Annotated in this window: 58 protein-coding genes and 1 pseudogene (1 of these 59 running past the window's edge); 20 read left to right on the top strand and 39 right to left on the bottom strand. The window is 34.9% G+C overall.

Translation table 11 applies throughout. The annotated features are described in order from the left end of the window. Positions 1 to 1,766 carry the 5' portion of a M13 family metallopeptidase gene (locus HMPREF2660_RS07120; RefSeq protein ID WP_070486355.1) on the bottom strand. Its footprint begins 256 nt before the window's first position, so the window shows 1,766 of its 2,022 coding nt (coding positions 1–1,766); its start codon is at positions 1,764 to 1,766; its stop codon lies beyond the left edge, outside the window. A gap of 126 nt (positions 1,767 to 1,892) precedes the next feature. Between HMPREF2660_RS07120 and HMPREF2660_RS07115 the strand changes: the two genes are divergently transcribed. Continuing rightward, entirely contained in the window at positions 1,893 to 2,849 is a 957-nt protein-coding gene (locus HMPREF2660_RS07115) for an NAD-dependent epimerase/dehydratase family protein (RefSeq protein ID WP_041942175.1), read from the top strand. 70 nt (positions 2,850 to 2,919) lie between these two features. Beyond that, positions 2,920 to 4,278, top strand: coding sequence for an acyl-CoA dehydrogenase family protein (locus tag HMPREF2660_RS07110; protein WP_070486353.1), 1,359 nt, complete (start codon positions 2,920 to 2,922; stop codon positions 4,276 to 4,278). A gap of 86 nt (positions 4,279 to 4,364) precedes the next feature. Here the strand turns inward: HMPREF2660_RS07110 and HMPREF2660_RS07105 are convergent, their stop codons facing one another. Together HMPREF2660_RS07105 and HMPREF2660_RS07100 are read right to left on the bottom strand one after the other, a co-directional pair. Then, positions 4,365 to 5,294, bottom strand: a complete 930-nt coding sequence (locus HMPREF2660_RS07105; RefSeq protein WP_013599078.1) for a bifunctional metallophosphatase/5'-nucleotidase — start codon at positions 5,292 to 5,294, stop codon at positions 4,365 to 4,367. After that, complete coding sequence (locus tag HMPREF2660_RS07100; RefSeq protein WP_013599077.1) at positions 5,291 to 6,043, bottom strand: 5'-nucleotidase C-terminal domain-containing protein; 753 nt, start codon at positions 6,041 to 6,043, stop codon at positions 5,291 to 5,293. The genes HMPREF2660_RS07105 and HMPREF2660_RS07100 overlap by 4 nt, the downstream gene beginning before the upstream one ends. Positions 6,044 to 6,176: 133 nt before the next feature. On the opposite strand from HMPREF2660_RS07100, the gene dapA reads away from it, so the two are divergent. The 9 genes from dapA to HMPREF2660_RS07055 all read left to right on the top strand — a co-directional run bounded on the left by dapA (position 6,177) and on the right by HMPREF2660_RS07055 (position 14,668). After that, the gene (gene dapA / locus HMPREF2660_RS07095) at positions 6,177 to 7,058 is read left to right on the top strand and encodes a 4-hydroxy-tetrahydrodipicolinate synthase (protein ID WP_041942174.1); all 882 of its coding nucleotides are present in this window, start codon (positions 6,177 to 6,179) and stop codon (positions 7,056 to 7,058) included. A gap of 13 nt (positions 7,059 to 7,071) precedes the next feature. Continuing rightward, a complete protein-coding gene (locus HMPREF2660_RS07090; protein ID WP_013599075.1) occupies positions 7,072 to 7,578 on the top strand; it encodes a ferritin in 507 nt (168 codons plus the stop codon). A 70-nt stretch (positions 7,579 to 7,648) separates the two neighbouring features. Continuing rightward, positions 7,649 to 8,539 (top strand): outer membrane protein assembly factor BamD, encoded by an 891-nt coding sequence (locus HMPREF2660_RS07085; RefSeq protein ID WP_070486351.1) that lies wholly within the window; start codon positions 7,649 to 7,651, stop codon positions 8,537 to 8,539. An 11-nt stretch (positions 8,540 to 8,550) separates the two neighbouring features. Continuing rightward, a complete protein-coding gene (locus HMPREF2660_RS07080; protein ID WP_013599073.1) occupies positions 8,551 to 8,871 on the top strand; it encodes a DNA-directed RNA polymerase subunit omega in 321 nt (106 codons plus the stop codon). Then, positions 8,871 to 10,076 (top strand): bifunctional phosphopantothenoylcysteine decarboxylase/phosphopantothenate--cysteine ligase CoaBC, encoded by a 1,206-nt coding sequence (gene coaBC, locus HMPREF2660_RS07075; RefSeq protein WP_070486349.1) that lies wholly within the window; start codon positions 8,871 to 8,873, stop codon positions 10,074 to 10,076. The genes HMPREF2660_RS07080 and coaBC overlap by 1 nt, the downstream gene beginning before the upstream one ends. After that, positions 10,073 to 10,978, top strand: coding sequence for a type IX secretion system protein PorD (locus tag HMPREF2660_RS07070; RefSeq protein ID WP_013599071.1), 906 nt, complete (start codon positions 10,073 to 10,075; stop codon positions 10,976 to 10,978). The genes coaBC and HMPREF2660_RS07070 overlap by 4 nt, the downstream gene beginning before the upstream one ends. 1 nt (position 10,979) lies before the next feature. Beyond that, positions 10,980 to 12,632 (top strand): DNA repair protein RecN, encoded by a 1,653-nt coding sequence (gene recN, locus HMPREF2660_RS07065; protein WP_070486347.1) that lies wholly within the window; start codon positions 10,980 to 10,982, stop codon positions 12,630 to 12,632. A gap of 5 nt (positions 12,633 to 12,637) precedes the next feature. Further along, the gene (locus tag HMPREF2660_RS07060; RefSeq protein WP_070486345.1) at positions 12,638 to 14,296 is read left to right on the top strand and encodes an RluA family pseudouridine synthase; all 1,659 of its coding nucleotides are present in this window, start codon (positions 12,638 to 12,640) and stop codon (positions 14,294 to 14,296) included. 12 nt (positions 14,297 to 14,308) lie between these two features. Continuing rightward, entirely contained in the window at positions 14,309 to 14,668 is a 360-nt protein-coding gene (locus HMPREF2660_RS07055; protein WP_070486343.1) for a hypothetical protein, read from the top strand. On the opposite strand, the gene HMPREF2660_RS07050 is transcribed toward HMPREF2660_RS07055, so the two are convergent. After that, positions 14,665 to 15,453 carry an alpha/beta fold hydrolase gene (locus HMPREF2660_RS07050; protein WP_070486341.1) on the bottom strand — a complete coding sequence of 263 codons (789 nt, stop codon included), beginning with the start codon at positions 15,451 to 15,453 and terminating at the stop codon, positions 14,665 to 14,667. The genes HMPREF2660_RS07055 and HMPREF2660_RS07050 overlap by 4 nt on opposite strands. Positions 15,454 to 15,489: 36 nt before the next feature. Beyond that, positions 15,490 to 16,485, bottom strand: coding sequence for a porphobilinogen synthase (gene hemB, locus HMPREF2660_RS07045; RefSeq protein ID WP_070486339.1), 996 nt, complete (start codon positions 16,483 to 16,485; stop codon positions 15,490 to 15,492). A gap of 115 nt (positions 16,486 to 16,600) precedes the next feature. On the opposite strand from hemB, the gene trmD reads away from it, so the two are divergent. Beyond that, the gene (gene trmD / locus HMPREF2660_RS07040; RefSeq protein WP_013599065.1) at positions 16,601 to 17,278 is read left to right on the top strand and encodes a tRNA (guanosine(37)-N1)-methyltransferase TrmD; all 678 of its coding nucleotides are present in this window, start codon (positions 16,601 to 16,603) and stop codon (positions 17,276 to 17,278) included. Positions 17,279 to 17,338: 60 nt separating this feature from the next. Here the strand turns inward: trmD and HMPREF2660_RS07035 are convergent, their stop codons facing one another. Further along, positions 17,339 to 18,388 (bottom strand): 2Fe-2S iron-sulfur cluster-binding protein, encoded by a 1,050-nt coding sequence (locus HMPREF2660_RS07035; protein ID WP_070486337.1) that lies wholly within the window; start codon positions 18,386 to 18,388, stop codon positions 17,339 to 17,341. 81 nt (positions 18,389 to 18,469) lie between these two features. On the opposite strand from HMPREF2660_RS07035, the gene HMPREF2660_RS07030 reads away from it, so the two are divergent. Both HMPREF2660_RS07030 and HMPREF2660_RS07025 read left to right on the top strand, forming a co-directional pair. Continuing rightward, entirely contained in the window at positions 18,470 to 18,838 is a 369-nt protein-coding gene (locus tag HMPREF2660_RS07030; RefSeq protein WP_070486335.1) for a methylglyoxal synthase, read from the top strand. 69 nt (positions 18,839 to 18,907) lie between these two features. Next, positions 18,908 to 19,540 carry a nitroreductase family protein gene (locus HMPREF2660_RS07025; protein ID WP_013599062.1) on the top strand — a complete coding sequence of 211 codons (633 nt, stop codon included), beginning with the start codon at positions 18,908 to 18,910 and terminating at the stop codon, positions 19,538 to 19,540. On the opposite strand, the gene HMPREF2660_RS07020 is transcribed toward HMPREF2660_RS07025, so the two are convergent. The 5 genes from HMPREF2660_RS07020 to HMPREF2660_RS07000 form a co-directional block, all read right to left on the bottom strand. Then, complete coding sequence (locus tag HMPREF2660_RS07020; RefSeq protein ID WP_013599061.1) at positions 19,524 to 20,147, bottom strand: class I SAM-dependent methyltransferase; 624 nt, start codon at positions 20,145 to 20,147, stop codon at positions 19,524 to 19,526. The two genes, HMPREF2660_RS07025 and HMPREF2660_RS07020, sit on opposite strands and share 17 nt — an antisense overlap. A gap of 10 nt (positions 20,148 to 20,157) precedes the next feature. Beyond that, positions 20,158 to 20,661 (bottom strand): hypothetical protein, encoded by a 504-nt coding sequence (locus tag HMPREF2660_RS07015; protein ID WP_013599060.1) that lies wholly within the window; start codon positions 20,659 to 20,661, stop codon positions 20,158 to 20,160. 92 nt (positions 20,662 to 20,753) lie between these two features. Next, positions 20,754 to 21,692, bottom strand: coding sequence for a citrulline utilization hydrolase CtlX (gene ctlX, locus HMPREF2660_RS07010; RefSeq protein WP_070486334.1), 939 nt, complete (start codon positions 21,690 to 21,692; stop codon positions 20,754 to 20,756). After that, positions 21,682 to 22,605 carry a dimethylarginine dimethylaminohydrolase family protein gene (locus HMPREF2660_RS07005; protein WP_013599058.1) on the bottom strand — a complete coding sequence of 308 codons (924 nt, stop codon included), beginning with the start codon at positions 22,603 to 22,605 and terminating at the stop codon, positions 21,682 to 21,684. The genes ctlX and HMPREF2660_RS07005 overlap by 11 nt, the downstream gene beginning before the upstream one ends. Before the next feature lie 46 nt (positions 22,606 to 22,651). Further along, the gene (locus tag HMPREF2660_RS07000; protein WP_070486332.1) at positions 22,652 to 23,629 is read right to left on the bottom strand and encodes an amidohydrolase family protein; all 978 of its coding nucleotides are present in this window, start codon (positions 23,627 to 23,629) and stop codon (positions 22,652 to 22,654) included. Between the two features lie 284 nt (positions 23,630 to 23,913). Between HMPREF2660_RS07000 and HMPREF2660_RS06995 the strand changes: the two genes are divergently transcribed. Further along, positions 23,914 to 26,577, top strand: coding sequence for a copper-transporting P-type ATPase (locus HMPREF2660_RS06995; protein ID WP_013599056.1), 2,664 nt, complete (start codon positions 23,914 to 23,916; stop codon positions 26,575 to 26,577). A 68-nt stretch (positions 26,578 to 26,645) separates the two neighbouring features. Here HMPREF2660_RS06995 and HMPREF2660_RS06990 read toward each other — a convergent pair whose 3' ends face one another. The 3 genes from HMPREF2660_RS06990 to holA form a co-directional block, all read right to left on the bottom strand. Then, entirely contained in the window at positions 26,646 to 27,728 is a 1,083-nt protein-coding gene (locus tag HMPREF2660_RS06990; RefSeq protein ID WP_013599055.1) for a hypothetical protein, read from the bottom strand. 139 nt (positions 27,729 to 27,867) lie between these two features. Further along, on the bottom strand, positions 27,868 to 28,818 hold the full coding sequence (gene trxB, locus HMPREF2660_RS06985) for a thioredoxin-disulfide reductase (RefSeq protein ID WP_070486329.1): 951 nt from the start codon (positions 28,816 to 28,818) through the stop codon (positions 27,868 to 27,870). 56 nt (positions 28,819 to 28,874) lie between these two features. Then, on the bottom strand, positions 28,875 to 29,885 hold the full coding sequence (holA, locus tag HMPREF2660_RS06980; protein WP_013599053.1) for a DNA polymerase III subunit delta: 1,011 nt from the start codon (positions 29,883 to 29,885) through the stop codon (positions 28,875 to 28,877). On the opposite strand from holA, the gene HMPREF2660_RS06975 reads away from it, so the two are divergent. After that, positions 29,867 to 30,337 carry a type I restriction enzyme HsdR N-terminal domain-containing protein gene (locus HMPREF2660_RS06975; protein ID WP_052295779.1) on the top strand — a complete coding sequence of 157 codons (471 nt, stop codon included), beginning with the start codon at positions 29,867 to 29,869 and terminating at the stop codon, positions 30,335 to 30,337. The two genes, holA and HMPREF2660_RS06975, sit on opposite strands and share 19 nt — an antisense overlap. Here the strand turns inward: HMPREF2660_RS06975 and HMPREF2660_RS06970 are convergent. From HMPREF2660_RS06970 to HMPREF2660_RS06930, 9 genes are all read right to left on the bottom strand, one after another. After that, positions 30,328 to 31,029, bottom strand: coding sequence for a ZIP family metal transporter (locus HMPREF2660_RS06970; RefSeq protein WP_070486327.1), 702 nt, complete (start codon positions 31,027 to 31,029; stop codon positions 30,328 to 30,330). The two genes, HMPREF2660_RS06975 and HMPREF2660_RS06970, sit on opposite strands and share 10 nt — an antisense overlap. Further along, a complete protein-coding gene (locus HMPREF2660_RS06965) occupies positions 31,029 to 31,766 on the bottom strand; it encodes an SAM-dependent methyltransferase (RefSeq protein ID WP_013599050.1) in 738 nt (245 codons plus the stop codon). The genes HMPREF2660_RS06970 and HMPREF2660_RS06965 overlap by 1 nt, the downstream gene beginning before the upstream one ends. After that, the gene (locus HMPREF2660_RS06960) at positions 31,754 to 32,119 is read right to left on the bottom strand and encodes a Fur family transcriptional regulator (protein WP_013599049.1); all 366 of its coding nucleotides are present in this window, start codon (positions 32,117 to 32,119) and stop codon (positions 31,754 to 31,756) included. The genes HMPREF2660_RS06965 and HMPREF2660_RS06960 overlap by 13 nt, the downstream gene beginning before the upstream one ends. Positions 32,120 to 32,192: 73 nt before the next feature. Then, the gene (locus HMPREF2660_RS06955) at positions 32,193 to 33,440 is read right to left on the bottom strand and encodes a porin (RefSeq protein ID WP_070486325.1); all 1,248 of its coding nucleotides are present in this window, start codon (positions 33,438 to 33,440) and stop codon (positions 32,193 to 32,195) included. 86 nt (positions 33,441 to 33,526) lie between these two features. Then, positions 33,527 to 34,039 carry an IS1096 element passenger TnpR family protein gene (locus HMPREF2660_RS06950; RefSeq protein ID WP_013599047.1) on the bottom strand — a complete coding sequence of 171 codons (513 nt, stop codon included), beginning with the start codon at positions 34,037 to 34,039 and terminating at the stop codon, positions 33,527 to 33,529. 3 nt (positions 34,040 to 34,042) lie between these two features. Beyond that, a complete protein-coding gene (locus tag HMPREF2660_RS06945) occupies positions 34,043 to 35,464 on the bottom strand; it encodes a CCA tRNA nucleotidyltransferase (protein ID WP_013599046.1) in 1,422 nt (473 codons plus the stop codon). A 33-nt stretch (positions 35,465 to 35,497) separates the two neighbouring features. Next, complete coding sequence (locus HMPREF2660_RS06940; protein WP_070486323.1) at positions 35,498 to 36,052, bottom strand: L-threonylcarbamoyladenylate synthase; 555 nt, start codon at positions 36,050 to 36,052, stop codon at positions 35,498 to 35,500. Between the two features lie 73 nt (positions 36,053 to 36,125). Beyond that, a complete protein-coding gene (locus HMPREF2660_RS06935; protein ID WP_070486321.1) occupies positions 36,126 to 37,052 on the bottom strand; it encodes a glycosyltransferase family 2 protein in 927 nt (308 codons plus the stop codon). Continuing rightward, entirely contained in the window at positions 37,046 to 37,837 is a 792-nt protein-coding gene (locus HMPREF2660_RS06930; protein WP_070486319.1) for a glycosyltransferase family 2 protein, read from the bottom strand. Before HMPREF2660_RS06930 ends, HMPREF2660_RS06935 begins: the two co-directional genes overlap by 7 nt. Before the next feature lie 86 nt (positions 37,838 to 37,923). On the opposite strand from HMPREF2660_RS06930, the gene HMPREF2660_RS06925 reads away from it, so the two are divergent. Beyond that, complete coding sequence (locus HMPREF2660_RS06925; protein WP_070486317.1) at positions 37,924 to 38,703, top strand: Kdo domain containing protein; 780 nt, start codon at positions 37,924 to 37,926, stop codon at positions 38,701 to 38,703. 16 nt (positions 38,704 to 38,719) lie between these two features. Here the strand turns inward: HMPREF2660_RS06925 and HMPREF2660_RS06920 are convergent, their stop codons facing one another. The 3 genes from HMPREF2660_RS06920 to HMPREF2660_RS06910 are packed head-to-tail and all read right to left on the bottom strand — an operon-like array spanning position 38,720 to position 41,267. Further along, positions 38,720 to 39,631, bottom strand: coding sequence for a GYDIA family GHMP kinase (locus HMPREF2660_RS06920; protein WP_013599041.1), 912 nt, complete (start codon positions 39,629 to 39,631; stop codon positions 38,720 to 38,722). A gap of 1 nt (position 39,632) precedes the next feature. Beyond that, positions 39,633 to 40,508, bottom strand: coding sequence for an ACP S-malonyltransferase (gene fabD, locus HMPREF2660_RS06915; RefSeq protein WP_070486315.1), 876 nt, complete (start codon positions 40,506 to 40,508; stop codon positions 39,633 to 39,635). Further along, entirely contained in the window at positions 40,509 to 41,267 is a 759-nt protein-coding gene (locus tag HMPREF2660_RS06910; RefSeq protein WP_013599039.1) for a glycosyltransferase family 2 protein, read from the bottom strand. It abuts the gene before it with no gap. A gap of 81 nt (positions 41,268 to 41,348) precedes the next feature. On the opposite strand from HMPREF2660_RS06910, the gene HMPREF2660_RS06905 reads away from it, so the two are divergent. Beyond that, positions 41,349 to 42,173: a glycosyltransferase family 2 protein gene (locus HMPREF2660_RS06905; protein ID WP_013599038.1), complete on the top strand. Its 825-nt coding sequence runs from the start codon at positions 41,349 to 41,351 to the stop codon at positions 42,171 to 42,173. Between the two features lie 15 nt (positions 42,174 to 42,188). On the opposite strand, the gene HMPREF2660_RS06900 is transcribed toward HMPREF2660_RS06905, so the two are convergent. After that, positions 42,189 to 43,274, bottom strand: a complete 1,086-nt coding sequence (locus tag HMPREF2660_RS06900) for a glycosyltransferase family 9 protein (protein WP_168160798.1) — start codon at positions 43,272 to 43,274, stop codon at positions 42,189 to 42,191. A 95-nt stretch (positions 43,275 to 43,369) separates the two neighbouring features. On the opposite strand from HMPREF2660_RS06900, the gene dnaG reads away from it, so the two are divergent. Then, entirely contained in the window at positions 43,370 to 45,301 is a 1,932-nt protein-coding gene (dnaG, locus tag HMPREF2660_RS06895) for a DNA primase (RefSeq protein WP_013599036.1), read from the top strand. A 1-nt stretch (position 45,302) separates the two neighbouring features. On the opposite strand, the gene HMPREF2660_RS06890 is transcribed toward dnaG, so the two are convergent. The 11 genes from HMPREF2660_RS06890 to HMPREF2660_RS06845 form a co-directional block, all read right to left on the bottom strand. Next, the gene (locus HMPREF2660_RS06890; protein WP_070486313.1) at positions 45,303 to 45,857 is read right to left on the bottom strand and encodes a histidine phosphatase family protein; all 555 of its coding nucleotides are present in this window, start codon (positions 45,855 to 45,857) and stop codon (positions 45,303 to 45,305) included. Then, positions 45,839 to 46,618 carry an adenosylcobinamide-GDP ribazoletransferase gene (locus HMPREF2660_RS06885; protein ID WP_013599034.1) on the bottom strand — a complete coding sequence of 260 codons (780 nt, stop codon included), beginning with the start codon at positions 46,616 to 46,618 and terminating at the stop codon, positions 45,839 to 45,841. Before HMPREF2660_RS06885 ends, HMPREF2660_RS06890 begins: the two co-directional genes overlap by 19 nt. A 3-nt stretch (positions 46,619 to 46,621) precedes the next feature. Continuing rightward, on the bottom strand, positions 46,622 to 47,635 hold the full coding sequence (gene cobT / locus HMPREF2660_RS06880; protein WP_141743573.1) for a nicotinate-nucleotide--dimethylbenzimidazole phosphoribosyltransferase: 1,014 nt from the start codon (positions 47,633 to 47,635) through the stop codon (positions 46,622 to 46,624). A 2-nt stretch (positions 47,636 to 47,637) separates the two neighbouring features. Then, positions 47,638 to 48,177, bottom strand: a complete 540-nt coding sequence (locus HMPREF2660_RS06875; protein ID WP_070486588.1) for a helix-turn-helix domain-containing protein — start codon at positions 48,175 to 48,177, stop codon at positions 47,638 to 47,640. 492 nt (positions 48,178 to 48,669) lie between these two features. Next, positions 48,670 to 49,542, bottom strand: coding sequence for a nucleoside phosphorylase (locus HMPREF2660_RS06870; protein ID WP_070486309.1), 873 nt, complete (start codon positions 49,540 to 49,542; stop codon positions 48,670 to 48,672). A gap of 40 nt (positions 49,543 to 49,582) precedes the next feature. After that, positions 49,583 to 49,906 carry a translation initiation factor gene (locus tag HMPREF2660_RS06865; protein WP_013599030.1) on the bottom strand — a complete coding sequence of 108 codons (324 nt, stop codon included), beginning with the start codon at positions 49,904 to 49,906 and terminating at the stop codon, positions 49,583 to 49,585. A gap of 542 nt (positions 49,907 to 50,448) precedes the next feature. Then, the gene (locus tag HMPREF2660_RS11055; RefSeq protein ID WP_221403263.1) at positions 50,449 to 50,598 is read right to left on the bottom strand and encodes a hypothetical protein; all 150 of its coding nucleotides are present in this window, start codon (positions 50,596 to 50,598) and stop codon (positions 50,449 to 50,451) included. Positions 50,599 to 50,997: 399 nt separating this feature from the next. Then, positions 50,998 to 54,357, bottom strand: a complete 3,360-nt coding sequence (locus HMPREF2660_RS06860; RefSeq protein ID WP_070486307.1) for a helicase-related protein — start codon at positions 54,355 to 54,357, stop codon at positions 50,998 to 51,000. A 28-nt stretch (positions 54,358 to 54,385) separates the two neighbouring features. After that, positions 54,386 to 55,417 (bottom strand): nucleotidyl transferase AbiEii/AbiGii toxin family protein, encoded by a 1,032-nt coding sequence (locus HMPREF2660_RS06855; protein ID WP_070486305.1) that lies wholly within the window; start codon positions 55,415 to 55,417, stop codon positions 54,386 to 54,388. Next, complete coding sequence (locus tag HMPREF2660_RS06850) at positions 55,410 to 56,012, bottom strand: DUF6088 family protein (protein WP_070486303.1); 603 nt, start codon at positions 56,010 to 56,012, stop codon at positions 55,410 to 55,412. Before HMPREF2660_RS06850 ends, HMPREF2660_RS06855 begins: the two co-directional genes overlap by 8 nt. A 64-nt stretch (positions 56,013 to 56,076) precedes the next feature. Next, complete coding sequence (locus HMPREF2660_RS06845; protein ID WP_070486301.1) at positions 56,077 to 56,691, bottom strand: master DNA invertase Mpi family serine-type recombinase; 615 nt, start codon at positions 56,689 to 56,691, stop codon at positions 56,077 to 56,079. Positions 56,692 to 56,885: 194 nt separating this feature from the next. On the opposite strand from HMPREF2660_RS06845, the gene HMPREF2660_RS11050 reads away from it, so the two are divergent. Beyond that, positions 56,886 to 57,203, top strand: a complete 318-nt coding sequence (locus HMPREF2660_RS11050; RefSeq protein WP_255356427.1) for a hypothetical protein — start codon at positions 56,886 to 56,888, stop codon at positions 57,201 to 57,203. Here HMPREF2660_RS11050 and HMPREF2660_RS10980 read toward each other — a convergent pair. Continuing rightward, positions 57,186 to 57,671: pseudogene (locus tag HMPREF2660_RS10980) on the bottom strand (BREX-1 system adenine-specific DNA-methyltransferase PglX); the annotation flags it as partial. The gene HMPREF2660_RS11050 and the pseudogene HMPREF2660_RS10980 sit on opposite strands and share 18 nt — an antisense overlap.

Raw genomic sequence — 57,671 nt, 5'->3', positions numbered from 1 at the left:
AGATACAGCATGAGTGCATCATACGCTACCGAAGCACCTCCTAAGTCTCCTATATTTTCACCAGATGTAAATACTCCGTTTACAAAAACTCCTTTTACGGGCTCGTATTTATCATATTGCTTAGCCAATTTTTCGGTTGCTTTTGCAAATTTTGCCTCATCTTCTTCGGTCCACCAATTTACTAAGTTTCCATCACCATCAAATTTAGCTCCTGAATCATCAAAACCATGTGAAATTTCGTGACCGATAACGGCTCCAATTCCTCCAAAATTTACGGCAGGGTCTGCTTTATAATCATAGAAAGGTGGTTGTAAAATTGCAGCAGGGAAAACAATCTCATTGTTTACCGGATTGAAATAAGCATTCACAGTTTGGGGTGACATTCCCCAGCGAGATTTATCTACAGGTTTACCGAAGTCTTTTAAATTTTGCTTAAATGCCCATTCGCTAACAGCCATATTGGCTTGGATTAAACTTCCTCCATCTTCTAAAGAGGTAATATTGAGTTCTGAGTAATCTCTCCATTTGTCTGGATAGCCAATTTTTACCGTGAATTTATTTAATTTTTCTAAAGCTTTTTCTTTCGTTGTAGGCGACATCCAGTCTAAATTTTTGATGTGCATGTCGAATGATTTGAAAAGATAAGAAATCATCTCTTCTGCTTTCTCTTTTGCTTCTGGCGGGAAATTATCTTTTACATAAATTTGACCTAGTAATTCTCCAGTGGTACCATTTACATACGATAAGCCTCTTTTCTCTATGGCGCGTTGTTCTTTTTGACCAGAAAGAGTTTTACCATAGAAATTGAAATTAATTTCATCCAATTCGGTTGTGGTATACCCCGCAAAGGAATTCATCAAATGAAATTTTAGATAATCTTTGATAATCGGAAGATTTTCTTTGTTAAGGATTTTGTCTAAATTTTTATAATAATCCAATTCCCCAATCACAACTATTTCAGGATTAATCCCTAGTGATGTTACGTATTTTTCGAAATCGATATTTTTTGTGAGTTTTTTTATCTCACTCAATTTCACTGGATTGTATGATTTGTTGGGGTCACGATCTTCTTCTACAGTTTTTATATATTGAGAAATCATTTTCTCGAAAGTTACAATTTTTGACCCTGTATGATTATTGATTTTTTTACCAGTAAATGGCATTAATTGATCTATAAATTGTGCATATTTTTCGAGTGTTTCGGTATTTTTAGCATCTTCTTTTTGGTAATAGGTCTTACCTAAACCCAAGTTTACATCACCCATATAAACTGTATTTTGATGGCTGTTTTTTAGATCTGCGTACACATAAACTCCATAAAATGGATTTTCTCCTATCGGAGTGACTTCTAATAAATAATTCTGTAAATCATCTAGATTTTTTATATCGTCTATTTTTTTAAAATAATATTGCAATGGAGCTAAGCCAACTTTATTACGTACATTAAAATTGGTATATGCATTGTATAAATCAGCAATTTTTTGTTCACTACTGCCTTTGGCATGTTTAGATTTTAAAAGTTCGTGTAATAGATTCAGACTCACTTTGTCTGTATTTTCACGCAACTCATCAAAACTACCCCAACGACTCTTGTCGGCAGGGATTTGTGTTGTTTTCATCCAATTTCCATTCACATAATTATAGAAATCATCTTGCGGACGAACCGACTTATCCATATAATCTAAACGAATTGCTTGATGCGCTTCTTGCGCCATGCCAATTATAGAGGCGCAAGCAAAACTTGCCGCCATTAGTTGTTTCTTCATAATAAAAATTTTCGCTAATATAAGTTGTGTTTACTGGCTTATATGTTACAAACTTAGTGATTTTGACTAGAAAAATATTTATATAAAGTACTATATTTGGTGCGCAAACAAATTATTTTATTCATCATGCAAAATGACACAGTTCTCATTACCGGAGCTTTAGGGCAAATTGGTTCTGAATTAGCAGAAAAATTAATTTCTATCTATGGTAAAGAAAAGGTAATTGTTACCGACATTCAACCCAAACCTTCGATTGAGCAAGATTTTATATATGAAGAGTTGGATGTTCTAGATTCCGAACGCATCTACCAAATCGTAGAAAAGTACGAGGTGAAAATTGTTTACCATCTGGCCGCCTTGTTATCCGGAACTGCCGAAAAAAATCCTCTTTTTGCATGGAAACTGAATATGGATTCTTTGTTAACTTTTCTAGAATTGGCAAAAGAGAAAAAGATTAAGCAGCTATTTTGGCCTTCATCTATTGGGGTCTTTGGTCCGGATACTCCAAAAGATAATACGCCACAAAATACTGTTCATACGCCTTCTACCGTGTATGGCATTTCTAAATTATCGGGAGAGTATTGGTGTAATTATTACCACGATAAATTTGGTGTTGATGTAAGAAGTGTTCGTTTCCCGGGTCTTATCAGCTGGAAAACCTTGGCAGGTGGTGGTACAACCGATTATGCAGTGGATATTTTCTATAAAGCACTAGAAAATAATCATTATACATCTTTCTTGAATAAAGGAACTTATTTGCCTATGCTATACATGGATGACGCCATAGAAGCAATTATCCAATTGATGAATGCGCCTGCAGAGCATCTAAGTATTCGCACTTCTTATAATTTAGGTGGATTGAGTTTTGAGCCTGAAGAACTTGCCGCAGAAATTAGAAAACATTTGCCCGATTTCACGATCGATTACGAACCTGATTTTCGACAAGCGATTGCCGATTCGTGGCCTTCGAGTATTGATGATGAAGTTGCTAGAAAAGATTGGCAATATCAACCCAAATATGATCTTGATCGAATGACCGAAACGATGTTGCAACATCTAAGAATAAAATTAAATATTCGATAATAGATGAATTTCATCCTTTTAACTTTCGGAATGTTCTTTGCAGTTTTCTGTATATCAAAACACAAAAAATATGGCAAATTTCATTTCAAAGTTAAAAGGTCTTTATCAGTTAGCTTCTACAATTGATATTGAACAAGTTAATATAATCTCTCAACAAGTCGATCTTCCTAAAATGCTAAAAGCTTTGTCGAATCTCGACAAAAATAAAATGAAAGCTTTGGAAAAAATGATCGATCCTACTCGCAAGAAAAAAGAACTTCCTCCGATTGATGGCGATTTTTATGATGTGTACCACGAATTACCTCCAGAATTGCGTGTAATACAACAAAAAGTTCGAGAAGTAATGGAAACAAAAATTCAGCCTTTGGTCAATGATTATTGGTTGCGAGACGAATTCCCTTTCGAAATTATTCCTATTTTTCAAGAACTTAATATTTGTGGAGTTACCTACGAAGGCTATGGTTGTCCTAACCTTCCGTTTCTCATGGAGGGTGTAATCGCTCATGAAATGGCAAGAATAGACGCTTCTATTGCTACCTTTTTCGGTGTACAATCTGGTTTGGTTATGGGATCTATTTATCTTTGTGGATCGGATGAACAAAAAAATAAATGGTTACCAGAACTACAACAACTCAAAAAAATTGGAGCGTTTGGTCTTACTGAACCCGAAGTTGGCTCAGGAGCAGCAGGTGGCTTAACTACCACTTGTGAAAAAACTGAAAATGGCTGGCTTCTCAACGGTGAAAAAAAATGGATTGGGAATGCTCCTTTTGCAGACGTCTTCATTATTTGGGCGCGTGATATCGCCGACGATCAAGTAAAAGGATTTTTGGTAGAAAAAGATAATCCAGGTATTTCGGTAGAAAAAATTAAAGGTAAAATGGCACTTCGGATTGTACAAAACGGACAGATTACCTTGAATAACTGTTTAGTTCCAGACACCGATAAGTTAGAAAAAGCCAATACTTTTAAAGATACTGCAAATGTGTTGCGAATGACGCGTGCTGGCGTTGCTTGGATGGCTACAGGATGTGCTCGAGGCGCTTATGAAAACGCGTTGGATTATACTCGAAAAAGAGAACAGTTTGGTAAACCAATTGCTTCTTTTCAGTTGATTCAAGGGCATTTGGTCGAGATGTTATCGAATCTTACGGCAATGCAAACGATGGTTTATCGCTTATCTAAAATTCAAGATGAAGGAAAATTAAAAGACGAACATGCGTCTCTAGCAAAAGTTTTTTGTACACTTAGAACTCGAGATATCGTAGCTCATGCTCGCGAAGTGATGGGCGGAAACGGAATTTTACTCGATCACAATGTGGCTCGTTTTGTGGCCGATGCAGAGGCAATTTACTCGTACGAAGGGACCAAAGAGATTAACTCGTTGATTGTCGGACGTTCAATTACTGGATTCAGTGCTTTTGCGTAAGGTTTTGATATTCTATATATAAAAAAATAAAAGCAGTTATACTATTTAATGACTGCTTTTATTATTTTTTTATTAGGATGGAAATCTTATACGTATTGATTGATTTCGTAATGACCAATTGGATAAGTTGCGATTTGTTTTACTTTTCCTTTTTGAATGAAAAAATCTATCCTACCTAAAAACAATCCAGACCACCCAACTTGATTAACCAAAACATTTTTTCCTGCAGAATTTATAAAAACCTGAGGCTCTGGTAAGAATGTATGTGTATGCCCTCCGATTATCAGATCTATATCTTTGGTCGCTTTTGCTAAGACTACATCACTTACCTGATTGCTTTGATATTCGTACCCTAAATGAGAAAGACAAATTACCAAATCACATTTTTGTTCCTCGCGTAAAATCCGGGTCATGTCTTGCGTAATTTCTATTGGGTCTAGATAGACGGTCTCTGCATAAGCGCGAGGATCGACAAGCCCTTTGAGTCCAACTCCTAGCCCGAAAATTCCTATTTTCACACCATCTTTTATAATAATTTTGTAGGGTTTTATAAGCCCTTCTAAAATCGTATTGGTAAAATCGTAGTTGGCATTGAGAATATCAAAATTAGCATAGGGAAGTTGCTTTTTTAAACCTTCTAAGTGATTATCAAACTCATGATTACCAATTGTCCCTGCATCATAGCCCATTTTCGACATTAGTCTGAACTCTAATTCACCACCAAACATATTAAAATATGGTGTGCCCTGAAAAACATCACCTGCATCTAATAAAAGAACATTTTTCTCTTGTTTTCTGATTTGGTGCAGCAAAGTTGCCCGACGTGCAAAACCACCTTTATTCGAGTATTTCGGATCTTTCGATTCCTCGAAAGGCTCTATTCTCGAGTGTTGGTCATTCGTATGTAAAATTGTAATTTTCTTTACATTTGGCTCATTAGCAAATAAATCTACTGAAGGCACTAAAGTAAAAGCAGTAGCAGCGGCAGTTTGTAGGATAAAATCTCTTCTTTTCATTTGGCAAATATTCTTTGTTTGGTGTCTACTTGTAGTGTGTCTGTCTTTTGAAACTCTACCATCAGTAAATCGCGTAGTTTTATGTTGAGTACTTTGGCGTCGATTGCTTTGGCAAAAAAGAACATTCGATCACCACCATTGTATAAATAATCGGTCGTTGCAATGCGGTATGTTTTTTGGTCGGATATTGGTTTACCGTCTATTGTATAATCATTTGCAGATTTTATGGAAATGTTTGCGACTGGATGCCCAACGCTAAAAGTTCTCAGGTAATCCATCATTTCTCTGACCGACTGTCCGGTAAGTGTTAACAACATCAATTCGTTCTCAAATGGCATCAATTCGTACACATTTCCTACGGTCAAAGGACCTTTGTTGAAGCTCCTTCTCAACCCACCATAATTAAGGACTACCGCATCAGCTTGCAGTTTTGGCTCGTTAATAAAGTGCAGGTTGATATACTCCAACGTCATATCGGCCGTAAGGTTACACAAGGTACAATAAAACCCATCTTTGGTAAGATCAACTGGCGTGTAGGTAATCACACGATTCATCTCTGTGTCGAGTTTTTGTTTATACGGTAGAATAAAAGAGACCATTTCAGAATCCTCTTCTAGCGCTGAGTCTATTGGTGTATTAGCTAGAAAATCAAACTTTTCTTGATGCAATGTTTGAGTGGTGCAAGAAACAGTGAGGGTCATCAAACCAAACAAACCAAGAAATTTCAGTTTTTTAATAGTTACTATCATGCTTACAAAATTCTTTATTTTATTTGGGAAATACGACTAAAAATCATTATTTTTTTTAAACAAATTCTAAAGTTAAGTTTAGATTTGTGTTTACGAAAGATTATTAGGAAATTTACATAATTTAATACCAATCATGAAAAATTTAATGGGAACTGGAGTTGCTCTAATTACTCCGTTCAAAGAAGATAAAAGTATTGATTTTCCTGCCTTGGAGAAGTTAGTAGATTATACTATCGAAGGTGGAGTAGAATTTTTGGTTGTTTTAGGAACAACTGCAGAAACAGCTACGTTGACTGCAGAAGAACAAAAAGCAGTAATAGAGACTGTCATTCGAGCAAACAAACAACGAGTTGCCTTAGTTTTAGGGATTGGAGGTAATAACACTACGGCTGTTGTAGAGGCGTATAAAACAAGTGATTTAGGAGCTTTTGAAGCAGTGTTGACCGTCTCTCCTTATTACAATCGACCAAGCCAAGAAGGTATTTATCAGCATTATAAAATGATTGCATCGCAAACCGATTCTAAAATAATTTTGTATAATGTACCAAGCAGAACTGGTTCTAATATCGAAGCAGAAACAACTGTACGTTTGGCCAACGAGTTTGACAATATCATAGCAATAAAAGAAGCTTCGCCAAATTTTCTACAATCAACCGATGTCCTACGACAAAATACAAGGAGGGATTTTTTTGTTTTGTCTGGTGATGACGAATTTGCTTTACCGATGACATTGGCGGGAGGAAAAGGAGTGATTTCTGTCATAGCACAAGGAATTCCACAACAATTTTCTTCTATGATACGTTTAGGTTTAGAAAGAAAAGTAGATCAAGCCTACGAAGCACATTATAAGATGGTAGAAATTACCCGAGCAATTTTTGCAGAAGGTAATCCTGCCGGTATAAAATCAGTTTTGCATCATCAAGGAATTTGTTCTCCATATACACGATTACCACTGATGCCGGCTACAGAAAATCTATCCCAAACCATAAAAAAAATATTAAATAATATAAATTAAAAATAAGAAAAATATGATTTCACAAGTAATTCTCGATGCATTAAACAAGCAAATAAAATTAGAAGGAGATTCTTCTCAACTCTATTTGGCAATGGCTTCTTGGGCAGAAGTCAAAGGATTAGAAGGTTCTGCCAATTTTTTATATGCCCACGCTGATGAGGAAAGAATGCATATGCTGAAATTAATCAAATTTATCAACGAGCGCGGAGGTAAAGCACATGTGCCACAAATAGAAGAGCCAGACCAAAGCTTTTCAAGCCTTAAAGATGTTTTCAAGGCAATCTTGAAACACGAGATTTTTGTCTCAGAAAGCATCAACGAAATTGTCGGACTTACCCTTGATGAACGTGATTATACTACCCACAACTTCTTGCAATGGTATGTTTCTGAACAGATTGAAGAAGAACGACTTGCACGCACTATTCTCGATAAACTAGAAATGATTGGTGAAGACAAAGGAGGTCTCTATCTATTTGATCGAGATGTAGCCAATATGGATCAAGGAAAAACAGCTGAATAGCACTTGATAAAAAAAGAGAATGGTTGGATATTTTTTTCAACAAATAGTTTATTTTTAGTAAGTTTGCAGAATGTTTAAAAAAGTTAGTTTAACCTTTCTTGTGGCCACGATGCTTACTTCGTGTAATACGCAATACAACAAAGCAATGAAAAGCTCTGATAAAGACGAGATTTTTTCTATTGCTAACACATTGTTCGAGCAAGGTAAATACGATTTAGCACTTGAGCTATACAATCGAATTTCCACCTCTTTTGTCGGAACAGAAAAGGCTGCAGATATTGCCTATAATATTGCGCAAGCCAATTACAACGATGAAAACTATCGTTTATCAGGGCATTTGTTTAAGAATTTTGCTGGCACCTACCCCTTGGATCACCGTGCAGAAGATGCACTATACTTATCGGCTTTTTCTTATTACAAAGATTCTCCGCGTTACAATCTCGATCAGACCAGTACATATAATGCGATTGATGAAATGCAAAACTTCATCAATACCTATCCAGAGTCTGAGCACGTAGCCCAAGCCAATGAATATATTGACGAACTTCGAGGTAAATTAGAGAAAAAAGCATTCGAAATAGCCCGTGTGTATTATAAAACAATGAAATACAAAGCAGCGGGAGTTGCTTTTGATAATATGGTAGACGATTTTCCGGATTCCAAATACAGAGAAGAAGCCATGCTCTATTCTCTTCGTTCGAAAGCCGAATTAGCGATGAATTTTAGCCGATTAGAGCATAAAGAACTTCGTCTACAAGAAGCACTCACCCAATATAAATTATTTTCGCGTTTATATCCAGAATCTAGCTTCAAAAGCGAAGCTGAAAAAATCAATACAAGCCTAGCCAAAGCTATCAACGATTTTGATAAAGTGAAAGCACAAATCGATATGCATAAAGAAGCACAAAAAGCTAAAGATAGAAACGTACAATATAACTTAGATAATCAAACTGTAAATTAAACGAAATTATTATGAACTTTAAAGATATAGATGCTGCAACAACAACTGTAACCTACAACCGAAACAAAATAGAGGCCAAAACTGGCAACATCTACGAAGCTATCGTAATCATGGGAAAACGTTCAGAGCAAATCAATCAAGAGATGAAGCAAGAACTTATCCAGAAATTAGATGATTTTGCCTCTCACACTGATTCTTTAGAGGAAGTTTTCGAAAATAGGGAACAAATAGAAGTATCAAAATTCTATGAGCGCTTACCAAAGCCTACTTCTATCGCAATCAAAGAATGGATAGATAATGATATTTATTTCAGAAATCCAAACGAGGATTAATGTCTAGACTGAAGAATAAAAATATACTTGTGGCAGTAACTGCCGGAATAGCGGCCTACAAGGTCGCTATTTTAGTTAGATTGCTCGTCAAGCAGGAAGCTCAGGTAAAAGTGATAATGACGCCTGATGCACGAAGTTTTGTTACACCTCTCACCCTTTCTACCCTTTCTAAAAATTCAGTAGAATGGAAGTTTTTTAGCGAAAATGGTGATTGGAATAACCATGTAGAATTTGCTCTTTGGGCCGATTATATGATCATTGCGCCATGTACCGCGAATACGCTTTCTGCGATGGCAAATGGCACATGTAACAACCTTGTGCTTGCAACATATTTATCGGCAAAATGTCCTGTGATTATTGCGCCAGCTATGGATTTGGATATGTATCAACATCCAACTACTAAGTCGAATTTAGAAATTCTTGAGAAAAATAATGTTCACATAATTCCATCAGAAAGCGGTGAGTTGGCAAGTGGTTTAGTTGGCGAAGGCCGAATGGCAGAACCTGAACATATAGTCGATTTTTTGGATAAACTTATCGAAAAAGATTTACCCCTTTTTGGGAAACATGTTTTGATTTCTGCAGGTCCGACATATGAAAATATTGATCCGGTTCGATTCATCGGAAATTATTCTTCGGGCAAAATGGGTTATTCGCTGGCTGAAGCTTCTTATTTACTTGGTGCTAAAGTAACCTTGGTCTCAGGTCCAAGTGCCGAAAAAGTTTCTCATAAGGAAATTACTGTCCAAAAAATTACTTCTGCGCAAGATATGTATACTGCGATGCACAACAATTTTCTAGAGGCAGATATTACCATAATGGCAGCTGCTGTAGCAGATTATCGTCCTAAAGAAATAGCCGAACAAAAAATAAAAAAAGACGACGATACAATGATTATCGAGTTGGTGAAAAATCCTGATATTCTGAAATCACTAGGCGAAATCAAAACTCCAGATCAAATATTGGTAGGATTTGCATTGGAAACCAATAATGAAATTGCTTTTGCAGAAAAAAAATTGAAAAAGAAAAACCTAGATTTCATTGTACTCAATTCGATGAGAGACAAAGAAGCTGGTTTCCAGAAAGACACCAATAAGATTACTATCTTAGATCGAAATGGTAAACAAAAAAGCTTCGAAACAAAATCGAAAAAAGAAGTTGCCTTCGATATTTTATCCTATCTTATCACCCAAAAATTATCATGATGAATAAGTTGCTTTCAATAATTTGTTTTGTTTTTGTGTCTACTTTTAGTTGGGCGCAAACCTTCGTAGCAGATGTCAATATAGATTATTCGCAAGTGCAGGGCTCGAACACACAGGTGTATCAAACTTTACAAAGATCTTTAAAAGATTTTATTAATAATACGAATTGGACCACTACCCGATTGAAACCGCACGAAAGAATCGAAGCAAATTTCAATATCATCATCATCAACAAAACCGGTAACGAGTACAAAGCTTCACTTCTCGTTCAATCGAGAAGACCGGTTTTCAACTCCACCTATTATACACCGATGCTGAACCTAGCTGATAATAACTTTACTTTTGAATATTCTGAAAATGAACAATTGATTTTCAACGATCGGAAGTTTAGCAATAAAAATCTTACCGATGTAGTGGCATTTTACATCTACATGATTTTAGGTTATGATGCAGATTCTTTTGCCAGAAATGGCGGAACAGAATATTACAAAACCGCACAAAAAATAGCACAATTAGGGCAAGGTACCAAGTTCAGTGGTTGGAGCGATTTGGATGGCTTACAGGCGAGAAGCCTATTGGCGAGTAATTTCCTGAAAAGTGATGCCAATAACTTGCGGACAACTATTTATCAGTACCACAGAAGTGGCTTAGATTTAATGGCAGAAAGCGATATGCGAGCAAAAAACAACTTAGGAAACGCACTGTTACAATTGGATTTTTATGCAAAAGGTAATTATCAACAGTTTTATCCTGTAGATTTATTTATTTCGGCAAAAAAAGATGAAATCACAAAAATTTTTGGTGGAGGCCCTGTTTCTACGGTGAATCTTCCTCAATTGAAAGAAATATTAAACACGCTTTCTCCGAAAAATAGAGAAACCTGGAACAACCTGAAAAAATAAGATGTTACAAAGTTTACGTGTCACAAATTTTGCAATCATAGACGAACTCGAGGTTGAGTTTGAAAAAGGTTTAACGACCATTACCGGTGAAACGGGTGCTGGTAAATCGATTTTAATAGGTGCTCTTAAATTGGTTTTAGGAGAAAGAGCCGATATGAAACTACTCAAAAATCAAGAAAATAAGGGAATTATTGAAGCAATTTTTCAGATAAAAGACTTGGGTCTCCAAACATTTTTTTCTGAACATGAACTGGATTACGATCAAGAAACCATCATCCGTAGAGAGTTATTGCCCTCTGGTAAATCTCGTGCTTTTATAAATGACACTCCAGTCAACATCAATCTATTACAAAAGTTATCTGAACAATTAATTGACATTCATTCTCAGTTCAACACAGCAAAAATTATTGAGAATAATTATCAACTTCATGTCTTGGATGCGTATGCACAAGATCAGCTAGATATCCAATCCTACCAAAAAGAGTTTACCTCCTATAGCTTATTGCAAAATGAGGTTGAGCTATTGAAAACTCAGCGGCAAGAGATGGCAAACAACCACGATTATAATGCGTATTTGCTAGAAGAGCTTACGAAAGCAGAACTGAAAAAACATGAGCTAGAATGCTTAGAAGAAGAAGCTAAAACATTGAGCCATGCAGAAGATATTCTCGCCAATTTAGCAGAAACTTCACACCTTTTTCAAGATGAAGAATTTGGGCTATTGACTGTTTTACGAGAAGTTGAACAAAGACTAAATAAAATAAGTAGTTTTTCTGAAAACTTATCTACGCTATACAACCGACTGCTTACAGCAAGGATAGAGTTGGAAGATGTGCAACAAGATTTGGAAGGTGAGCTGAGTAGTTTTGAAGCAAATCCTGAGCGATTGATCGAAATTAATGAACGATTGGATTTATTGCATAATTTATTACGAAAACATCAAGCACAAACAATCGAGGAGCTTTTGGAGATCGAAGAAAAATTAGCAGAACAAAATTTTGGATTAGAAAATATAGAAGAAACGATTGCTAGAAAAGAGAAAGACCTTGTAAAGCTTGAAAATTTATTAGAGCAAAAGTCGCTAAAACTTCATAAAACAAGAGAACAATCGATACCGAAAGTGGAGAAATATTTAATGCAAACATTACAACAGTTAGGAATGCCGAATGCTGTTTTATCGATTCGTTTACAAACTTTACCGCGTTTTACATCGACTGGTAAAAGTAAAGTAGAATTCCTTTTTAGTGCCAACAAAGGTTCAGAACCAAAAAATATTGAAAAAGCAGTTTCTGGTGGAGAAAGATCTCGTTTGATGCTGGCAATCAAAAAGCTGTTAGCAGAACACCTTCAACTACCTACACTGGTTTTGGACGAAATTGATACAGGTATTTCTGGTAAAATAGCCAATGATACAGGATTGGTTATGAAAGAAATGGCCAAAAATATGCAGCTTTTCGTAATTACGCATTTGCCACAAGTAGCCTCTAAAGGAAATAATCAGTATAAGGTTTATAAGACAATAGACAAAAATTCTGCCTCTACAAAGATAAAAAAACTTGATCACCAAGAGCGTCTAAATGAAATTGCCCAAATGATCTCTGGATCATCGGTTACAGATTCTGCATTGGAACAGGCCAAAGCATTAATGCAATAAAAATAATGTATAAAATACACCCATTACCCAATAAAAAAAAAATAGCCTTACCCGAAAAATTTACATTTCCGTTCTACTACGATCCACACCCTTTGGCGATTGAAGCTTCGGAGATTCTACAAAACTATCTAAAAACAACCACAGATTTTGATCATAATTTTGGGTTAGATAATAATCGAAAAGATATAGAAATTGGTAAAATGTTTGGTGTTTTGGTTGTGAAAACAAAAGAGAACACACTAGGCTTTTTAGCCGCTTTTTCTGGGAAATTAGCCAATAAAAATCATTGGGATTATTTCGTTCCTCCCATTTTTGATATGTTGAAAAAAGACAGTTACTTTCATCAGAAAGAAGAAATTCTCAATGATTTGAATAATTCAATTAACACTTTAGAAAACCAAAGTTATTTTATTGATTTACAAAACGATCTAACCAAATACCAACTAGATTATCAAAAGAAAATTACTGATCAGAAGCAAAAAATGAAGCGACAGAAATCTCAACGAGATATGCTTCGCAGAAAGTTAAAAGAGAAGCTTTCTCCTGAGGAGTTTGAGAATGAAAATGCTATCCTAATAAACGAAAGTTTGGCGGAAAAAAGAACTTTACGAGATTTGAAGGAAAAGCAAAATCTTACTTTAAAAAAAATAGAAAACCAACTATCAGAATATAAAAAGAAGATAGAAGACTTAAAATGTAAACGAAAAAGAATATCCAATCATTTACAAACGTATTTATTTCAGCAATATCAATTTTTGAATCAAGACAAAAAATCGAAAAATTTATTGGCAATATTCGGTAAAAATCCGCCTGCTGCAGCCGGAGAATGTGCAGCGCCAAAACTATTGCAATATGCATTTTTACATGATTTACTACCTATATGCATGGCGGAATTTTGGTGGGGAGCTTCGCCAAAATCGGCCGTAAGAAAACATGCGCAATATTACCCTGCATGTACGCAAAAATGTCAACCAATTTTAGGACACATGCTAAGCGCAACACTTGTTGATGATAACCCATTGTTGATAGATACAAATAAAGATAAAGAAATTGAGTTTTTGTATGAAGATGATGCGATTATTGTCATCAATAAACCCGAGAATTTTCTTTCTGTACCAGGGATTCAAGTAAAAGATTCTGTACAAACTAGATTACAACAGCAATATCCTCATATTTCATCACCGATGATTGTACATCGATTAGATATGCAAACTTCTGGCTTAATGGTTATTGCAAAATCTAAAATAGCCCATGAGAAATTACAGAAACAATTTCTGAAAAAGAAAGTAAAAAAACGATACGTTGCTTTATTAGAGGGTGAAGTAAATAAATATTCGGGTGAAATTAACTTGCCTTTGAGAGTAGATTTAGAAGATCGTCCTCGTCAATTAGTTTGTTATCAATATGGTAAAAATGCTAAAACTCTTTACCAAGTAGAATCAATTTCAAATGGTATTACAAGAATATTTTTTTATCCTATAACAGGAAGAACTCACCAATTGCGTGTACATGCTGCTCATTCTTTGGGACTTGATTCGCCAATTTTAGGAGACGATCTATATGGACAAAAAGCTTCTCGGTTATTTTTACATGCCGAATGCTTAGAGTTTTTTCATCCAATATCAAATAAAAAACTTACATTTATCAAAGACCCAAATTTCTAATTTTATTCTACAATGGAAAATATAACTGTAAAGGAGATGATTTATCAACAGATGGATCATTTTTTAGGGAAAGCAATCAATCAGGATCATCAAATTACATTATCGAAAGTGCTAGAAATTGCAGCTTGGGTAAGTGCTTTTGTTATTCGCCAACGACATATACAGCAAGGACAGATTACCGAAGAGGAAATGCAAATGGTTATGGGATCTGTAGGCAATTTTTGTCATGAAAATTTTCATGATAACTTTACTCAACAAGAATTTAATCTATTGAGTGATAAAATTTTAGAGCTATTAAAAACACCAACTTTTGATCAAGACGCTAAAACGTATTTCGAACAATATTATCCGATAAAAAAAATGTATTCTTAAGAGGTGATTTTACTAAGATAATCAAGAACTTTTTCATTAAAAACTGCAGGCTGATCGACATTGACTACATGTCCAGAATTAGGAACAATAAAAATTTCGGCCGTGCGCTGGTGTTTTTTTGCAATTTTTTTAATGCTTGGTAAAAACATATAATCTTCTTCACCCATAATATAAAAAGTCGGAATACCACACTCTACTTCTCTAAAAACTCTTAGTAAAGGAAAAACATCTGCCGTTAACTTAAACCATTTCAAGAATTCTTTTTGATACAGTTTTTTAGCTTCTCGGATAAAAAGAGAACGTGATTCTTTATGAGTGTTCTTAGGCATAATGACAAAGGCTAATATCTTATACAAGAACAAATATGGTAAGATATTCTTGAAGAGATTTCCTACAGTTATCAGTACTTTTCCACGTAAATTTACTTTCATTACTGCACCTCCCATCACCATAGAAGTCAACCTATAGGGTTGCAATTCTGCCAATTGTCTAATAATTATGGTCCCTAGTGACATGCCAACAAAATGAGATTTCTGGATTTTTCGATAATCCAAAACTTCTATAATATCTTTGGCAATCGACTCGAATGAGTAACGCTTTTCGAATAAGGAACGTAAATTGGCTTTTGATCTTCCATGACCACGTAAATCGAGCAATAAAACATTGAAATGTTTTTTGAAAGCCCTGATTTGCTTAAACCAAATTGTCGAACTTCCTCCTGCACCGTGAATAAACGTTACCCATTCGGTCGACGTAGGATGTGTATATAATGTATGTGCTAACAACTTAATCTATTAAAACATGAATAAAAAAAAATTCTATCATTCGTTATTTAATAATACCGCTGCTTCTTTTGCAAAATAGGTAGAGATGAGATCTGCACCTGCTCTTTTAAAAGCCGTTAAGGATTCTAACATGACTTGGTCATGATCGAGCCATCCTTTTTCTGATGCTGCTTTGATCATTGCATATTCACCCGAAACCTGATAAACAGAGACAGGTACTTGCAAATGATCTTTCACTAATCGCACTATATCCAAATAAGCCATTCCTGGTTTTACCATCAAAATATCTGCACCTTCTATTACATCTGCTTCTGCCTCTCTCAAAGCTTCCATACTATTATGGTAGTCCATTTGATAGGTTTTTTTATCTCTCGGTATTTCTTGGTTGTCTACTGGAGCGCTATCCAAAGCATCGCGGAAAGGTCCGTAGAAATTACTTGCATATTTTGCCGCATACGACATAATCCCAACTTTGGTAAATCCGTTTTGATCCAACCCTTGTCGTATAGCCGCTACTCGTCCATCCATCATGTCCGACGGAGCCACGAAATCTGCCCCACTTTCTGCATGCGAAATAGACATTTTCACTAAAGCTTCTACCGTTTCATCATTCAAGACAGTTCCGTTTTTTACAATTCCATCATGTCCAAACATCGAATAAGGGTCCAATGCCACATCAGGCATTACCACCATTTCGGGAGCAATTTCTTTTACCGTTTTGATAGCTCTTTGCATCAAACCGTCGGGATTCCATGCTTCCTTTCCTGTATTGTCTTTTAGAGATTGATCTACTTTTACATAAATATTAACTGCACGAATTCCCAACTGCCAAATCAGCTTAATCTCTTCTTTCAATAAATCCAAAGATAGACGATAAATACCTGGCATAGAAGGGATTGCCTCTTTATTGTTTACGCCTTCATTGATAAAAATAGGTAAGATGAAATCCTTGGTGCTTAAATGATTTTCTCGGATTAGCGATCGAACCGATTCGTTGATTCTTAATCTTCTATGACGAATAGGAATATCCATGTTGTTTTTATTTTTTTAATGATCCAAATATACGCTATTTTGATGGATTTTTGGATATATTCAAAAGCTTTAACAAGAGGTTTTTATATCGCCAAGAAAAGTTTAATTTTGCATCATGCGAATAGATATCATCACCGTTTTACCAGAATTATTAACAAGTCCTTTTAGTGCTTCGATCATGAAACGTGCTCAGGATAAAGGATTGGTCGAAATTCATGTTCATGATTTACGAGAATTTGGGAAAGGTAAATATAGACATGTGGACGATTATCCGTATGGAGGTAGTTCGGGTATGGTGCTAATGTGCGAGCCACTAGATCAATGTATAGAAAAATTAGTAGCTCAAAGAACGTACGATGAGATTATTTACCTTACGCCCGATGGCAAAACCCTAAATCAATCCATAGCGAATAGCTTTTCGTTGAAGAAAAACTTAATGATGATTTGCGGTCATTACAAAGGAATCGACCAGAGAATTCGTGATATGTGGGTGACCAAAGAAATCTCTATAGGTGATTATGTATTGAGTGGAGGTGAATTCGGGGCAATTATTTTGGCCGATAGTATAATTCGACTGATTCCAGGTGTATTGGGTGATGAAACTTCTGCTCTCTCCGACTCTTTTCAGGACAATCTATTAGCTCCACCTGTTTATACGCGTCCTGCAGAGTACAAAGGGCATAAAGTTCCTGAGATTTTATTGTCCGGTAATTTCCCGAAAATAGAAAAATGGCTACATGAGCAGGCCATTGAAAGAACAAGAGCCCGAAGACCAGATTTATTGGATGAATAATAAAAAAAATCCTACCATAATTATCGGTAAGATTTTTCTTTTAATATCAAAATTTATGTTTTATACAGCATCAAAATCAATGGTTAATTTGGTAGATTTTGGTCGAGAGATACATGCCAATGTTAGACCATCTTTATAGTCCGAGTCTGTCAATACAAAATTTTCTCCGATATTTACTTCGCCTTCTATTACTTTACATAAACAACTACTGCAAATCCCTCCTTTGCAAGAATAAGGCGCATCTATATCTTCATCCAATAACGTATCGATAAGATTTTTTTCTTTGTGCCATGTTACGGTATGTTGCTCATTGTCAAGGATTACGGTAACTTCTACTGTGTTTACATTCGAGTCATTATCTCCAAAAATCATTTTAGGATTGGTCAGAGGATTAAAAAGTTCAAAATGTATGTGACGCTCGATAATTCCTGCATTTTTAATTGATTTCGCCAATTCGAAAATCATTTCTTCTGGCCCACAAACCATGGCTTCGTCTACTTCGTTTATATCAACTAACTGATTCAAAATCAAATCAAACTTTGCTGCATCAATCCGACCATTAAACAACCAATCTTCTTGCGGATCGTTGGTATAGAAGTGGAAAACATGGAGTTGAGATGGATATTGTAGTTTCAATTCATTGAGTCGTTCACAGAACATTACTGATTTTGTCGAGCGATTACCATAGAATAAGTAGAAATTTACCCATTCTTCGGTTTGCAGTGTATATTCTAGAATACTCATAATTGGTGTTATACCGCTTCCTGCTGCAAATGCTAAAAGTGTTCTTTTTTCATTGGGTTTTGATGGTATTACAAAACGACCATTTGGCGTCGAAACTTTTAGCTGATCTCCTATTTTGGTTTCTTTCACCAAATAATTAGATATTTTTCCGTTTTTGGTTGCTTTTACTGCTATTGTCCATTCGTGGTTTTTTGGAGAACTGCAAAGCGAATAGTCTCGGCGTTCGCCCATAACTTCGAGGGTTAAATATTGTCCTGCTTGGTAAGAATAAGCTTCTTGTAAATGGACAGGAACATCGAAAAATAATTGAACAGAGTCATCGGTTAACTGTTTTTTATCTTTTATGGTGAGTAAATTAAAAATCATTTCTATTCTATACTTTACATTTTTGCTTATAATAGTTTACAAATTTAAGGTATCTTGTGTATAAAAGAAAACATAAAATATATGGAGATAGCACTTATAGCCCATGATGGCAAAAAAGCAGAAATGGTTAATTTTATCATGAAACATCAAAAGATTCTAGCCGCAAATAATATTCGTCTTATTGCTACAGGAACAACAGGAAAGTATGTAGAACAAATAGGTTTAGACGTTATGCCTATGCTTTCTGGACCCTTGGGAGGCGATGCACAAATTGCTGCACGGGTTGCGGAAGGGATTACCAATATGGTTTTCTTTTTCCGCGACCCGATGGGGAAACATCCGCACGAACCTGATGTCAATATGTTGTTACGTCTTTGTGATGTACATAATGTTCCATTGGCAACGAATCCAGCAACTGCAGAAATGCTACTCGACCATCTAATAAAATAAATTACCACAAGTCAAAATATATTTTTATTTTATGCTATACATTTGTATCCTAAATAACTGTTTTAAAAAATGAGTCTAATAGATAGCTTAAAGTGGCGCTATGCTACTAAAAAAATGAATGGTAAAAAGGTGGAACAATCCTTGGTTGAACAAATTATTGAAGCGGCACATTTAGCTCCTTCTTCATCAGGCATTCAACCTTTTGAAATTATTGTTGTCTCTAATGATGAACTGAAAAAACAAATTCAACCTATTGCTAACAATCAAACCCAAATTGTAGACGGTTCTCATCTGTTAATTTTTGCTTCGTGGGATCAATATACAGATGAGCGCATAGATTTTATTTTTGATCATATGGATCGTGAGAGAAACTTACCAGAGAACAGTTCTAACGATTATAAAAACAGCCTAAAAAAATCGCTTTTTGCCCTTACAAAAGAACAACAGGCTTGTCATACGGCTAAGCAAGCTTACCTATCTTTTGGTGTAGCAATTGCTGCTGCTGCCCAATTACGCGTAGATGCTACACCTATGGAAGGTTTTGATAATGCTGCGCTCGATACGTTTTTAGGGTTGGATAAAAAAGGGTTAAAATCGCAAACTATTCTCACTTTGGGACATCGTGCTACTGAAGGTGATTGGCTACAAGGATTAAAAAAAGTTCGTCAACCGAAAGAGAAATTTATTACAGTTTTCGAGTAACTTTTCTTTTTCGATACACGCTGCAATGTATAAAATTGTGGCAGAAGAAGGATTGTTGCACTTTGCACAATCCTTTTTTTCGCAAAATAGTATCAATATTGGGTAATTTCGTCACCTTTAGTTTTGCTACTATTCTAAAAAAGAAATACATACTTCGCAACAAAATTTTTTGCCAAGTTTTTGGGTTTTCGGTATAATCAACTACAATGATGTTTGGGTTATTATGATTGTCTACTAATTTCCGAATGAGTAATGCTACTTCATTATCATTAAAATTGTCTAATATAAACGGTAATATAATTACATCAAAACCCTTTGGTAAATCATCACGAAGAATGTCTAAACAATAGATCTCTGTGTTTTGTGGTAATTTTCTTTTCTTGCAAATTTCTAGCATTTCTCGAGATTGGTCAATCAGTACGATACGAGGAAATTCTTGTTCAATAGTCAAATTTTCTAGAAACTTCCCGTCGCCTACTCCTAATATTAAGATTTTATCTGTAGTTTTTGCAAGTGTCAGTGCAAAGTATTGTGCACGAATCAAATGATTACCAAACACCAACCTACTCAAAAATTGATAATACGGTGCAATATAAGAATAATCCAAAAATGTAAATTTACGTTAAAGAAGGGTCTTCTAACTCTTCGGAAAAGCGAAGGTTTATTAATAACTCAGTCATCAAACGTCCACGAAATTGACAGTCAGTTTCGAATAAAAGCAGGTCAAAAACATCTTGTAATTGGTTTCGATCTATGTAATCCAAAATTAGTTTACTGCCTTCATTATGAAAGTAAAAATCGAGTTCTATGAAATAGCCTCGTAAATTCTGAATACTTTGCTGCTGAACAAACTCCTGATCCCGAAACAGTTCTGCAAATTTTAATGTTCGATGTTGGTAAACAAATAGTTTATCTCCTTTTTTTGTTTCTAGAAAGAGATCTTCTATTGTATAAGAAGAAAAAAGATAAGCAAAACCTTTAAAATCATATTCGGTAATTTGCAATGAGTATCGCTTATCTTTTTTGTATAATGTGAATCGACGGGTAAAATCATGTACATGACTTATTTTAGAGAAATCTCTAAAATCTTTATTCAGCTCTATGATATTCAGGTCATGCATACCCAAATATATAAAAAAAGTCTGAATATCATATGGTTAGATAAAAAAATAATATCCAACCATATGAAAAATTCTGTTTATTAACTTTTTGTCTATTTTTTTGGCAAGAAAACTTCTGCCATCATGCAACGTGCACTTCCACCTCCTAGAGTTTCTATCGTTTCGATGTTTACAGAAATTATTGGGTTGTATTTTTCGATAGTTTCTATCTGCTCATGTGTAAGTGAGTCAAAAGCTGATTGCGACATTACCAAATAAGCTTGTCCCAAACCACCAACCTGGAGCATGTTTCCAGCAAATCGATGCATTTGTTCTTCGGTAATAGAAATAATTTCTTTAACCGATTCTGTTAACATATCACATACATGTTTTTTCTCTTGTGAATCATCTAAACTGTCTAAACAAATAATTGCGTAACGGTCTGCAACACACATCATTACATTTGTGTGATAGATAGGTAAACGCTCATTATCAACTGTCTGATATGCAGTGAAGTAAACCGGTGTATATTCTAGGTCTTCACAAAATTCTATAAACAAATCTTCGTCTGTTCTTGGTGAAATCGCTGCATAGGCTAATTTATTTTCGCGATCGAGAATGATACTTCCAGTTCCTTCTAAAAATATATTATCCTCAGCGGCTTCGGTATAGTCTATAATATCATTAACTAGAAAACCTTTGCTTTCTAACAACTCGAAAATATCTTCTTCTCGTACTTCTTGTCGTCTATTTTCGGCAAACATTGGATATAGCACACAATCTCCATTCTCATGAAAACTGATCCAATTGTTCGGGAAAATCGAATCGGGAGTGTGTGGTACGGGTGTGTCTTTTATCGTAATAACATTTACACCTTTTTCGCGTAAAGTGCTCACCATTTGTCGAAATTCTTGAAGTGCTAGAGCCTGAATTTCATCAGCAGAATTTTCTGGTTTTTGCTGAAAATAATTATTTACAGCCGTTTGCGCATTGTAATGAAACGCAACTGGCTCAACCATTAAAATGGTTTGGGTATATTGTTTATTTTTCATCTATACGGTATAATGGTAATGTTGAACAACGGAGTAATCCTCCCATTTTAGATACCTCTCGGTAATTAATTTCTTCTACTTCTATTCCCCATTTTTCTTGTAAATGTGTATTGAGTCTTGTGAAATTCTTTTCAGAAACTACTACAGTTGGTGAAATAGAAAATACATTGGGTGTCATCCAGTACATTTCTTCTTCGGTTACGTGGAATAGATTTTCTTCACCAAATAGTTCTACAAGATATTGATACTCATCTTCTTTCCTAAAACCGTCTTTGTATATTATTGCTTTGTCTTTCCCTACTGGCTGAAAGGTACAATCCAAATGTAATATTCCTTTGTAAGGATCTTCATCACTTTTGTGCAAATCAAAAGCAACTACTTTTTTGTTAGGAAAATGATTTCTAAGAAACTCTACTGCTTGCATGTTTGTGCGGGCAGTTTTATATTGTTTAAAATCATCACCTAAATAGGTGCCAACAAAGATATAATCGTTCCAAAGTAAAACATCGCCTCCTTCTACATATACATCTTCTGGTATTTTGATGTATTGATCGGCTGAAATATTTTTTTCGATAAAGTCAATTGCTTCTAATTCGGGTAAACGATCAGGAATAATATTGGATACAAAAAATTTATTTTCTATTACAAAAGCAATATCTCTAGCAAATACTTGATTAACTCCTACTAAATCCTTCGGACGAAGAACTTCTACATCATGCTTTTTTAATACAGCTTCGAATTCGGCTATTTCATTTACCAAATTTTTTTCTTTTGGATAGGTTTTTTCCAAAACACTTTCATACGATTTTGCATCAAAAACTTCTTGTAAAGTAGGTTCTTTTCCCATATCATTGGCAATACCTAATACAACTGTTTTCAAGCGATCACTCTCGTTATTTACGTGTAGTTGCATAGTTTATTTCATTTTTTTTGTGGCAATTTTTGTTATAAGTTTTAGTTTACTTGGATAACCCTAAAACCTTAAGTCCGTTTACTGTAGCAATATCAGAAAGGCTCTCCACATCATAATAGTGGCAAGCCTCTAACATCACTCTCAATTCGGTAAGTAAATGACCATCTGAAAAAGGTTTGTATATATCATTTATATTGTCCGTACCAAAGGCTACATTTATCCCTCTTGGCACCATTTCATCAACCGGAGTTACCGAATTATGTGAAGGTGCTAAACGTTCTGTACGGTTATGATCGATCCATGCAGTCGGACAAGAAATTACATGCAAATCTGCTTCTTTTATCAAATCATACAACTCGAAACGATATTTTTTCGGATGAGCGGCAACCGATATCGAATGTACCGCAGAAACTTTACCTTGCATTCCATGTTCGATAACTTTACGTGCCAATTGTTCGGTTTCTTTTTCTTCGTCGGTATTGAACTGATCGACATGTACATGTACCAATAGATTTTTTTCTTTGGCTGTAGAGAGTAGAATATCTAGGTGTTCGTCTTCTTTACCAAAATCTTTGGCTGGCAACCCCCCAATAATGTCTACAAACTGAGCAGAAAGATCAAACCATTCTCTTGCTTTTGGGTTAATAACACCTTTGAGAACTTGATTGGCAAAACGAATTTCTAAATCGTTCCCGTAATTTTCTCGTAAACGCTGTGCCGCTAAAATAGACCGATCTTCAATTACTTCATCACAATCTATAAAAGAGCCAATCGCTTGTACACCCTGCTCGAGCATATAAGTAATGGCTTTTTCCATTCGGAAATAAATATCATCAACAGAAGAATTTCTTTTCATGTCATCGACCAAATGCCATTTCTCTTTTAGATAAGAGTTCGATAATGCAAAAGTATCTCGAGTCAAAGAATACGCTCTATCCAAATGAGAATGTGCGTTCACCCAACCTCCTCTGGCTTGTACTTTTTCTAAAACTTCTTCGATTGGATTGTAATTATTAGCGTTCATTGTTGTTTTTGTTTGTTTTTGTTTGGATGCAAAAATACTACGCTTTTATGGCATTTCTTAACCGAAATGATACCAAATATCTAAAAAGATTTACGTAATTTTGTTTTTTGTTTCTAATTTTTTTCATCCTACTAGTTTGGGTTTTTCGACAAAATATTTTATCTTATCCATTTCCTGAAGAAAGTCTCTTCTATCCTACTAAACTTATAATTTTTTCTGTATTTTATATAAAACCTCAGACTATAATATTTCGGATATTTGGACTAGATAAAAATTATTATAAAATGCCTACAACAAAACAATATACCGTTCATGGATTGCAAAACTATCAAAGTAAAAAAGAAGTAGAAGCAATACTCAATACAATACCTGGGGTAAAAGCTAAAGTGTTTTTACCTGATCAATTTTTCATCGAAAGCGAAAAAGAACTTTCGTCAGAAGAACTTCAGAAATACCTTACGCAAGCGGGTGATTATCATTTGGTCATTCCTGGCGATTCGTTGCCGGATCATATATTGGCTAACCAATCAGAAAGCGGAAAATATATTTGTCCGATGTTTTGCGAAGGCGACAAAGAATACGACGAACCAGGTCGATGCCCGGTTTGTAATATGTTTTTAATGCCGGTTGAGCAAGTTAACAAGAGTCTATTGCAGAACAAAACCGAACAAACAGCTGATGCAAGTTGTTGTACGGGTCATGCCGGCGTTTATCCACCACCAAGTTTTACCGAAGATCAAATAGGGAAATATTATTGCCCGATGATGTGCGAAGGCGATAAAGTGTATGATGAAATGGGAAGTTGTAGGGTGTGCGGAATGAATCTGGAAAAAATAACACCACTAAAACCAAAAACACAATTCACATGTCCGATCCATAATGAGATAACAACCGATGAGCCAGGCAACTGTCCGATATGTGGAGCAGATTTAGTACCAATCGAACCCAAAGAAGAAGTAGATGAAGTTTATCTTGGTATCCGCAAAAAGTTCATAATATCGGTTGTTTTCACCATGCCTATATTTTTGTTAGCTATGGGAGAAATGATTCCAGGTAATCCTATCGGGAGAATTATCTCGTACAAAGCTTCTGCATATCTACAATTTTTCTTGTGTTTACCTGTTGTTTTTTATTGTGGTTGGACGTATTTTATTCGGGCTTACAACTCATTCAAGACATGGCATCTCAACATGTTTAGTTTGATTGGATTAGGTACCACAGCTGCATTTCTGTACAGTCTTGTTGCCTTGTTTTTTCCACAGATATTCCCCGTAGAATTCAGAACACATCACGGGCAAATCGGTTTATATTTCGAGTCTGTTGCTGTAATCATTACACTGGTTATTTTGGGTCAATTGATGGAAGCCAAAGCACATTCTAAAACCAATAAAGCTCTAAAAGAACTGATTAAACTTACCCCTAATGAAGCGATTTTAATCACCAAAAATGGAGATAAAAAAATATTGGTAGACAGCATAAAAATTGGCGATCAACTGCGTGTTCGTCCTGGCGATAAAATTCCAATAGACGGTAAAATCATCGAAGGGAATAGTGATATAGATGAATCTATGATTACCGGAGAAGCAATTCCGGTATCAAAAATCGTAAATGATAAAGTAATTGGTGGAAGTATAAATGGTTCGGGAAGTTTTATTATGACCGCTGAGAAAATTGGTCAAGACACCATGTTGTCGCACATCATTCAGATGGTGAATTCGGCAAGTAGAACGCAAGCGCCCATACAACGATCTGTAGATAAAATTTCTAAAATTTTTGTCCCAACTGTAATTGCAGTTTCCATTCTTACATTTTTTGCTTGGTGGATATTCGGTGGAGAAAATAGAGTAGCTTACGCCATTGCCAATGCTATTGCTGTATTGATCGTTGCCTGTCCTTGTGCACTTGGTTTGGCTACGCCAATGTCGGTAATGGTTGCGGTAGGAAAAGGTGCAAAAAACGGAATTTTAGTGAAAAATGCAGAAGCCTTAGAACGCCTCAATCAGATAGATACTTTGACCATAGACAAGACAGGAACCCTAACAGAAGGGCGACCAAGCATCGTGAAAGTTGATCTTTTGGATCAAACAAATCGAGAAAATGCGATTCAATTTGCGGCAAGTCTCAACCAAAATAGTACGCATCCGCTAGCTTTAGCATTTACCGAACTAGCCAATAAAGAAAATATTGAGAATCTTAAAGTAAATGATTTTTCGAATCTTTCTGGAAAAGGAGTTTCAGGTTCAATAGATAATCAAAAAGTTGCTTTAGGAAATCTACGTTTGGCCCAAGAATTATCGCCCGCTTTTCATCCTACCGAAATACCTTCTAACACGACTTCTTACCTTATTATAGAGGATAAAGTTGTTGCCGTTTTTGAGCTTTCTGATTCTCTGAAGCCTACGACCAAAGAAGCAATCAAACAATTGAAAGAAGAAAATATTGATTTGATTATGCTTACGGGTGACAATAAAAATACTGCAGCAAAAGTTGCAGAGGAAGTTGGGATTTCTCATTATCAAGCAGAGGTATTGCCAGCAGATAAATTATCGATTATAAAAGATTTGCAGCAAAAAGGTAAAATTGTAGGCATGGCAGGAGACGGGATTAATGATGCACCTGCTTTGGCACAGGCCAACGTGGCCATTGCAATGGATTCTGGAACCGAAGTGGCAATAGAAAGTGCCGATATTACTTTGCTAAAAGGAGATTTGCTAGGTGTAACGAAGAGTATCAACCTTAGTAGAGCAATGATGAAAAACATCAAAGAAAACTTAGCTTTTGCGTTTATTTATAATTTATTAGGAATTCCGATTGCGGCTGGCATCTTGTATCCTTTTTTAGGCATTCTGATGTCGCCAATGATTGCTGCAGCAGCAATGAGTCTAAGTTCTGTTTCGGTAATTCTTAACTCGACTCGCTTGAATAACGTAAAATTGACAAAGCGATAATCATTAAAAAAAAGCCTTTAAACTATAATAAAAAGGCTTTTTTTTGTTTTCTATACTTCTATTAAAAATTAATTAATTATTTTTTCTGGCAACATGGCGTGCGCAGAAACTTCATAAAACAGAATCGCCAAAAACTGTAAATATTCGGCATGATTGTATTCTTCATGTACCATGTCGTCGATATTGATTTCATAATAATTCTCGAATAAATTTTGCAAACGCAATATGAAATCTTCTTGAGAAATGGTTTGATTTTTCAGGTCTGAATATATAAAATCATTTGATCCTAAAAATTCATTTCGAAATTGAAATAAAGGTGAATTTCTAATCGACAACGTATTGAACATTAATTGAGAAATCATTTGTCCACGATTTTCGGTTTCGAAATTCCATTCTTTTCGCAAGCTCATAGAATTTGGTTTTAGGAACAAATAATTATGGAAAGCATGTATATGTTTGGCAATTGTACGATTGGTGTCTAAGTAGAAAAACTGTAAAATGGTTGAAAATAAATGATTTGCATTTAGCCTATTGGGGTCGTAAATAAAGAAAAGAGGAAACTTGTACAGGGCGCGATACATCGGCGGGGAAATCCGTAAAATTGTAGCTTGCAAAAAATTGAAACCTTCGAAATCTTTTTCCTGATAAACCTTATTGTATGCAATACCTGCTTTGTACGACATAGAATCATCGTATTGCAAAAGCGATAAATAAGCACCAATTTTCTCGAAAAAATCAGTTATCACACGATGATTCGTTGCAATCGTAAATTTCTTATCGATAAATATGTTCACAAAATCTTCTACAACCGAATAAGTTTGCAAAGCTTGTAGTTGTTCTTTCCAATCTTTGTTTTGCGGCTGAATATGATCCAGATACAATACATTTACAGAATATAAAAGGTTATTTATCGACTGATAATCCAACTCGAATAAGTGATTATCTGTCGAACTAGGTTGTTCGTATAAAAAAACTAATTGATTGAGTGCTTGCTGAATTTCGTTTTCGCTATTATGAAGACTCATTATCTCATTTGCATTGTTATTTACCATTGAGCAGCCCATAAAAAACAACAAACCTTTGCGTAAATCTTCATCAAATTCACAAAGAGAAAGCACTTGATCGAAATATGTTTTAAAAGGAGAGTTCATTTTATGATTTATAAATTTTGGTAAAAATACAATTTTATCCTACCAAAACGGGCAGGAAAAAAGAATCATTTTATACAAAAAACATATCTTCTCTCGAAGACATGTTTTCTATTACTATTTGTTTAAAAATTCTGCTATTTTAAGAGAAATTTTGTAAGATGTATTTTTCGGCATCCAAAGCAGCCATACACCCCGTTCCTGCAGCTGTAATCGCTTGCCTATAGACACTATCTTGTACATCTCCTGCAGCAAAAACTCCTGGCAAATTTGTTTTGGTCGATTTATCTTCTGTTACTAAATACCCCATCTCGTCCATGTTTAGTTGCGTTTTGAAGAGATCTGTATTTGGCGTGTGTCCTATCGCAATAAATACACCATCCAACTCTAAAGAAGATTTTTCATTGGTTTTGTTATTGATGATATTGGCTTTTTGCACTACCATATCACCTTCTAAACCAATCAACTCGTGGTTGAACATTACTTCTATATTTTGTGTTTTAAAAACTTTTTCTTGCATTGCTTTAGAGGCGCGCATTTCATCTCTTCTGATCAGTAAATAGACTTTTTTACATAGTTTTGATAAATACGTTGCCTCTTCTGCAGCTGTATCTCCCCCGCCAATTACTGCAACGTCTTTGCCTTTGTAGAAAAACCCATCACATGTGGCACATGCAGATACACCGCTTCCGGCATACTTCTTTTCATCATCTAAGCCTAAATATTTTGCAGTTGCACCGGTAGAAATTATGACTGTTTTGGCATGAATTTCTTTTCCACTACTTGTTTTTAGCTTATGTATTTGCCCAACCTCTGTTGCTAAGTTAGCTTCTGTAATGTATTCGTAAATAACTTTCGTACCGAAACGTTCTGCTTGTTTTTGCAAATCAGCCATCATATCTGGACCTGTAATTCCATCAGGATATCCAGGGAAATTATCAACATCTGTCGTTGTAGTTAATTGTCCTCCAGGCTCCATTCCCGTAAAAACAACAGGATTAAGATTTGCTCGTGCAGCATATATGGCTGCCGTATAACCTGCAGGCCCAGAACCAATAATTACGGTGTCGTATTGCATAATTTCTTCGCTCATTTTTTTATTTTTTTTAATGTGGTAAAATTAATACTGTTTTTTGGTTATCGAAATTTTTATGAGTGTATTATTTTTATTGCCAATTCTTTTAGTAAATCGGCATGAGAAACATTTCCGGTAGCTCCTACTCCTTTGCTTTTCATATCATATTCACGTATTAAGGAAATAATTTGCATAGTAGATTTTAGTGGATAATTTTTTGCTCCCGTAAAATACTCATTCACAAAATACGGATGAACTCCTAAATTTTTAGCTGCATTGGAGGGTGATTTATCTTCTAATGTATGCAAAATTACTAGACTCTGAAACAAATTAAAAATAGCCGAAATAGTAACTATAATAGGATTTTCTTTTGGGTTTTTATCGAAATAATGAATAATAGAAGCAATCTTTGGCATGTCTTTGTTAATGATTGCCGTACGCAACTCAAAATTGTTATAATCTTTGCTTATGCCTATATTTCGCTCTATTTGATCTGGTGTAATGGTGTTTCCTTTTCCGATAATCAATGCTAATTTCTCGATTTCATTATCTAATCTAGATAAATTTGCACCTACAAATTCTGCCAAAAGCATCTTGGCTTTCATGTCGATTTTCACTCCACTTTTCAAAACGCGTTGATCTATCCAATCTGGAATTTTCGATTCATAGATTTTTTTAAATTCATGATAAGCATTTAGTTTTTGGAGTGTTTTAGCAATCTTTAAACGTTTATCGATCGTTTTCCCTTTAAAATTAAACACCAATACTGTCGATGATTGTGGGTTTTCTGCGTATGGTAAAAGTTTATCTATTTCTCTTGCCAAATGTTGTGCTTCTTTTACAATTATCAATTGCTTTTCTGCACCCATTGGATACTGTTTTGCCAGACTTATCAATTGTTCCATATCCACATCTTGTCCATACACTATGGTCTGATTAAATGCTTTCTCATCTTCTGTTAGCACATTCTTCTCTAAAGCTTCGGTCAACTCATCGATATAATATGGTTCTTCGCCGGCTAAAAAATAGATCGGCAAGAAATTTTTGTTTTTAATATCTTTGAGCAATGAATCAGTCGCACTCATCGTTGGAACTTATACAATTAAATTTTCCCGAAAATTACCAAATTAGATTGAAACAAACCGAAGGAAAATGGTTTATCTTTTGTTTGATTCGAAAAAAATGGTTCGTATACACCCCAGAAGAATGGGTAAGACAGCATATTTTACATTTCTTGATCGAAGAAAAAAAATACTCCTCGTCTAATATTGCCTTGGAAAAGATAATCCCGATCACGGGTATGCAAAAACGATCAGATATTGTATGTTACCAGCAAGAAAATCCTTTTTTGATGGTCGAATGCAAAGCGCCTTCAATCAAAATTACCCAAGAAACTTTTGATCAAATTGCTCGATATAATCTTCTTACAAAAGCAAAATATTTGATGGTTTCGAATGGTTTACAGCATTATTATTGTCAGATCGATTATGAAAATCAACACTATTTTTTCTTGCCAGAATTGCCTATTTATCCGTGATGACCAATCATATTTACAGAAAAATAAGCCAATAGAAAGCCACCAACCATCATTATAAACTTCATGCCATTAAATTTATGTCCTGCATTGGCTTCGAAAAGTATAACGGTTGAAATATGTAAGAATATCCCGCAAACTATTGCACTTATACTGTTGGCATATTGGCTAATAACTGTATATTTCCCGAGAAAAAAACCTATTGGTGCGGCAAGAGCAAATAATATAATTAATAACCAAATATGACTTTTCTTTTCGATTTTAGTTTTTAGGGCTTGGTATAAAATAATAGAGACAGGAATGTTATGTGCAAAAATTGCCCACAAAAAATGCTGAGATTCTTCGTTGGCGACCGGAATTCCTTCTATTAAAGAATGCAAGAAGAGTCCTAAAAAAACTCCGGCCGGGAATCCACTTTCCTCCAAATGTATATGCCCATGTTCTACGCCCTTACTTACAGTTTCTAGTATATACTGTATCATTACGCCAAATAAAATCCATAAACCAATTTGGTGCGTATGGTGCGTTTCGATAGAATACATATAGACATGAGGCAAAATCTCTAATAAAGTGATACCCAAAAAGAAAGCCCCACTAAACGCAAGTAAAAGTTTAATATTTTTGTTAGGGATAGAAAAGAAAGAAGAAATGCCAACACCAATTATGACACTTGCAACAAGAACAAGTATTTGCATTATTTTTCAAAAATTAAAATTAAGCGTGATGATGTTTTGGGTTCAAATGCATTTAGTTGATAATCACCAAAATATGCTTTAAGTTGAAAGCCAACTTTTTTGGCAATACTTACGAAATCTTCTAATCGGATTATTTTCACAAATTCTTGATAATGATAGGGTTCGTTATCTATTCTGAAGTTGATATCTTTCTGTATAAAGTTTTCTTTTATTTGTTTGTGAATATCAAACGAAATACCCTGGATCTCCTTTTTTTCATAGGGTATGAGCTCGTGAATTGCTTTTTCTACGTTGAGATAATCCAACACAAAAATGCCGTTTTTTTCTAATTGATCATACACCGACTGAAAGACACGAAGATGGTCTTCATTATTCAAGAAATATCCAAAACTTGTAAACAGATTAACAATCAGACCAAAAGCATTCTTTTTATAAACCTCTCGCATATCGTGTACATCAAAATGTAAACGATTATTGCTAAATTGCTTGGCATATTCTATACTATTTTCTGATAAATCTAGACCAGTGACTTCATATCCCAATTTATTTAGAAAAACAGAATGACGACCTTTACCACACGCCAAATCCATTACTTTGGTCGATAGAGGTAATTGTAAATAGTTGGCGAGATGACGAATAAAATCTTCTGCTTCTTCGGTGTTTCTGTTGTTGTATAACAGGTGATAGTACGGTGTATTGAACCATGTGGCGAACCACTCTTTATCTACGTTTGGCATTTTGGACAAATTCCTATGATTACACAATTGGTTTTGGTTTGGATAAAATTTTGAGGCAAACAGGCCGGAATACTCTCTTCTAAACAAATCATTTTCTGACATTTATCACATTGAAAATGATAATGTTCTGTTTGATTTTTTTTGGATAAAGCAAAATGAGAGATTCCATTTTTACCCGAAATTTTATGCATTAATCCGTCTTCGCAAAATCGATTGACGATTCGGTAAATTGTAACACGATCTAGTTTAGAAACCAAACGCTGCTCAATTTCTTCTAAACACAAACAGTCTGTCTCTTGCCGAAACAGACTGAGGATTATTTTTTTTTGAGGCGTATTCCTTCTCTTGATCACTTATTGCAATTTGATTACAATAATACGACGAATTGAAGAAAAAACAATCAAATTTATTTTTAAATTTCTTATTTTATATTCCGATTTCTATTTGCAAACGTGCATACCAATTGTCTTTGTTGCGATTATCGAAATATTTTTTGTTTTCATACGACACCTCTGCCTGAAGTTTAAATGCATGCTCCCATATATACTTTGTAAGCCCAAGAGTAAATTGATTTATTTTTGGCATGTATTGTTCGATTTCTTTATCCATTTTCAAGGTAGAAAAACGCCCAATCAACTCGTAATTATTCGGGAAGATATAACTACCCTGAAAATCTAAACCTTGCCCAGCACGAACATATTTCACCTCATTTTCATTCTCTGGATTCACCGTGATAAGATCTTTTGCAGAACGATTCATATAAGCAGACTGGAAAGCCCAGCCGTTGTATTTGAACATAAAGTCAAAGAAAAGTGACTGAATATCGCGTGAAGCAAACAATAAATCTCCACGTTGACCTTGAGTTCTTTTTGCATCTGCGTTGTAACTATAGGCTGCAGAAAGCATTACTTTTGGTTTGGATTCTCGTTTGATATCTCCCTCGAAATATGATCCATCATTTTTAAATGCCCCGAGCGGAAATATCTCTGCTTTACCTGTATAGGCCAAGCCGCTTCCTTCGAAATTGGTCCAATTCCTACCTTCCCCCGTAGAAACTGCTCCACGCAGTGTGTACGAAAACTCATCACCCGAACGTTTATTGTACTGTACTTGTGCGCCAAAATCACGATCGATATTAAACTCTGAGTTATTGATTGATCGGTCGGTTAACTGTAACGCGCCAGAAGAGTTAAACCGTTGACGATTACCGGGTAATTTCGTCTGACCGAAACCTATACTCCAATTAGAATTTGGCGTATAATTGATCATTGCATCGCGAATGATATTGATGTTTTTCCCATGTTGTACTTCTCCCACATCTTCAGGTGCAAAAGATAATTGTAAACTATATTGAAATTTTGGTGAGCCTACATAGCCGTCTAAACGCAATCGTAACCGTCGAATTTGTCCATCTAAGGTTTTCTTTTCTCCATCATTCGCATAGAAAGTTGCACGGTTTTGCATTCTGAAACGAATGTTAACTTGGTACAAACTATCAGGAGAAGTCATTCCCAAACCTTTACCGTAACTATAGAAAGGTAACATCGATGTATCGTAATTTTCATCCGATATGATTATTTTTGTTTTTTTTATTGTATCCGATTCATGTTGAGCGACAACATTTTGGCTAAATAAGGATAGGAGTAATCCTAAATAGATAAAAATTTTGTTCATGAAATTAGAGTATTTTAGTTATTATTTTTTTAAATATTAAAAAAGCCTCAACAAGAGAGGCTTTTATATATTGAATAATTTATAGATTATAAATCTTCGATATCGATTTCGCTATCTATTTCTAGTTCATCATAATCTTCTTCGTCAGAGATTAGGTCTTCGTCATCATCCAAATCGATGATTTCCATATCTTTTTTCGGAGCTTTGAGCGGCATCGAACCAAAACGATAAACCGTTAGTGGGTAATTGAGTACCGCTGGTTTATCTTCTACCGAAATTAGTTCTACGAAGAAAGTCCATAAATCCAGATAGTCATATACGAAAATCATACGGTCACCTATTTTCTGGAAAACTTCTTTGATATAGAAATCTGCCATTGTTTCATCGGTCCCGTCATCTGACATGTCTTCTAAAGGAATTTCTTTTTTTTGTTCCCAATCTTCATTAGACTCGTAAAAGGAAGCCAATTCATCTCCTTGTAAACTAAATGCACTTATTATTCCTTTGTAGAGTGTGAATAATGTTTGTTTTTCTTTGATCTCAATATCCCTAAAAACATCCTCCTTTGTATCAAGGATAACACGAATTTTGTATATCACTTTTTATTGTTTTATCGGTTTCAAATTTAGCTTTTTTCCTAAATCTAGCATAAAGTTATAGGCAGAATTATAATTATTTTCAATTTCGCCTTCTAAAATTGCATCTTTGATGGCTGTTTTGATGACTCCTATTTCTTTACAAGGCTGCAAATCAAACACTTCCATAATTTCTTCGCCCGAAATTGGTGGTTGAAAATTTCTAATTCGATCACGCTCTTCGACATCTTTTATCTTTTGTTCTACCAATTCGAAATTACGAATGTATCTTTTTTGTTTTTTTTCGTTTTTTGTGGTGATATCCGCTTTGCACAAAACCATCAAATCATCTAAATCATCCGATGCGTCGAATAACAATCTTCGCAGTGCAGAATCGGTTGCTTCATCCGAAATTACAGCTATTGGACGTGAACTCATCATCACCAATTTTTGCACATATTTTAGGTCTTGTCCAAGAGGAAGTTTCAGACGTTTGAATAGTTTGTAGGTCATTTTTGCGCCTACATATTCATGCGAATGAAATGTCCATCCTACTTTCGGGTCAAACTTTTTCGTAACTGCTTTTCCTATATCGTGTAATAAAGCTGCCCAACGTAACCATAAATTTTCTGTGTTTTTGGCAATATTATCTACAACTTCTAGCGTATGATAGAAATTATCTTTGTGTTTTTTCCCGTCAATATCTTCCACTCCTTTTAATGCACAAAGTTCGGGTAAAATTAGGGGTAATAAATTGGCTTGGTCCAAAAGAAGTAGGCCTTTAGATGGTTTTTGTGTGAGCATTATTTTATTAAACTCATCCATTACGCGTTCCTTCGAGACAATCTCTAATCGGTGAGCATTTTCTTGGATTGCTCGAAAGGATTTTTCTTCGATAGAGAAATCCAATTGTGCAGCAAAACGAATTGCTCTCATCATACGCAAAGGGTCATCTGAATATGTAATAACCGGATCTAAGGGTGTCCGAATTATTTTGTCTTCGAGGTCTTGTATTCCATCAAAAGGGTCTATTAATTGACCAAAATCTTCATGATTTAATGAAATTGCTAAAGCATTAATTGTAAAATCTCGTCTTTTCTGATCATCTTCTAAAGTACCATTTTCTACAAAAGGCTTTCGACTATCTTCTGAATAACTTTCTTTACGAGCACCTACAAACTCCAACTCTTTGTTTTGATACTTGAACATCGCAGTGCCAAAACGTTTGAAAACAGAGACTTTAGAGGTGTTTCCTAATTTTTTTGCAACTTTTTCTGCCAAAATTATTCCATTACCTACTGTCACAAAATCGATATCCTGTTTTCCAGGGCGCTCTAATAAGAAATCTCGCACAAAGCCTCCGACTACGTAGGATTTTTGCTTCAATTCTTTAGCAGTTTCTCCTATCGTTATAAATATTGGGTCGTTGATTGCTTTTTTCAAATTCATACAGCAAAGGTAAAGGTTTTTAGAACTTTTGTCTTATTCTCGAATAACTTTTACTTGTAAATCTTTCGTGAGTTGTATGATGGTCGATGGTTCGCTTTTGGGCAGGAAAGTTTTAGCCTCGTCTACCACAAAGTCTACTTTTTCTAAAATCGCAGGAGAGATATCAGCATAACTTTGCGCAGCTTTTTGGCTAGAAATGTTTACCGAAGTAGAAACCAAGGGTGCTTTTATTCGTTGAATTATTTGGCAGCAAAAAGGGTCTTTTGTTAGACGAATCCCAATGGTATTGTCTTTAGAGACTAATGATTTTGGTAAACCACGTGGATCGTCATAGATAATGGTCAGCGGCTTTTCATTCAGGTCTATTAGATCCCATGCTAATTCTGGCACATCGACAATAGATTGTAAGCGTGCCGGGGAATCTACCAAAAGAATGAGCGATTTAGATTCTGGACGGTTTTTTATCGAATATATTTTTGCGATGGCTTTATCATCCAAAGCATTGCATCCTAAACCCAGAATTGTATCGGTCGGATAAATCATTGTTTCTCCATTGAGTAAGCGTTCGGCAATTTCTTGTATCGTCATTTTCTTTTTATATTAACTGATAAATTTCTAAAATATAGTCAAAATTATAAGCTACAAAATATAGTTTTTATTTTCATTCAAGCGTTTTACTTTTTTGTTGATGTTTTAGGGATAATGTAAGTGGCATTCCTTGTAAGCTTGCACGTAGCAAAGGCCATTTTTTGGGTTGTAGAATGGTAGAAAAGTAATATTTTGTACCGAAAAATATCAATACCAAACGAGATGCTAACCAACCTTGATGTTTTTGGATAATATAAATCAACGAAAGTTTTTGTTCTAATTTTATAGCCATGGATTTTTTGGTGCTGAGTCCATGTATATGTTTATATTGAATGGTCGGAATGAGCATGGTTTTTTTACCAATTGCTTTCATTCTTCTCGATAGATCTGTCTCTTCATAGTAAAGGAAGATGTTTTCATCAAAACCGCCAATTTTATCAAAATCTACACGTCGCATAAATAAAAAAGATCCGGCAACAAAATCTGCTTCAATTGGTTGAGAATAAACTTTTTTACGCTTCGGGAATCTTTTCGGATTAACCATTTCTAGGAATTTCCTACTGAAAATTTCTCTCTGCCAAGATGCAAAATGATCTATCGTCGGAACGAATTCGTACCGTTCATTTACCGATTGTGGAGAGACAATGCCGACTTCCAGATGTTGATCCATAAAATCCTTTAGAACAGGAAAACAATCATCAATCAACTCTACATCGTTATTGATAAATGCAACATATTTGCTATCAGATGTTGCCTCGTAACCTATTCTATTTCCTTGTCCAAAACCAGTATTAATATTGCTTCTGACTAGTTTTAGATTGGGTAAACTTAGTTCTTTCACCAAGTCTTGTAAATGAAAATAATCCACTTTTTCTGATGCATTATCGATGATGACAATTTCATACTTAACCTTGGTTGTTTTTTTTACGATACTTTTTACCAACGCAATCGTTGCATTACTTGTGTTGTAATTAATTGTTACGATACTGAGGTCTAGCATTCTGTATATTGATTGACGCCTTTTGAGGCAAAGGTTAATTTCTGCTCGATGGTTTTTTGTTGGATTTTATCATTGCGATCCAAAAATTCTTTACTCTGTTCTGGGTGGTACATATGATAGACAATTCCGGCAAATTTTAGTCGTTTGGCTAATATTCCAGCATTATGCATTCTTAGCACTAATTCAGAATCCTCTCTTCCCCAACCTGTAATTTCTTCATTATAACCATTGACTTTTATAAAATCTTTTCGCCAAAAAGAAAAATTGCATCCGCGCATTTTCGACGAAAAACTGCTATGTTTTTTTTGTTTTTTTGCTAAAAACGGATAACGAAGGGTACGTCCTCTTTTTTTGATTCCTTTCGAAAAAAAATGAAAATGAATCGTCTTATGTTGAAATATTTCTTGCAATTTCGACTTCTGGATATTCACTCTAGAGCCGTAGAGATATGTATTCTTTTCGGCCATTGCCAAATGATCCTCTACAAAGTTTGGGTGTAAAATCACATCACCATCAATACTGATAATGTAATCGGAGGTTGTTTTCGCAATCGCTTTATTCATGATTATTGCTTTTCTGTTACCAAGATCTTCATGCCAAACATGCGTAACTGGATTGGGGAATCCCTGCCTGAATTCATATATCACTCGTTTAGTTTCCTTTGTAGAACCGTCATCTGCAATGATAACTTCATCTGGTAAATGTGTTTGGACTTGGATACTTTTCAGAACCAATTCTAAGGCTTCTGCCCAATTATAGGTTGATACAACCAAGCTTGTGTTCATCTTCATGCCAACAAAAATAAACATATCTTTGACACTGCCGACTAAAGTTTTTAAATTTGCTCAAAAAGAGAATAACAGCCAAGAGCATGAGCAAAGAAATTGTGGTAAATTCTACCTATTCAACAGATATAAGAGAGATTGAGTGTGCTATTAATAATTTTTCAGATAACCAAGATTATTTAGTCAAAGGTAGCAGAAACTCAATTAAAAAGTTGCGTTTAGAAAATGGTGAAATTTGCACAATAAAAGCATTTAAGATTCCCAACTTCATTAATAAAATTGTTTACCGTTTTTTTAGAGAATCAAAAGCAAAGCGTTCTTATAGACATGCCAAAATACTGATCGAAAAAGGTTTTAAGACACCAACACCCATTGCGTATGTTGAGAATAAAACTGCCATAACTTTCTTAGACTCGTATTATTTTTGTGCATTTATCAGAGAAGACTTCACCTATAGAGAGGTTGTGCATACACCCAATTTCCCTGATATGGAAAATGTACTCCGACAGTTTACGCAATTTACTTTTGCATTACATCAAGCTGGTATAGAGTTTCTAGACCATTCTCCAGGTAATACGCTAATTTTTGACAAAAAAGATGGTACGTACGAATTTTATTTGGTTGATCTGAATCGGATGAAATTTCATGATTCGATGACATTAGAACAGCGAATTAACAATTTTGTTCGCTTAACGCCCCATCGAGAATCGGTAGAAATTATGGCCAAAGAATATGCACGGTTGATGCAGTTACCACCAGCAGAAGTGATAGATAAAATGTGGGCTGGTACAGAGAAATTTCAACAAAAATTTCATCTAAAACAAGCACGAAAAAAAAGACTAAAAAAATTAATCGGGAAGGAATAACACTTTACTTAAATGATCAAAAAACCAAATCATTATATGGAAGGATAGTTGAATATCCTTTTTCTTCTAAATAAGCATGCATTCCGTCACGATACGTCACCAAAACAAAATCACCACCCCATGTACCAAGACTTTTCACGCAACCCTCATATTCAGGAAAACGCTCCTCTTTTACTTTTGGCAACTGCATAAAATTAGCTAGAATCGTCTGATATTCATCTAGTATCGCCTCGAAATTATCCAACTCCTTAGCCGTAGATAATTTCTCTACCAGGTCGGATAAATGGTTTATCATTGCCCGATCTTTAGGCCTATTTCGGTAATGTTTTCCAACGGCAGCCTGTGTATCTTGTTTTTGGTTAAGATAAACAAAATACAAATCATCATAAAAATTCCACTTCAACTGCGGGTAAGTCACAGTAATTTCTGGAGCATTACAAAAAAAGATTGGTTTGTTTTCGTAGGCACAAGCAATGTCATAGCCGCTTGTTCTAAAAGTTTTTTGGTTTAATACATACGGGTCTATTTTCATCCATTGAGCCAAAAGAGCAACCAAAGTAGAGCTACTCCCCAATCCCCATTGCTGGGGATAAGTGAGTTTTGTGGTTATTCGATAGGATTGATTGGCGAGAAAAAAGGTAGGATTTTGTAGAGTTGCTTGCTGCAAAATTTTTTGCAAATCAAAAGCTAGTTTCTGATCCGTCGTTTCTTTTATAGTTAAGGTATTGGCATCAAAAACCACACTAAACCATGTACTTTCATCGACCAAAACGGCATTCCAGACGATTTCCTCTATTTCGGCTTCAAAAGTTGAAACATGCATATTCTGCCCAAATTTTGTTGGCAATGCTAATGATTGAGCTCCATCTAAAACAATGTACTCTCCTATCAATAATAACTTTCCGTTTGCTAAAAAAGATTGTTCCATGTTAGCTTGCAGATGAGGTTGCAACCTCACGGTTGATTTTTTTCACCAAACCCTGTAGTGTATTTCCTGGCCCAACTTCTACAAATTCTGTAGCGCCATCTGCAATCATGTTTTGTACCGATTGTGTCCATTTCACCGGAGCTGTCAATTGTGCAATTAGGTTCTTTTTTAGTTCTGCAGGCTCTGTAATTGCTGTGGTTGTAACATTCTGATATACTGGGCAAATTGGTGTATTGAATGTTGTTTCTTCTATTGCTTTTGCTAACTCTTCTTCTGCAGGTTGCATCAAAGATGAATGGAAGGCTCCGCCAACTGGCAAAATCAAAGCTCGTCTTGCACCCGCATCTTTTAACATTTCACAGGCTTTTTCTACTGCTGGTATTTCACCAGAAATTACCAATTGTCCAGGACAATTATAGTTTGCAGCAACTACATTTCCGGGTGTTTCTTTACAAATGTTTTCGACAATTTCATCCTCTAACCCTAAAATGGCTGCCATGGTAGAAGGTGATTTTTCGCAAGCTGCTTGCATTGCCATTGCTCTTTTGTAGACTAACTGCAGACCCGCTTCAAAATCGAGAACTTTTGCTGCTACCAAGGCAGAAATCTCACCCAAGGAATGTCCCGCAACCATCGATGGTGTAAAGTCTTGAATGGTCTGGGCTAGTATCACCGAGTGTAGAAACACTGCTGGCTGAGTAACTTTTGTTTGTTTAAGGTCTTCGGCGCTGCCATCGAACATGATTTTAGAGATAGAAAAACCCAATAATTCATCTGCTTTGTCAAAAAGTGCTTTAGCTTTTGCGTGATTATCGTATAAATCTTTTCCCATTCCACTGAATTGAGCTCCTTGACCTGGAAATATATAAGCTTTCATTTATTTTATGTTTTTTATTAATTTATTCAGATAATAATACCGTAAATATACAGCTTTTGCATTGAGAATTGCCAACTGTAATCCTGCGAATCCATCGAGAATGCCAAGTTTGATAAAATATTGCGTAACGAATCTTGCACTTGGTTTTATGTAATAATGGAATGCCGTTGGTTGTTTGTTTTCTTTGTACAATTGGGCAGCTTTCAGGCGAGAATAATAATCTAATTTCACCTTATAAGTATTGATATTGGTTACGGAATAATGTTTCAAGGTTCCCTTCAACACTTCAGATTTCCCGTCGACTAATAAACGCTCGTGCACATAGGTTTTGTCATCATACTTGCAAAATCGTTTATCGAATAAGCGATAGGCCTGGTCGAGGTTGAGACCCGAAAAATGAATGGGTTTTCCTAAAAAATAAAATTTACGCTTTATCTTGTAGGCCACTACTCCATCATCTAAGCCCGCTTTGTGTTTGATTTCTTCTTCTAGTGCTGGATGAATAAACTCATCAGCATCGAGAAAAAGCACCCAAGAGTTTTGTGCAAGTGAAAGGGCATAATTTCGTTGATTGGCAAAGTTATCAAACGCACGCTTATAGAACCGAACTTTTGGGTTTTGTAAAGCAATTTTTTGTGTTTGGTCTGTACTGTAAGAGTCAACAATGACAATTTCGTCTACAAAATCTAATTGATGCAGATAATCCTTAATCCATTGAGCCTCATTATAAGCGATGAGTAACGCAGAAATTTTCACCATTATTGATGCAATATTATGGAAATTTGTTAAAATTATTAAGAAAAATACTTTATATTTATCAAGTATTAAACACAAAACCACATGAAGAAATTCTCTACTAGTGTTATAATCAGCACCTACAATCAACCTCTGTGGCTAGAAAAAGTTTTACTTGGCTATATGCAACAAGATTTTAGGGATTTTGAAGTCATTATAGCTGATGATGGTTCTACTGAAGAAACGAGAAAGCTAATAAATAAATATAGAAACAAAACCTTTTTCCCAATAAAACACGTTTGGCAAGAAGATTTAGGTTTCAGAAAAACAATAATTCTCAACAAAGCAATTTTATCCAGCAACTCAGACTATCTTATTTTCACCGATGGCGATTGCATCCCAAGAAAAGATTTTATCACTACTCACATTGCCTACAGAACACACAAGCATTATCTTTCGGGTGGTTATATAAAACTTTCACGTGAAGTTTCCAATGCAATAGAAAAAAGTGATATAGAAAATCAATTATGTTTTGATAAAAATTGGTTGATAGAGAAAGGACAAAAAAACAACTTCAAACTCACCAAACTTCATCGCAGTACTTTGCTAAAAAGTATAATGAATCGTATAACGACAACAGCCCCAACATGGAATGGGCACAATTCTTCTGGATGGAAAAAAGACATCTTAGAAGTTAATGGTTTTGATGAGCGTATGGTTTATGGTGGCGAGGATCGAGAGTTAGGTGAACGCTTGTGTAATAACGGAATTCGAGCGAAGCAAATAAGGTTTTCGGCCATTTGTATCCATCTCGATCACGACCGAAACTACGTGAAACGAGCTGGGTTGAAACAAAACAACAATATACGAGAAATAACAGTATCTGAAAAAATAACGTGGACTGATCACGGAATTAAGGAAAAATCATAATCGTTTTTTCATCTTTTATAGATAGCATGATCTATTTTTCTCTTGATGCCTTTCTAAGAATTCTGTCAATTGCTTGGTAAAAAGCTCGGGACGGAATTCTTGATACAATTTTTGGCTTTCGTTTTTCAATTTATGCTCACTCTTACCCCTAAGCAATTCGGGTTGATAATCGTTGAGATGAACGCCAACATGTTGAATTCCGTCATCCAATATGCTCCATATTTCTTTGGGTACCCAAGGTGAGAAAATAGTGAAAGTCGGTTTATTCAACGCCTTAGAAATATTCACAGCTCCACCATCATTTCCTACCAAAATATCGCAAAAATTCATCAATACGATAAAATCTCGTAATCCTTTTCCACGAATAGCTGTGTTGATTTTGATTTGAGTCGCAGGCAAACAGGCCTCTATAATTTGCTCGGCTTCTTCTTGTTGATTCGGTAGAATATTCAACAAGATTGTCGTATTATCTTGTTTCCCTATCGTATCCAAAACTTTTACCATATAAGCCGATGGATAGGATTTGTTGGGCGAACTCCCAAACAAACTAACCATACAAATAGTAGTATCTGCAATAGATTCTACCATACTTTTACCGATTTCTAACTCCCGATCACTGAAATAGATTTTGGGTAGATAATCCATTTCTGTTTCGTCCATAAAAGGTTTCAGCAACTCTAACCTTCGCTCGATTGCCAAACCTTTGAATGATTTTTTTTGTACTGCATACGGCAATTTTACGTTGTAGACACCCAATCTATTTTTCTCCTTGTATCCTATTCTTTTTTTGGCACCAGAAAAATAAGCAATCAAGTTACTGCCAATTTTACCATACGCATCAATCACAACATCGTATTTAGAAGCGCGAATACTACGGATAAAATCATAAAATTCTAGTACGTTATTTTTTTGTAAATCACCATAAATCACCAGCTGATCTATATTAGGATTCCCTTGCAAAACAGGAGGCGTATTTGGCGCAACAAGATAGTGGATATTAGCATTTGGGAATTTTCTTTTCAGGTTGTTGCAAATCAAAGAACTGATCAATACGTCCCCGATCATTTTTTCTTGGATAATCAAAATTTTCTGATGATTCATACCGCAAAAATATTGAAAAATCATTAGCTATTAACAAAAAACATCTTATCTGCCGAAGATTTGTTAAATTTGAAGCTACTAAAAAGTTGACTATCTTGATTACCCAGAAAACAATTGATGAGATTTTTGATACCGCACGTGTAGAAGAGGTTATTGGCGATTTTGTGCAACTGAAAAGAGCAGGTGCAAATCTCAAAGGACTTTCTCCTTTTGCCAATGAAAAAACTCCTTCTTTTGTGGTTTCACCAGGAAAACAAATCTGGAAAGATTTTTCTTCTGGACGTGGTGGGAATGTCGTTACGTTTCTTATGGAAATTGAACAATTTTCCTACCCAGAAGCTTTGCGATGGTTGGCCAAAAAATACAATATAGAGGTAGAAGAAGATCGCAGTTTTGCGCCAGAGAATAACGAAGCCATCAAAAATAAAGAAAGTCTTTTTCTTATCACCGAAGCAGCGAATAAATTCTTTCAGCAGCAGCTACACCAAACCGAAGAAGGTATTAGTATAGGCTTGAGTTATTTTAAAGAAAGAGGTTTTACCAAACAAATAATAGAAAAATTTCAATTAGGTTACTCGCCTTCTGCTTGGGATGCTTTTGCAAATTTTGCAGAAGAAAAAGGCTATGCAAAAAATATTATCGAGCAATCGGGATTGGTGATTTATAAAGAAGATAAAAAATTCGACCGATTCCGTGAAAGGGTTATTTTCCCAATTTTTAGTTATTCGGGCAGAACACTAGGTTTTGGTGGTAGAGTCTTGAGAAACGATCGTAAAAATGCAGCTAAATATCTCAATTCTCCCGAAAACGAAATCTATCATAAAAGTAAAGTTCTATACGGTCTGTACCAGTCTAAACAAAGTATCATTAGACAAAACCAATGTTTGTTGGTAGAAGGTTATACCGATGTTTTGGCACTTCATCAGGCTGGTATAGAAAATGTAGTATCCAGTTCTGGAACGGCTCTAACGAAAGAACAAATTCTTCTGATTAAGCGTCTAACACCCAACATTACAATTTTGTACGATGGGGATGCGGCAGGCATCAAAGCTTCTTTTCGAGGTATTGATTTGATTTTGGAACAAGAAATGAATGTCCGGGTTTTGCTTTTCCCAGATGGTCAAGATCCCGATTCGTTTGCAAAAAATCATACCGAAGAAGAAATAAAAAACTTTATCGATGAAAACGCAACGGATTTTATACAATTCAAGGCGAAAATCTTGATGGAAGATGCCGAAAATGATCCGATCAAGAAAGCAGAGCTCACCCGAAACATTGTCGAGAGTATTGCACTGATTCCGAACTTGATTCAGCAAGAAATCTATATCGAAGAAACAGCAAAATTGATGCAAGTAAGCAACAAAGTACTGTTCAAAGAACTTGCTCAATACACTAAAAAAATTAATCAGCAACCAACTAAAGAAGAAAAAAAAGATTCGGCAGAACTCACCATCCAAAAATCTAATCTCAACGAAGTTGTGGATCCGATTGTTATAGTCGAAGAAAAAATTATTCAACTTATTTTGCAGTTTGGTGACAAAGTGATTCAGCTACATGATGAGAATAATGAGCAGTACGAAACGACGGTTATAGAAGAAGTATTGGATCAATTAGAGGCTGATAACTTGCAATTTCAGAATCCGTTCTATCAAAAAATTTTGGATGATGTAATTGTTGGTTATGAAAAAGATGAACTTCGAACTAGTGATTTTTTCATTAAAATCATGGATGAAGAAATTACCAATTTCACTTCTCAAGCGTTGATTTCTCCATACCATGTGAGTAAGAATTGGAAAGAAAAACAACAAATCTACATCAAAGACATCGAGCACAATATCGATAAAGAAGTAAAAGACACGCTGTTAAACTTCAAAAGTTTATACGTGCAAAACGAAATAAAAAAACTACTTCCTCTTACGCAAAGCTCTGATTTTGAGGGTGAAGTGAGGATCGAAATTTTAGAAAAAATCATGCGTCTGACGAAACTAAAAAACTATCTCAATCACTTTCTCAATCGAGTTGTCTAAATTAATCTAGGTTGATACCAATAAGTTTTGCCCCAGATTCTTGATAGGCAATGATTGTTTTTTTGCCGAATTGGCAATCAACTAAGAAAAAGTTTTTCATCGGAAAATCCAATACAAGTTGAATCGCCGAACGTATCACACCGGCATGGGTAATGACCAACACTTTTGTATGTTTTTCTTCTTTTACAGTACGGATAAATTCTTTCACCCTTAGACGCAAATCATATAAACTTTCGCCATTTTTGGTCGGATAATATACAAAATCTTCGTACCAAGGATCGATTTCGTTTTGTGGTATTTCTATCCATTTTTTTCCTTCCCAATCACCAAAATTCAGTTCAGTAATGCGTTGGTCTATTGTATATTTTAGCCCAAAATGCTCGGCAATTTTAGTACAACGCTCCGATGGACTAGAAAAGACAGAATCGTAATCCGTATCTAATTTTATCCTACCAAAATGCTCTAAATAGTTATCGGGCAAAGAAATATCCGATTTTCCATAACATCTATTTTCGGGGTTATGGACCGGTGTATGTCTCAAGAAATGTATTTCCATACGAGTAATGTTCCTAGATAGATGAGTACTTCGCAAACTTGCTGAACGGTTCCTAGACAATCGCCTGTGTAGCCACCAATATGTTTTTTGAAATACCAGCCCAAATAAATTTTACCCAAAAAAGCAAATAAAAAAACACCTATAAACGCAGGATTTTTGAGCAAAATCGATACCAGTATTACCGGCAAAAAACTAATAAACAAAGCTTTCTTATCCAAAGGCTTGTTTGCCAAAGGTTTTGATTTGGTTTGGTCGATATCACGAACATATTGATGGGTATAAATCATTGTGCCCGAAAGAAATCGGCTCGAGGTATGCGCAAAAATAAGAACCAATAAAACAGTAGAAAAATGATAATCAAGCAGGGCAGAAATCGTGAAAAATTTCAGACCAAAAAGTAGAATAATTCCAATTACTCCATACGCTCCTACCCGACTATCTTTCATGATGGTTAGTATTTTTTCTTTGCCATAGCCGCCTCCAAAACTATCGCAAACGTCTATAAAACCATCTTCATGAAATGCGCCAGTTAGCAATACGTTACCAATCATCATCAATATTATTGCAATCGAAAAGTCGAATAATTGCATCCCCAAATACAAAAAAAGTGCATTACAAATCCCGACAACTAGACCAACCCATGAAAAATATTTTTGCGACTGGTTCATGATTTGTTCAGAATACGGGAGCTTTGCCGGTATTGGTATTCGGGTAAAAAACATGATGGCCGTTGCCAAATAAATCAACTCTTTTTTCAGCACTATTTATTCATTTTTATTCGATACATTGGCTTGTTCGAAACTCGACATTTCGTTGAGAAATAGCACTGCACTTTCGATAATGGGATAGGCAACTGCACAACCTGTCCCTTCACCTACACGCATACTTAGTTGCAACAAAGGTTTTTGTTCTAATATTTCTAAGATTCTTCCGTGGGCTTGTTCATCGCTTAGATGGCAAAAAATACAATGTTGTAAAATGGCAGGGTTTTTCTTCCATAAAAGGCTAATTGCTGCTGTGGCTATAAAACCATCGATCAGTAACAACATTTGTTGTTCATAGGCTTCTTGCATTGCACCCATCATTTGTGCTATCTCTAGCCCACCAAATGTCTGTGCTATTTCGTCGGGAGTTTTCACTGCAGGGTAAAGCGATAATACTTGTTCTAGGATGTTGATTTTCGTTTGCAACTGTTCATCATTTACTCCTGTACCTCGCCCGACACATTGTTCTATCGGCAAATCGAATATTTTACTCAATAGCAACGATGAGGCCGATGTATTCCCAATCCCCATTTCTCCAAAGCCAATAACATTGCAAGAGGTCTCTTGTTGTATAGAACGGACAATCTTTTGGCCGTTGGCAAGACAAGATTGATACTCTTCCTTGGTCATTGCCGGTTCTTCTAACATATTTCGGCTCGACTTTCTTACCTTGAAATCGATGAGTTGTGGATGCTTAGGAAAATCGTAATCGACTCCTGCATCAACTAATTTTAGTTGGATATTATTTTGTTTGCAGAATACATTGATAGCAGCACCACCCTTCAGGAAATTATCTACCATCTGAAATGTAACTTCTGGTGGATATGCACTTACGCCCGCTTTGGCTAAACCATGATCTGCTGCAAAGAGAACAATATGAGGGCTTTGTAGTTCGGGAGATGTTGTTTTCTGTACTAAACCAATTCTTTTAGCCAAAATTTCTAAATCGCCCAAAGCGCCCAATGGTTTGGTTTTGTAATCTATTTTGTGTTGTAATTCTTCGGACAAGGTCATATTCATAGTTTATCAATAGATTGTCTGCTTTTCTTTTGCATTTGACGAAAATTACTGGGAGTGATTCCGGTTACTTTTTTGAATTGAGTACTCAGATGTGCAACGCTCGAATAATTGAGGTTTGCAGCAATTTCACTCAAAGTTAGCTCATTATACTCCATCAATTCCTTTACCTTTTCTATTTTCTGTAGAATGAAATATTTCTCGATTGTTTGTCTTTCGCTGATCGAAAAAAGATTGGATAAATATTTATACTCAACACCAATTTTTTCGCTAAGATAATTAGATAAATTGACGTGTAATTCGTTGTTTTGATGATGTATCAAGAAGATGATTTCTTGTTTTATTTGCTCGATATATCTACTTCGCTGATCATTCAACAACTCGAAACCAACGGCTACTAAGTCTTTCTTCAACTCGGCCAATGTTGGTTTATCAAGAGATGAATGCAATTTGATTTTACCCAATTCTACTTGTTCGAACAAAATATTGTGCTGTCGCAAAATCGTTTCTACAACTACTTTGCACCGGTAACAAACCATGTTTTTGACAAACAATTCTGTAGGACAAACTGTATTATTTTTCACATGTGAAAGATACGTTTTTTTATCCCTTCGGGCAAATGATGCTTGTTTATCATTTTTTCTGTTTAGGTAGGAAAAAACAAACAGCGTGAAAAGCAAGATTTACAAGCGATGACTGAAGAAATGTCGGTTACAGCGCATAGTCAATTATGATTCTTCTACAAATACAATAATTAATATAAAATAATTGAAGATTATTTGTTTACTAAATAAAAATAATGTACATTTATTGCTGATTGTTGATTAGAATAATCAAAATAAAAAGAGCTGTTTATTTCTAATAAAGCTAAGTAAGATGCTAGAAAATGCAGCGTTTAAATTATAGAAACTGTATGGATTAATTTCTCTATTCTTTTTTTACAAATTCTTTGGTTGGCGAAATACTAACCTCAAGTAACCGGCAAGAGCCGGTTATTTTTTTCTTTGTTATTTGCTTTCTTATTCGTAGTACTACTTGGTTAAACGTTCTAGAGCATATTCGATCATTCGATCTACCGATTCGTATGGGTTTTTACTAAATTCTCCTCGAATTCGGTTGGCCACTATGGTGTTTACCGATAAAGCTTCGTGACCCATCATGGCCGAAAGTCCATAAATAGCCGAAGTCTCCATCTCGAAATTAGAAATACGATGCCCCTCAAACTCAAAATCTGTTAGCAGTTCATTGATGTTTACTGGGTTGGGCTCTAATCGCAAATAGCGTCCTTGTGGTCCATAAAAACCGCATGCCGTAGCCGTAATTCCGTGGTGGGTTTGCTCAGATGATAATACGTTGAATAATCGTTCGGATCCTTTTACAATATAAGGTTCGGCTTTCTTGGTCGACCAATTGCTGTGTTTGGTAAAGGCTTCTCCCATTGCATGGTCAAATACTTTTTCGCTACCGACATAATGATGCAGCAAACCATCCAGCCCCAATCCATGGGTACCTAAACAAATAGAATCTATTGGGATATCGCCTTGCAAAGCGCCCGATGTACCGAAACGAACAATTGTTAACCGACGTTTGGTTAGATTTTCTTCACCTGTTTCTAGATTGATGTTGGCCAAGGCGTCTAATTCGGTCAAGACAATATCGATATTGTCGGTTCCCATCCCTGTAGAAATCACAGTAATTCTTTTCCCGTTCAGGCTCCCGGTATGTGATATAATTTCGCGCTTTGATGCTTTGTGTTCGATCTGATCGAAATGTCTAGAAACTCTTTCTACTCGATTCGGATCGCCCACCGTGATTACTAAATCGGCCAAATGTTCGGGTTTTATATTGCAGTGATAAATACTCCCATCGGGGTTAAGTACCAATTCTGATGATGCTTTACTCATATCTACTTCATTAAAAAAAATTAAGAACTAAGATAGTAAATTATCCGCCGACACGCTTCACTTTAAAGCCTTTTTCTTGCAGAAACTCCATAATACGGTCGCGATAATCGCCCTGAATAACGATGAGGTCGTTTTTGTAGGTTCCTCCTACACCGAGCAAAGTTTTTAGTTCTTTAGTCAGCGTTTTGAAATCGTTATCGGCACCCGTATATCCCTCGATTACCGTATTTACTTTCCCGTTTCTTTTTTCGTATTTACAAAGAAGTGGTTCGTCTTGTAACCATATCCCGTTTTTTTCTTCTTTCTCTTCTTCTTCAAATTCGTGCTGTGGAAAGAGATTTTTCAACTGTTCTTGTAAATCCATTTTATTAGTATCGTCTATTTGTATTCAATGATTATATAAACACAAAAAGCAAATAAAAACTCATCATTCAACTTTTTGTGTGTTGACAAAGTTAAAAAAAAGACATTTCGTTTTCTTTTTTATTTAGGTTTCTTTGTGATAGAATTGGTTTTGGATGTTTTGCGTTATTTTCTTTAAAATCTTTGTTTATTATTCAGCATATCTTGTTTGAAGTGCGCATCTGTGAGTTTCTTCGCAAATTCTATTTGAAGTTTACGCATGTGTTCATTAAAAAAAGCTAATCGTTCTTATTTATTTCGTTCTGAATTTCATGTAGAGAAATCTTTACATATTGAAATCTTTTTTCTTTAATTTGAGCATAATTGCAAATAGTTGTAAATGTTACAAATTATTTTGCTCCTTCAAAAAATAAATTATTAAAATCATCACCTTTTTTAACAATTAAACCTGGATATATATCCAAAATGTTTAAGCTTTTTAAGCTCCCAATGCTCAGGAATTGATCCAATCCACTAAAGTACTACCCATTTCCTGTACTACAATTAGGCTGATTTAAGTTGAATTGTTTTTTCAAATTTATACAAATCTTTTGGCTTTTTATTTTCTATTCCCTGATGTCTTCTTTGGTTATATTCCTCAATAAAATTCTTGACTCCAAGATACAAGTCCAATCCGGTTTCTGCTGGGTTCAAATAAATGTAATTGTTTTGCACATAAAACTTTTTTAAAAGATTGTTTTAGAGCAAAATAAGTATGTAGTAATAAAATTACATTTAAATATAAAACAAAAAAATAAGTAATTTTTTTTAGATTATTTAGTTAAAACTAAATATATTAATAGTTTTTGCATAAGTAGAAAACGAATAAGGAAAGCCAGAAAAATTTATATATAAAAAACCGCTGTAAACATTTAATTTACAACGGTTTATTGCTTATTGTTGTGTGATGTTAATTGCTAATTATTTCATTCTTCAAAAATAACCATATATGAATATCAATTAGTTATATTTTTATGGTACAAATAAGATACAGAATTATGAATTTTACGCATTTTATTATTTTACAGATTTATAGAAATCAAAATTTTTAAGTTAATGAAATAATTCTTTTAAATCATTGTTCTCAATAGCTATTATTACTTCTTTACTTTGGCTTTTTGTTCTGGATTCGATGTCATCCAGATAGTTTTCTCCAAGATGTTGTTTTAGATATGTTATTTCTTCCAAAAAAGAACGGATAGACTTCTTATCATCAGTCAATTCTTGACCGCCGATACGTCTTATACTTCTCATTGAAAGCGTATGATAATAACGTAAGTCTTTTATTAGCATTTGGATGAAATTTAGATGTTCATCTTTTAAATCTTTAATTACTTTATGTGATTTTCTTAAATTTTCCATCGCTTTTTGTTCTAAAGAAATTTCACTTCTGCCCATTTTATATTTGGGTTTAAACTCTTTTATCTCTTCATACAAATTCCAAAAAACAGATGAAAGTTTTAATGTTGGTTCATCAATTTTACATTCTATTTTTTGTAAAAGTTCTTCAAAGTCTATTTCTCTGATTGCTCTACTTTCTTCTTTCCCTACGGTCTGAGCAAATAAACTTAATCCTTTTCGTCTTAATACATTTAATTCATATTCGGGATAACTTTTAGCGGTTTTAACCCTTGGAGGTAACTGACTGATTTTTGCAATAATTTCAGGATGTTTCTTTTGTAAGTCTGAAAAAAGATTTCTGATTTTGGTAATGGTATTTACTTCTCCTTCTTCTTCGGGGTTAGAATTGATTTTTGATCCTAATGCAGCTGGTGTTGGTTCTTCATCTTCATCAAAAATCTTAGCATCTTCTCCCAAAGCATTATGAATCAAGAACATTTTTTGCTGTGCTATTTCCCTTGATTTTACAATGTCAGCTCCTTTTAATGATGGGAAAAAATTCAGAATAAACAACTCATCATACACTTTAGAACCTATACGATTAATACGCCCTACACGCTGAATAACACGTGTGGGGTTCCAAGGAATATCATAATTGATAATAACCCCAGCCCTGTTCAAATTAAATCCTTCAGACAGCTTATCCGAGGTTAGCAATATTTTAAAATGATTTGTTTTTGAACCTTTATACTGTGCATTGAAATCGCTGTTTAGATTTTTGGCCAACTCTTTTGATACTTTACCATCACATATCAAAACATCATTTCCAAATTCTTTTCTAAATCGTTTTTCGAGATGATGAATGGTATCTACATATTCCGAGAATAGGATAATCTTTCTGTCTGGCTCGTTTACTAAAAGATTTTTTATTTTTTTGATAATTTCTTCCTGTTTAGGATCTTTCTCGACTAACTTCAAATCTTTCAGCCGTTTTTGAATAGCTTCAAATAATTGAATATCCGAATCTATATCATCTAAAAATTCTTGCCTTCTTTGGAAAGTGCTAATGTCGTAAACTTCATTATTTTTAGGAGTTTTACGTTTGAGATCCCCAGCTGCATATTTTTCCAAATTAGCTTCAATATCTTCAATTTCAAAATCTTTAATTCGATCAATAAACGAACGATCTAAAATAAACTTTCCGGTCTTATCAATAAAATCTTTAACTAATAAATGTACTTGTAAGAACCTTTCTATGGATTTTTCAAAGGAACCAAAAGAAGATTCGAATCGTTTTACTAAAATACGACGCATAAAATCGTATAAGTTTTTCTGCTGATTGTATTGTCTATTTCCAAATTCATCAAGTTTATCACTTAATATTTTTTCATAGCTGAACGGCTGATAAATAGCACCAGTAAATACTCCATTTTCGGCAAAATATTTACTGATGATATTGTCATAGAATTCATCTTGCTCCGTATCTAAATAATAAAAAACTTCTTCAGGGTCTTTCACAACAGAGAGTTCTCCAATTTCATTAGCATAAACATAATCCTGTTTCAAATCCAATCGATTTCGTCGTATTACCACAGGGCTTATGGTACGTTTAATTTCATTTGATAAAATTTTTGTCCGTTCTTTAACCTTTTTTATATCTATGGGCAAGTTTTCATCAACTATTGTAGTATAATAATTCTCTGCCATCTTTCTTTTCTTGTCATCAGCAGAATTCCAATTTTTAAAAATTACGGATAATTGTTTGTACTCGTAATTTAACCGGCTGAATTTCCCTGCGAGATTATCCTCTAAAGATATGGTGGATTTTCCGGGAACAATAAAAAGCTTTAGTAATGAAAAAATATCTGCTGGAGAATTATTGAAGGGTGTAGCCGATAAAAGAATTACTTTTTTACCGCGACAAATCATCGATAGATTTTCATAGTCTGCTGTATCCTGATTGCGAAAATAATGGGCTTCATCAACTATCACGACTTCAAAGTCTCTTCCTTCAATGTTATCAGCAATTCTATCCACTATTCCACGACTGTAAACTTGCCAGTTATGTAATCCGAACTTTTCTAAATATTCCCACCAACCGCTGTCTTTTTTTTCAGCATCTCCCATTAATCCAGGAGGACAAATAATAATGCCCCGTTTATTCATCTGTCGGGCAATCATTGATGCAATAACCGATTTTCCTAAACCTACTACATCGGCAATGATACAACCGTTATGCTCATTGATCATTTGGAGCGCCTGCTTTACCGCATCAGCTTGATAGCTGAATTTCTTGAGGTCTATTTTCTCTAACAAACCGTCCAAATCTACCTTCTCATCGTCTTGATTGTAAAGATCTAAATAGGTTTTGATCACTAAGCAATACGCTTCGAATGGCGTGACCGTAGCCACTTGCGTTTTATTTTGGATAAAATCGATTAGGAGTTTGCGGTTTTCCTCGGTCTCCGTGATGGGGATGGCCCTTTCCCACAATTCATCGAAGTATTGAACAGCCTCTCTATAACCATAATCCTTAATTTCTACATTAAACTCTTCTTGATTTTGCAACCCTGAACGTGTCAAATTACTACTGCCCGTGATGAATTGGCCAGGCATACTTTGTATTTCTGCCTGATCTTCATTCAGTTGAAACAGATACAATTTCGCGTGGTTTGGGTTTTCTGTTTTACGGATTTCTAACCTTCCTTCGGAAATCATTTGCACAAAGAATCCAACCTGATTGTAGAATTCTTCTGTATCCATTTCTTCATTGTTCAAAGCAAAACCCAATGAAATCAAATAATTCTGGAAAGCTTCATCTTGGGAAAAGCTTTCCTCCAAATGGTTAGCATATTCCACCACATTGCCTGCGTACTGGAACACTTGCAAACCCACCAATACTTTGAGTTTTTGCTCAGGAGTTTTTTCTAAACTTTTATAAATTTCACCCCAACCGTTGAAGTAAAAAAATCCAACTAAAAATTTCAGCTCATCACTGATACTGATTAATGTATTAAGCCTGGTCTTGAGCGTTTTTTGTTGTTTATTATTGGTAATAAAATTGTTTGGCATCTCAAAAATTTTTAATATAAAACATCAATTAAGAAATAGGGTATTCTTTTCCCAAATTCCAACCCTGTTCGTTTATTCTATTTTTAATAATCATTAATTGTTCAATAATTTCATCAAACGTAGGGGAATCTGGTTGATAAATCATTTCCTCTCTCATCTTTTTGTAATCTCGTTTCCATGCCTCTCTCACTTCGTTTATCGGAATAAAATCAAGTGTTTTTGGCGATAAGAGATTATAATCTATTCCTGATACTTTTGTGAAATTAAATCGGTGTTCTACAATTGTTTTATACAAATCACTGTTTTCAATCGCTTTTAAGAATTCCGTTTTTGATAATTGATAGACGTCATATAAATGACGACTTAATCTATCTACTCTTATTTTTTCTAAAGGTTTATGAAACTCCTCATGTAAAAGAAAAAGCTTTTCTAAAAAGGTTCGTTCAGGATTTACGGAAGGTATTTCTATCGGTAACGCCGAAAAGTCATTATCAGCATACAAATCATCAACAAAAGATACTACAGCTCGTAACGAATAAGGCTCTATCAATGAACGACAACCAACTTCTACCTGTATCCGTGGCTGAACGTAGCCCAAACTTTGTATGACATTAGGATAGTAAATCTCAATAATCCGTGGATCCTGATCACTGTCCTTTGCTTCAACAAGATTAAATCTTAAATCTTTGAAACCGTGTTCTATAAATTTTTCTTGTAATTCTATGTAGAAATGTTCAGAAGTGTAATTATTGGCTGCTTTTCGTAGTTGGGTGCGTTTGTTTTTTGACAATACACCTTCAAACCCTAAAAAATTTCGGTCAATGGCTAAATCAATATCTTCTGAAAACCGATGAATGAGATCCCAAGATTTACTCAATGAAGTCCCTCCCTTGAACACAAGATGTTCAGCAGCACTTGTTTTAAAAATAATTTCTAACGTGCGCACTACCCACCAATCTTTTTCTACTGCGAAAGGCATCATTCCTTTTTGAGTAGCTGTTTCTGTAAACAGAATTATTTTATCGGATTTATCCAACTCATAAAAACTATTCTTATTCATTAGGTAATGCTTTTTTCATTATTTTTTGAATCCAAACAGGTGCTAAAGTTATATCGTGCCTCAAATCGTTTTCATCTTCTTCTTTCAATAACGCTATTATTTTGTTTTCTTCCTCTGCTGTTACTTTTTTGTTACCAATTTCTTTGAGTGCCTGAATGACCAATCGACTGATTTTTCCTTTAGCCAATAAGTTTTTAGGGGTGGTTTTTTTAAATTTTATCGTTCGCTTTCCTACTTTGATTACTCTTGGAGAGCCATCTGTCAGCAGAACAATATTCATTGGCACTTGATTACTCAACCCTAAAGCATTCAAAGCATAACCTCCCGAAGGCACGGTTCTTATTTTATCTCTTTTAGCAATGGCTTCTGCTACTTCTTCAGCCGAAGGAGTAAGAGCACCAGCTAATTTACTCATTTTTGGACGCACATAGATTCCGTGAGCTACTCGTACTATTATTTCTTTATCCTCTAAACGACTCAAAGCTTGGCGAACGGCATCCGCAGAGCCAAAAGTCAAAAAATCATCAGGCAAGACCAACGTGCCTCTTGGCTTGCTCTTTATTGATTTTTCTATTTTTTTCTCAATACTTTGCATCTTTTCAAACCCTTTATTTTGTCACAAAAATAGTAAATATTTGTGACGGTTTACGAGTTGGTTTTCAATTTTTGATCTGAATAATTATTTTTTCTCTTTTGATAAAACGAGCTAATGTTCCTCTTGCTACTCCTAATTCCTTACTAAGTTGAACTTGGGACATACCTTTTTCTAAGTGATTCTTTATAGTTTCTTCTTTACCTGTTAACTTAACCGTTTTAGATAAAACTCCTTTTGGTCTTCCAATATGAATTCCTTCTGCCATTTTTCTTGCTAAAGCTTCCTTAGTTCTTTGTGAGATTAAATTTCTTTCGATTTCAGCAGATAAACCAAAAGCAAATGCTAAGACCTTTGAACTAATATCACTACCCAATCGATAATTGTCCTTTATTGTCCAAACCTGAATATCATTTTTCATACATTCGTTAAGAATGCTCATAACCATCAATAAATTTCGACCTAAACGAGAAAGCTCAGAGCAAATAAGAATATCTCCTTTTTTTAATTTTTCCAAAAGTTCTCCTAATTTTCTTTTGTCAACATCCTTTGTTCCACTGATGGTTTCCTCAATCCAATAATCAACTTTTAAAGTTTCTTTTTTGCAAAATTTCTTTATTTCATATCGCTGATTTTCTACTGTTTGTCTATCAGTGCTTACCCTAATATAACCATATACCATAATAATAGCTTTTTTGAATTTAACAATTTTAAAAGGTGGTGTACTAATTAAGGGTCGGGTTTCTTAAGACAGACCCTAAGGCAAGATATCAGGGATATATGTATTACTTTAGGGAGGGGTTTTGTTATTCAGATATAAATACAACTTTTCTCAAATGTCGTGTAAAATCAAAAACGATAAATGACGTGAAAAGTATGAGTTTGTATTCTCTAACAAATAAGGTTCCTGCATATTTTATTGTCTGTTTGATTAATTCCACATTCATCAGTTTTTATGTAGATGAGTTCGTAAACAACACCCAAACATTCCAGATAAATGATGCTCGGCAATTGCCAATTTTCATTCCTGATGAAAATACTTTAGAACAATTCAAAAAAATATTTGATTCAGCTATTGAAATAAAAAAATCACATTTAAATAATGAGCTTTCAGCTAAAGATTCTGATAAGAAACTAACTGAAATACAAGAAGAGTTAGATTTGAAGGTAAACACCCTATATCATTTGATATAAGGTGTTTACTATATTATTTAAGATCAATTCTTTTGCTGCTATTTCATTTTTAATGTTATCATTAAAATGACTTTTTAAAAATTCTTGCTTTTTTAAATCGATGATTTCATCGAACAATATCTTACATTTGAGTAGTTCATTTTTATTAGGAATTATAATAGGGAGTTGTCTAATATCATTAATCTGTATATTAACAGTAACATTAATAAACTCTCTATAATAGTCAAATAAAAGTTCGGAGTTTAAAAGAATGACAATAAAATAATTCGGCACTTCATTTACTATGGAAGAAAGTGACATAGAACCTACATCATTCACTGATTTATATTTTAGTTTTGCCTTTAACAATCTAGCTTGAGGATTTAAAATATTTGTCCAACAAAACCCCTCCTTAAAGTAGTACTGCGGATTACGGACAACTGGCATTCCTTGTCCTTTCTTGCCAGAATTTGCTTTAAGAAACCCGAC

Origin of the sequence: Weeksella sp. HMSC059D05 (genome assembly GCF_001809725.1) — a bacterium.
GTDB lineage: Bacteria > Bacteroidota > Bacteroidia > Flavobacteriales > Weeksellaceae > Weeksella > Weeksella virosa.
This window is presented reverse-complemented; position numbering and strand designations above follow the sequence as displayed.

What these genes read in the sequence shown, in the direction of transcription:
- holA (WP_013599053.1), bottom strand. Translation starts at nt 29,885, where the DNA reads ATGAGTGCGACTGATTCATTGCTCAAAGATATTAAAAACAAAAATTTC.
- HMPREF2660_RS07015 (WP_013599060.1), bottom strand. Translation starts at nt 20,661, where the DNA reads ATGCATGACCTGAATATCATAGAGCTGAATAAAGATTTTAGAGATTTC.
- HMPREF2660_RS07030 (WP_070486335.1), top strand. Translation starts at nt 18,470, where the DNA reads ATGGAGATAGCACTTATAGCCCATGATGGCAAAAAAGCAGAAATGGTT.
- ctlX (WP_070486334.1), bottom strand. Translation starts at nt 21,692, where the DNA reads ATGAAAAATAAACAATATACCCAAACCATTTTAATGGTTGAGCCAGTT.
- HMPREF2660_RS06940 (WP_070486323.1), bottom strand. Translation starts at nt 36,052, where the DNA reads ATGACGATACAAGAAATTGCCGAACGCTTACTCAATGGAGAAACAATG.
- recN (WP_070486347.1), top strand. Translation starts at nt 10,980, where the DNA reads ATGTTACAAAGTTTACGTGTCACAAATTTTGCAATCATAGACGAACTC.
- HMPREF2660_RS07090 (WP_013599075.1), top strand. Translation starts at nt 7,072, where the DNA reads ATGATTTCACAAGTAATTCTCGATGCATTAAACAAGCAAATAAAATTA.
- fabD (WP_070486315.1), bottom strand. Translation starts at nt 40,508, where the DNA reads ATGAAAGCTTATATATTTCCAGGTCAAGGAGCTCAATTCAGTGGAATG.
- HMPREF2660_RS06995 (WP_013599056.1), top strand. Translation starts at nt 23,914, where the DNA reads ATGCCTACAACAAAACAATATACCGTTCATGGATTGCAAAACTATCAA.
- HMPREF2660_RS07055 (WP_070486343.1), top strand. Translation starts at nt 14,309, where the DNA reads ATGGAAAATATAACTGTAAAGGAGATGATTTATCAACAGATGGATCAT.
- hemB (WP_070486339.1), bottom strand. Translation starts at nt 16,485, where the DNA reads ATGGATATTCCTATTCGTCATAGAAGATTAAGAATCAACGAATCGGTT.
- HMPREF2660_RS06845 (WP_070486301.1), bottom strand. Translation starts at nt 56,691, where the DNA reads ATGGTATATGGTTATATTAGGGTAAGCACTGATAGACAAACAGTAGAA.
- coaBC (WP_070486349.1), top strand. Translation starts at nt 8,871, where the DNA reads ATGTCTAGACTGAAGAATAAAAATATACTTGTGGCAGTAACTGCCGGA.
- trxB (WP_070486329.1), bottom strand. Translation starts at nt 28,818, where the DNA reads ATGAGCGAAGAAATTATGCAATACGACACCGTAATTATTGGTTCTGGG.
- HMPREF2660_RS07085 (WP_070486351.1), top strand. Translation starts at nt 7,649, where the DNA reads ATGTTTAAAAAAGTTAGTTTAACCTTTCTTGTGGCCACGATGCTTACT.
- HMPREF2660_RS07025 (WP_013599062.1), top strand. Translation starts at nt 18,908, where the DNA reads ATGAGTCTAATAGATAGCTTAAAGTGGCGCTATGCTACTAAAAAAATG.
- HMPREF2660_RS07060 (WP_070486345.1), top strand. Translation starts at nt 12,638, where the DNA reads ATGTATAAAATACACCCATTACCCAATAAAAAAAAAATAGCCTTACCC.
- HMPREF2660_RS07100 (WP_013599077.1), bottom strand. Translation starts at nt 6,043, where the DNA reads ATGATAGTAACTATTAAAAAACTGAAATTTCTTGGTTTGTTTGGTTTG.
- HMPREF2660_RS06855 (WP_070486305.1), bottom strand. Translation starts at nt 55,417, where the DNA reads ATGAATAAGAATAGTTTTTATGAGTTGGATAAATCCGATAAAATAATT.
- HMPREF2660_RS06865 (WP_013599030.1), bottom strand. Translation starts at nt 49,906, where the DNA reads ATGGATTTACAAGAACAGTTGAAAAATCTCTTTCCACAGCACGAATTT.
- HMPREF2660_RS06900 (WP_168160798.1), bottom strand. Translation starts at nt 43,274, where the DNA reads ATGAATCATCAGAAAATTTTGATTATCCAAGAAAAAATGATCGGGGAC.
- HMPREF2660_RS06860 (WP_070486307.1), bottom strand. Translation starts at nt 54,357, where the DNA reads ATGCCAAACAATTTTATTACCAATAATAAACAACAAAAAACGCTCAAG.
- HMPREF2660_RS11050 (WP_255356427.1), top strand. Translation starts at nt 56,886, where the DNA reads ATGAGTTTGTATTCTCTAACAAATAAGGTTCCTGCATATTTTATTGTC.
- HMPREF2660_RS07110 (WP_070486353.1), top strand. Translation starts at nt 2,920, where the DNA reads ATGGCAAATTTCATTTCAAAGTTAAAAGGTCTTTATCAGTTAGCTTCT.
- HMPREF2660_RS06875 (WP_070486588.1), bottom strand. Translation starts at nt 48,177, where the DNA reads ATGGTTTGTTACCGGTGCAAAGTAGTTGTAGAAACGATTTTGCGACAG.
- HMPREF2660_RS07000 (WP_070486332.1), bottom strand. Translation starts at nt 23,629, where the DNA reads ATGAACGCTAATAATTACAATCCAATCGAAGAAGTTTTAGAAAAAGTA.
- HMPREF2660_RS06850 (WP_070486303.1), bottom strand. Translation starts at nt 56,012, where the DNA reads ATGCAAAGTATTGAGAAAAAAATAGAAAAATCAATAAAGAGCAAGCCA.
- HMPREF2660_RS07115 (WP_041942175.1), top strand. Translation starts at nt 1,893, where the DNA reads ATGCAAAATGACACAGTTCTCATTACCGGAGCTTTAGGGCAAATTGGT.
- HMPREF2660_RS06965 (WP_013599050.1), bottom strand. Translation starts at nt 31,766, where the DNA reads ATGCCAAACGTAGATAAAGAGTGGTTCGCCACATGGTTCAATACACCG.
- HMPREF2660_RS06910 (WP_013599039.1), bottom strand. Translation starts at nt 41,267, where the DNA reads ATGGTGAAAATTTCTGCGTTACTCATCGCTTATAATGAGGCTCAATGG.
- HMPREF2660_RS06945 (WP_013599046.1), bottom strand. Translation starts at nt 35,464, where the DNA reads ATGAATTTGAAAAAAGCAATCAACGACCCAATATTTATAACGATAGGA.
- HMPREF2660_RS06920 (WP_013599041.1), bottom strand. Translation starts at nt 39,631, where the DNA reads ATGGAACAATCTTTTTTAGCAAACGGAAAGTTATTATTGATAGGAGAG.
- HMPREF2660_RS06955 (WP_070486325.1), bottom strand. Translation starts at nt 33,440, where the DNA reads ATGAACAAAATTTTTATCTATTTAGGATTACTCCTATCCTTATTTAGC.
- HMPREF2660_RS06870 (WP_070486309.1), bottom strand. Translation starts at nt 49,542, where the DNA reads ATGAGTAAAGCATCATCAGAATTGGTACTTAACCCCGATGGGAGTATT.
- HMPREF2660_RS06890 (WP_070486313.1), bottom strand. Translation starts at nt 45,857, where the DNA reads ATGGAAATACATTTCTTGAGACATACACCGGTCCATAACCCCGAAAAT.
- HMPREF2660_RS06970 (WP_070486327.1), bottom strand. Translation starts at nt 31,029, where the DNA reads ATGCAAATACTTGTTCTTGTTGCAAGTGTCATAATTGGTGTTGGCATT.
- HMPREF2660_RS07005 (WP_013599058.1), bottom strand. Translation starts at nt 22,605, where the DNA reads ATGCAACTACACGTAAATAACGAGAGTGATCGCTTGAAAACAGTTGTA.
- HMPREF2660_RS06925 (WP_070486317.1), top strand. Translation starts at nt 37,924, where the DNA reads ATGAGCAAAGAAATTGTGGTAAATTCTACCTATTCAACAGATATAAGA.
- HMPREF2660_RS06930 (WP_070486319.1), bottom strand. Translation starts at nt 37,837, where the DNA reads ATGAACACAAGCTTGGTTGTATCAACCTATAATTGGGCAGAAGCCTTA.
- HMPREF2660_RS06905 (WP_013599038.1), top strand. Translation starts at nt 41,349, where the DNA reads ATGAAGAAATTCTCTACTAGTGTTATAATCAGCACCTACAATCAACCT.
- cobT (WP_141743573.1), bottom strand. Translation starts at nt 47,635, where the DNA reads ATGACCTTGTCCGAAGAATTACAACACAAAATAGATTACAAAACCAAA.
- HMPREF2660_RS07080 (WP_013599073.1), top strand. Translation starts at nt 8,551, where the DNA reads ATGAACTTTAAAGATATAGATGCTGCAACAACAACTGTAACCTACAAC.
- HMPREF2660_RS07035 (WP_070486337.1), bottom strand. Translation starts at nt 18,388, where the DNA reads ATGATTTTTAATTTACTCACCATAAAAGATAAAAAACAGTTAACCGAT.
- dapA (WP_041942174.1), top strand. Translation starts at nt 6,177, where the DNA reads ATGAAAAATTTAATGGGAACTGGAGTTGCTCTAATTACTCCGTTCAAA.
- HMPREF2660_RS06935 (WP_070486321.1), bottom strand. Translation starts at nt 37,052, where the DNA reads ATGCTAGACCTCAGTATCGTAACAATTAATTACAACACAAGTAATGCA.
- HMPREF2660_RS07070 (WP_013599071.1), top strand. Translation starts at nt 10,073, where the DNA reads ATGATGAATAAGTTGCTTTCAATAATTTGTTTTGTTTTTGTGTCTACT.
- trmD (WP_013599065.1), top strand. Translation starts at nt 16,601, where the DNA reads ATGCGAATAGATATCATCACCGTTTTACCAGAATTATTAACAAGTCCT.
- HMPREF2660_RS07105 (WP_013599078.1), bottom strand. Translation starts at nt 5,294, where the DNA reads ATGAAAAGAAGAGATTTTATCCTACAAACTGCCGCTGCTACTGCTTTT.
- HMPREF2660_RS06975 (WP_052295779.1), top strand. Translation starts at nt 29,867, where the DNA reads ATGAATCAGTCGCACTCATCGTTGGAACTTATACAATTAAATTTTCCC.
- HMPREF2660_RS06990 (WP_013599055.1), bottom strand. Translation starts at nt 27,728, where the DNA reads ATGAACTCTCCTTTTAAAACATATTTCGATCAAGTGCTTTCTCTTTGT.